Consider the following 57,671-nt stretch of genomic DNA (forward strand, 5'->3'; position numbering starts at 1 on the left):
TTTTAATTTAAAGTTCATGCATCAATACGAAAGCTAACATGGTCATCAGTAATGATCCAAAAAGATTAAGCAAAACTGTTCCCAGTGCCCATCCTAGTTTCCCGTCCAGTAACAAATAAACAACTTCAACAGAGAATGTGGAAAAGGTTGTTAAACCTCCGCAAAAACCGGTGGTCAACATCAATTTCCAAGCCGGATCAAGATGGGTAGATTTATTAAAATAGGCTAATCCTAGCCCGATAATTAATGCACCAATACAGTTAACGGTAAGGGTGCCAATTGCGATATTAGAAGAAATATTATTAAGACGGAGGCTGATAAACCAGCGTAATACGCTGCCTAAGCCACCTCCGATAAATATAGCCAGAATAATATTAATCATAATATACCCGTCATCTTTCAAGCTGCCTCTTTGTTGGCTGCACTCGCTTACCCCGGTCACATAGTTTGCTATGCTCCCGGGGATTCACTCCCTTGCCGTCGCGATGCAGCTTGAAACCCATAGGGTATAAGAAACTGGGTTATTTGACCTCTTCACCTTTGGCTTGCAAGTCAGCATGATAAGAAGAACGGACAAATGGACCACAGGCAGCATGGGTGAACCCCATAGCTAACGCTTCTTCTTTCATTTCATCAAATTCCTGTGGGCTGACGTAGCGCTGTACCGGTAAATGATGACGACTAGGTTGTAGGTATTGTCCCAGAGTCAGCATAGTCACACCGTGGCGGCGCAGATCACGCATAACATCAAGAATTTCTTCGTTGGTTTCACCAAGACCGACCATTAGACCCGATTTGGTTGGAATATCAGGATGGGCTTCTTTAAACTTTTCAAGTAATTTTAGTGACCACTCATAGTTTGCACCAGGGCGCACCTGACGGTAAACCCGGGGTACGTTTTCCAGGTTATGGTTAAAGACATCGGGCGGTGTCGCTGTCAGTATTTCAAGTGCACGATCCATACGTCCACGGAAGTCAGGAACTAAGGTTTCAATCTTAATGGATGGATTTTTTTCACGAATAGCAGAGATGCAGTCAGCAAAGTGCTGAGCACCACCGTCACGTAGATCATCACGGTCAACGGAGGTGATGACAACGTAGCGCAGTGCCATATCTTTAATGGTTTGTGCCAGTTTTACCGGTTCGTTGGTGTCAGGTGCCATTGGGCGGCCGTGCGCAACATCACAGAAAGGGCAACGGCGGGTGCAAATTGCGCCAAGGATCATAAAGGTTGCTGTACCGTGATTGAAGCATTCTGCCAGGTTAGGGCAAGATGCTTCTTCACAAACGGAATGCAGGCCATTTTTGCGCATGGCAGATTTGATGCCCTGAATGCGGCTGGAATCCGCAGGAAGTTTGATTTTCATCCACTCAGGTTTACGCAAGATTTCTGTACGTTCGGTCATCACTGTTTTGACAGGGATCAGCGCCATTTTGTCTGCGTCGCGGTACTTAACTCCGCGTTCCATCTGAATTGGTTTACTCATAATCGTGCTGGTTCCAGTGTTAAATTCATCAGGTTGAGATTTATCATTCAGTCTACTGTATGATAAACAATTAAAAAATTTTTGAAAAATGTTAAAAAATTATAGCATCTTTAACTGTTCAGTTTAAATCCTAGCTGCTGGCAAAATTTCTCTACCAAAACAGGTTGTACTTGTTCAACAGTAATTCCAGGAACTAAGTCACTGAGTTGAATCATTTTCATGCCGGCATAGCCACAAGGGTTAATACGCTGGAAGGGTTCTAAATCCATTGCGATATTGAGGGCTAACCCGTGGAAAGAACAACCTTTACGTATCCGTAATCCAAGAGAGCAAATTTTTGCTTCATTGACGTAGACACCAGGGGCGTCCGGGCGGGCATAGGCTTTCACACCAAAGTGAGCAAGGGTTTTAATGACAGTATCCTCTATCGCCGTAACCAGTTGCCGTACACCAATTCTGGCGCGTTTAATGTCAATCATGACGTACATAACCTGCTGACCAGGGCCATGATAGGTGACTTGTCCACCACGATCGGATTGAATAACCGGAATATCACCGAGGGACAGCAAATGCTCAGCTTTACCTGCTTGTCCTTGAGTAAAGACTTTTGGATGCTGTACCAGCCAGATTTCATCAGGTGTATTAGTATCTCGCTGCTCAGTAAACAAGTGCATTGCATCAGAAATCGGCTCGTAGGGCTGTATTCCTAATTGACGTAAGAAAATCGTTTTATGTTGCAATTGAAACTTCATTTGATAGCTATAAGATTTGGTCAGTATAACCCTCAGAAGAGCTTCTCACCAGTTTAGTGCATCTGAAACTGTAGTATTCCTGATAGATAAAGAATCCCCTGTAAAATTATAGGGGATTTCTCTTGTGTGTATTACAAGACTACCCGTACCAATTCAAGGTTACCTAACTCTTCATATAGCGTTTCTACTTGTTCAATATGAGTCGCATTGATAGTAATGGACACTGAGTGGTAGTTACCTTTGCTGCTTGGCTTCACTTGTGGAGAGTAATCGCCCGGCGCATGACGTTGAACCACTTCAACGACCTGATTGACTAGCTCAGGCTCCGCTAAGCCCATCACTTTGTAAGTGAATGAACAAGGGAACTCAAGCAGTTCATTTAATTTGGTTTTCATGGGCGCTCCTGTTTTGCTTTCCGCGATACGTACGGTCAGTTTCTTCTGTAAAATTTGATACTTTCCTCCGCCTTAAAAACACGGAGATGCTTATTGCGATCGGGTAGTAACCCGATTTTATCGCTTAATTGTCTCAAGAATTAGCCAAACCAATGATGAAATAGTAGTTTGATGTAATCGATAAAGCGGCCGAAGATGCTGCCTTCTTTTATTTCATTCATCACGACTAAAGGCTGCTGTTCAATAGTCTTGCCATCAAGTTGAAAGTTGATAGTACCTACGACTTGATTTTTCGCCAGTGGTGCATGTAATTCACTATTATTCATGACATAGCTGGCTTTCAGATCTTTCAGACGACCACGGGGAATAGTTAGATAAACATCTTTATCAACACCTAACTGAACCCTATCGTTATCTCCAAACCAGACTGGTTCAGAAGCGAATTCTTTGCTTGCTTTCAGAGGAGCAACAGTTTCAAAGAAACGGAAACCCCAGGTCAGCAGTTTCTTACTTTCTGTTTCACGGCCTTTATAAGTGTGGCCGCCTAATACCGCAGAAATCAGGCGCATATCGCCTTCCGTTGCAGAAGCGACTAGGTTATAGCCCGCTGCGCTAGTGTGGCCGGTTTTAATACCATCGACATTCAGGCTCTTATCCCACAATAAGCCATTACGGTTTGTCTGGCGGATATTGTTGTAGGTAAACTCTTTCTCTTTATAGATGGTGTACTCTTCAGGAACATCACGGATCAGCGCTTGACCAATCAATGCCATGTCACGGGCAGAGCTGTATTGGCCTTCTGCATCCAAGCCATGAACGGTTTTGAAATTCGTATTCTTTAATCCAAGCGATTTCACATAACCATTCATTAAATTAACGAAAGACTCTTGGCTACCGGCAACATAATCTGCCATTGCAACACAGGCATCGTTACCGGATTGCAAGTTTATACCGCGGGATAACATAGAAACCGAGACCTGATCGCCTGGCTTGAGAAACATCAGGGAAGAGCCTTTAAATACCGGATTACCGGTTGCCCATGCGTCAGTGCCAACAGTGACCATATCACTTGGGTGGATTTTGCCTGATTTGATTGCTTGACCAATAACATAACTGGTCATCATTTTTGTCAGACTGGCAGGATCACGGTGTGCATCTGCATTCATCTCAGCCAGCACTTTACCTGAGTTATAGTCGATAAGGATATAAGCTTCCGCATCAATCTGAGGCACACCTGGGATCATCGTTTTCAGGTTGGCATCATTCCCATTGGCAAAGGCAGAAGCACTTATTGCCAGCGCAATACCCAAGGTGGCGCTTTTTATAAAACGAGAAGTGGTTGTATATTTCATGGTTAGTTTGACAACATCCGTGAGAAAAGGTTGATATCGAGCCACATCATAGCAAATGAAAAAAATAGTGACATTGCCAAATTTTGACAAGACTCAGGTTTACATTTTTTTTACTCCTCTTACTGATATCTGAATCAAAGTGAAATATCAGTAAGAGAACGATCAGGGACTGACGATAAAAGAAGATTGCTGTATCTGGTCAGCCAGTTTTTGTTGTAAATCGGCAGCTTGCTGGCGATTGTTGAATGGCCCTAACTGTACACGATAAACGTTACTATATTGAGTTACGCGACCTTGAACATTAAAGCGTTGCGCTAGTGTTTGTTGCCACTCTTTTGCGCGTTGCTCACTGCTAACAGCACCAACCTGAACCATAAAACCATTTGCTGAGGCGGCTGTTGGTGTTGTGACTATTGAAGTACTGTTTGTAACAGACTTAGGTGGTTGCAGCTTCATTGCGGGGAGTTGTTCAGTCGCTTCCGGTTGTATCGTCAGTTTCATCGGCTGATTTGTTAAGGGCTGGCTGCTAGTCTGATCAGGGATATTCTCCATTGTTGGTGTTCCTAATGGACTGGTTGTCAGCGTTGGTCTACCCGGTAGAGCATAACTCTGTTTAACTATCTGGCTGCCAATGGTACCGGGACCGGATGCAGAACCGTCCTGGGCAACCTCGATAAAATCAACCTTAACTTTGGTACTTTGAGTCAGGTTTAACCGTTCAGCGGAAGCCTTCGATAGATCGATAATTCGCCCTGGTTTATAAGGACCACGGTCATTGACTCTGACAATCATCATGCGGCCATTGCTCAAGTTGGTCACACGGACATAACTTGGAATTGGCAGGGTAGGATGGGCGGCTGTCAGCGCATAAGGATTAAAACGTTCACCAATTGCGGTCATTTTGCCGCTGGATTCTTCACCGTACCAACTAGCATAACCTGTCTCACTAAACTGAGAGGGGGCTTGCACAATGTGATAAGTATGTCCGTTCATCTGATAATCATCATTGGCGCTAGGATGATAAGGCTCATAACGAGGTTCTGCACCCAGAACATCCTGCGTTGGTACTGCGGGTAACGGGGCAGATTTTTGTTTGTCAGGAGTAGTACAGCCAGATAGCAGGGCTGCAATCATGCTGAGTATAAGCCAGTGTTGACGCATTGAAACCTCTTCTCTATAAACTTTTGGACAACAATTTTCTGTGTGTGTGAATCGACATGATAATGCCGAAACCCGCCATTAAGACGATTAACGCAGAGCCGCCATAACTGACAAATGGCAAAGGAACGCCGACTACAGGCAGGATACCACTCACCATGCCAATATTGACGAAGATATAAACAAATAGAATTAACATTAGGCCGCCAACCATAACCCGACCAAAAGTGTTCTGTGCTCTGGTTGCGATAACCAACCCACGCGTAATTAATAACATATATAATGTTAATAACAGTAGTACGCCAATCAAACCAAGTTCTTCCGATAGTACGGCAAATATGAAATCTGTATGACGTTCTGGCAGAAACTCCAATTGAGATTGTGTTCCTAATAGCCAGCCTTTACCTGATAAACCACCGGAGCCAATCGCGATTTTTGATTGAATAATATGGTAACCCTTACCTAGTGGATCGCTTTCTGGATCAAGTAGCATCATGACGCGATCGCGCTGATAGCCATGCATCAAGAAGAACCACAAGATGGGGATAAAACAGGCTAACAGTAGAGCTGCGATACCGATCAACCGCCAACTCATGCCCGAAAGGAACAGGACAAACAGACCAGAAGCCGCGATCAGAATTGAAGTCCCTAAGTCTGGCTGAGCGGCAACCAGTAAAGTAGGCAGACAAATGAGCATCAGAGCGATAGTGGTATTTTTCAGTGATGGGGGGCATAAGTCGCGGTTCATAAAGCGTGCGATCATCAGGGGTACGGCTATCTTGGCAATCTCTGAAGGTTGGAAGCGGATGATCCCTAAATCCAGCCAGCGTTGGGCACCTTTACTTATTTGCCCGAAAGCATCGACAAAAATCAGTAAAATAACACAAACAATATAGAGATGGGGTGCCCAGCTTTCATAAACTCTTGGTGGAATTTGCGCCATGATGAGCATGACAACCAGTCCTGCACCAATTTGACCAATTTTGCGCTCCATCATCCCCATATCTTGGCCGCTGGCACTCCACATAACAAAAGCGCTGTATATCAGCAATGCCAAAATGCACAGGAGTAACGGTAGGTCGATATGTAATCTGGTCCAGAGAGGAACCCTTTTTTGGTTTTCTGTCATGGTGTTAATCAGTCACTTTCTGTTCCGGGAGGTGTAGGGACAGCATTCGGCAATGTTATGTTGTTATCCCCTAATAGTACATGGTCGAGGATTTGGCGAACAAGGGTTCCCACTGCTGGACCTGCACCACCATTCTCTAAAATAATGGAAAGGGCTACTGTCGGATTTTCATAAGGGGCGAAAGCGGTCATCAGCTTATGATCCCGTAAATGCTCAGCAATTTTACTGGCATTGTAGGTTTCATAACTGTAGACCTGTGCTGTTCCCGATTTGACCGCGGCTTTATAAGGCGTGCTGATAAAGCTCTTGTGGCCGGTACCGTTTGGTAGGTTAGCAACACCGTACATGCCACTTTTGGCTAATTCCCAATATCCTGAATGGATATCACCGATCTGAATATTTTCTGTTTGTTGATAAGGGATCATCTCACCTTTCAGCTTCTTGCTTAGCAGAAGATGTGGTGTTTTTACATTACCGTCGTTAATTAAGGTTGTCAGTGCTTTTACCATTTGAATGGGGGTTGCTGTCCAATATCCCTGGCCGATACCCACAGGAATGGTATCTCCTTGATACCAAGGTTTTTTATATTTTCTTTGTTTCCATTCGCGGGTAGGCATGATACCGGTGCGTTCTTCGGCTAGGTCGATTCCAGTATATTCGCCATAGCCAAACTTGGTCATCCACTCAGATAGACGATCAATTCCCATATCATAGGCCACTTGATAGAAGAAAGTATCCGCGGATTCTACAATGGCTCTATGTGCATTGAGACTACCGTGCCCCCAACGTTTCCAGTCACGGTAGCGTTTTTCTGAACCCGGTAATTGCCACCAACCCGGATCAAAAATGGTGGTATTTTTATTGATAACGCCTGTACTTAGTGCTGCGACGGTAATAAAAGGTTTCACTGTCGAAGCTGGAGGATAGATTCCTTGAGTAGCACGATTAATAAGTGGCCTATCAGGATTGTTTAATAGCTCTTGGTAGTTCTTATTGGAGATACCGTTTACGAATAGGTTTGGATCATAGCTTGGGTTAGATACCAGCGCCAGAATTTCCCCATTACGTGGATCACTGACAACGACCGCAGCACGGCTGGTTGTCAGGAGTTTCTCAATGTAAATCTGCAATTCGAGATCGATAGTTAGGTAAATATCCTGTCCGGCCTGTGGTGGTTGTTCATGTAATTGGCGTATCACCCGGCCTCGGTTATTCACTTCGACTTCTTCATAACCCGTTTTGCCGTGTAAAACAGTTTCATAATAGCGTTCAATACCCAGTTTGCCGATATCATGGGTAGCGGCGTAATTAGGTAAAATACCTTCTTTATCCAATCGTTCTACATCTTTATCATTAATTTTAGCAACATAGCCGATGATATGTGTCAGTGCTGAACCATAAGGGTAGAAGCGGCGTTGGTAACCTTTTATTTCAAAACCAGGGAAACGATATTGGTTAACGGCAAAGCGTGCTACTTGAATATGATCAAGTGAAGTTTTCAATGGAATAGAGGTAAAGCGGCGCGAGCGTTTACGCTCTTTTTCAAAGTTGGCAATATCTTCGTCAGTCAGATCGATAACATTGCGTAAATCATTCAGCGTTTGCTCAAGGTGTTCTACCTTTTCAGGTATAATTTCCAACTGATAGATAGTTCGATTAAGTGCCAATGGCGTGCCGTTTCGGTCATAAATGATACCGCGACTTGGTGCAATTGGAACCAGTTTAATACGGTTTTCGTTTGAACGGGTTTGATAGTCTTCGTGGCGGGTGATTTGTAAATGGTAAAGATTGGCCATCAGGATACCCGTCAGTACCAAGATGATAATAAACGCCACCAATGCGCGGCGAGCAAATAGGGCTGATTCAGCCGTATAATCACGAAAAGGGGTACGTTTATTCTTCATCCCATTGCCAGAAATTCGCTTTTATCCGTTGATAACCAAATTATTCCCGATGATAGGGATGATTGGTCGTAATACTCCATGCCCGGTACAGGCTTTCCGCAACTAAAACTCGGACCAGAGGATGGGGTAAGGTCAGCGGTGACAGTGACCAGCTTTGCTCTGCGGCAGCTTTACATGCCGGAGCGAGACCTTCGGGTCCACCTATCAACAAACTGACATCTCTACCATCCCGTTTCCAATGTTCAAGCTGTTGCGCCAATTGAGGCGTTTCCCAACGGGAACCCGGAATGTCCAGGGTGACAATACGGCTGCCTTTGCTGACAGCGGCCAGCATTTGTTCGCCTTCTTTTTCCAGAATGCGTTTAATATCCGCATTTTTGCCCCGTTTGCCGGCCGGAATTTCTATCAGATCAAATGGCATGTCTTTGGGAAAACGACGCAAATAATCTGTAAAGCCGGCCTGTATCCAGTCCGGCATTTTTGTACCTACAGCGATTAATTGCAGCTTCAAACTCAGCTCCAGAGCTTTTCGAGTTCGTACATGCGGCGGCTCTCTTCTTGCATGACATGTACGATAACTTCACCGAGGTCTACGACAATCCAGTCAGATACGCCTTGTCCTTCAACGCCGAGTGGGATCAGGCCGCTCGCACGACAGTCATCAACCAGATTATCTGCGACAGACATCAGATGGCGGCTGGAAGTTCCGGTACAGACGATCATGCAATCGGTAATACTTGATTTCCCTTGGACATCAAGGGAAACAATATCCTGTGCTTTGGAGTTTTCAAGCTTATCAATAACAAACTGTTGGAGTTCTTTACCTTGCAAAAGGCTCATCCTTATTTTTTATCACAATTGATTAAATAGTGCGGAATAATAGCATGTCAGGTCACTTAAGGGTAAGTCAACTAAGCGACTAATCGAGGCAGATTCCGCTATTGGCGATATAACCCCTGTGAATCTATATACTTTTGTACTGAAAGGGGGAGTAAATCGTCACAACTTAACCCTTGCTGGTGGCGTTGACGGATGTCGGTTGCTGAGATCGACAGCAGAGGTGTATCTGCCAGATAGATATAACCGTTAGGTTTACTGCCAAGTTGGCTTGGATCGTAGATTTGATGTTTTGTAAGCCATTGTTGCATTTCAGTTGTGGAAAACTGAGTTTGATAACCAGGACGAGCACAAACTAGCAAATGGCAGAAACTCAGTAGCTCTTGCCAACGATGCCAAGTGTGCAGTGATAACAAAGCATCCTGGCCGATTATAAATGCTAGTGGTTGTTTGTTACCAAGTTCCTGACGGAATGACTCTAGCGTATCAATTGTGTAAGAGGGGATAGTACGCTCCAGTTCACGCTTATCGACGGTAAACAGTGGGCTATCCTGTACTGCCAGTTGTACCATTTCAAGCCGCTGTTGTGCAGTGGCTTCCGGTTGTGGGCGGTGTGGTGGGACGTGATTTGGTAGTAAAATCACTTGATTCAGGCCAGTTTGATATGCCAGGGTTTCAACTGGCTGCAAGTGCCCGTAATGGATGGGATCGAATGTTCCACCAAATAATGCTTTAATAACGGGTTGTTTCGGGCAAGTAGAATCAATGGCATGAGGCATTAAAAAAGCTCTCAGGTAAGGTTTTTCCACATAACAGCATGGAAAGAGTTTCTAAATCTGACCAAATAGACTGGCCGTAATCCTGTTTGATCTGGCGTTCCATCTGTACAAGTAAATGAATTGCTCTCTGCAAATCATGTTGAGTGAGACGTTGCAGTGCGCTTGTCAGTAATGAACGGCGGTTTTGCCATACCCGATGCTGATCTAACAGTGTTTTCATCGGGGTTGTGGTACTTTGACGTTTCAGCGTGAGTAGCAACAGTAATTCACGCTGTACGGTACGTAATAGAATAACAGCTTCGCAATCTTCCTGTTTTAACTGTTTTAGAATATGCCAGGCTCGTTTTGCTTTACCTGATAATAGCGAGTCTACCCAGTGATAAGGTGTAAAGTGAGCTGCGTCATTTACCGCATTTTCGACACGATGTAAGGTTAGTTTACCGTCTGGGTATAGCAGGGAAAGACGCTCAAGTGCCTGAGCTAACGCCAGTAAATTTCCTTCATAACAATAACACAGTAGTTGATTGGCTTGTTCTTCCAGCACCAATTTCATAGCTTTGGCCCGTTGTGCAACCCACTGCGGCAGACGGTTCTGTTCCGGGGTCTGACAACTGACATAAACACCATTTTTTCCTAGTATTTTGAACCAGTGACTGTTCTCCTGAGCCTTGGTCAATTTCAAACCACGTAGTATTAGCAGTATATCTGGGTGAAGTAGTTCTGCCAGTTTCACCAGTTGTTCGGCTATGGTTGTGTTAGGGCCATTTTCCGGCAGTAATAAAGTGAGTGTTTGACGGCTAGCAAACAGACTTAATGACTGACAAATATTGAATATCTCATCCCACTCGGTGTGATTATCCAGCGTATAGGTGAAGTGTTCAGTGAAGGCGTTTTTTTCAGCAGCCTTGCGAATATGATCCTGGCTTTCCTGTAATAGTAGGGGTTCATTACCCCATATCAGATAACAGTTTCGCAGCCCCTCATTGAGCTGCGAAATCAGTTGTTCGGGATAGAGTTTGATCATTGTGCTTGCGCAGCTTGCTGTCCCACCTGTTTCTCTCTGGCTTTCTGCTTTTCTGCGTTGTGAACGGTCAATAACTGGCGAACTAACCGGCGAGCAGCTTGTTCACGCATTTCTTGATTGATTATCTCGTTTTCAGCATCTTTCGCCAGGGCCTCTAATGGGTTGTCGAAAAAAGAGCGGTCAACCCTGGATCGCAGCGGATATACGCTACCGTCTGGCATAATAACTTGAGCATTGACATTCAGTGTCAATTGGCGTTCAGCTGCCTTACCATCTTGGAAAACAGAGACAGTATCTTTATTTTCAGAAGAGTCAATTAACTTCAAAACAGGAACATCAGCGCTACCATCCTCAAGGATAGTGACGTTATTCAGACGAAGCTGTTGGCGAACGGAACGGGCCAGTGGCCCATATGGGTCACTGCTTGTTATTTGCAGCTTTTTGAGTTCTGCTGGCACCTGGGTGGTGCCGCGCAGATGAAAACCGCAGCCAGCGGTGACTAGCACCGCCAACCCCAGCAACAACGTTAAAATACGATGTCGCACATTGCCTCCTTTATCAGCCGACGACCAGATTCAGCAGTTTGCCTGGTACATAAATGACTTTGCGAATAGTGACGCCTTCAAGGTATTTCGCCACACCATACTCTTGTGCTGCCAGATCATGAACATATTCTTTAGTCGCATCGGCTGGCACAGTAACACGACCACGCACTTTACCGTTAACTTGAATGACGACTAGCTTGGTATCGTCAACCATTGCCTGCTCATTAGCTTGTGGCCAATCAGCCGTATCAATACCACCTTCACCACCCAGAGCTTGCCACATAATAAAGCAAGCATGAGGAGTTATTGGTGACAACATACGGACAACCGCCAACAGTGCCTCTTGCATCAGAGCGCGATCTTGCTCAGTTTCCTGTGGTGCGCGGGTCAGTTTATTCATCAATTCCATTACCGCAGCGATAGCAGTATTGAATGCCTGACGGCGACCAACATCATCTGTAACTTTAGCGATGGTTTTGTGCAGGTCACGGAATAGATCTTTTTGTTCCACTGTCAGGTTTGTGATATCCAGTGGTTGAGTTGCCCCTTTACTGCTATGTTCATAAACCAAGCGCCACACACGTTTCAAAAAGCGATTTGCTCCTTCAACGCTGGATTCTTGCCATTCTAGCGTCAGCTCTGGTGGTGCCGCGAACATCATAAACAGGCGAACGGTATCAGCACCATATTTTTCTACCATCAATTGTGGGTCAATACCGTTGTTTTTGGATTTAGACATTTTGCTCATGCCGGTATAAACCAGCTCATGGCCTTCTTTATCCGTCGCTTTAACGATACGGCCTTTATCATCACGTTCAACGATAGTATCAGCCGGGGAAACCCAAATTTTTTCACCATTTTTGCCGATATAATAAAAAGCATCGGCTAGAACCATGCCCTGACATAACAGACGTTTGGCAGGTTCATTGGAATTGACCAAGCTTGCGTCACGCATCAGTTTGTGGAAGAAACGGAAATACATCAGATGCATGATGGCATGTTCGATACCACCGATGTATTGGTCAACTGGCAGCCAATAGTTAGCCGCTGCTGGATCGAGCAGGCCCTTGTCATAATCTGGGCAGGTGTAGCGAGCGTAGTACCAGGAAGATTCCATAAAGGTATCGAAGGTATCGGTCTCACGTAGTGCGGGCTGGCCGTTGATAGTGGTTTTTGCCCACTCAGGATCAGCTTTAATTGGGCTGGTGATGCCATCCATTTTGACATCTTCTGGCAGAATAACAGGCAGTTGATCTGCTGGAACCGGAACAACTGTGCCATTTTCCAGTGTTGCCATTGGAATAGGAGCACCCCAGTAGCGTTGACGGGAAACACCCCAGTCGCGCAGACGATAGTTGACTTTACGCTTACCTACGCCCATTTCCACCAGTTTATTAGCGATGGCATTAAAACCGGCTTCGTGATTCAGACCGCTAAATTCACCGGAATTAAACAGGATATTCTTATCTGTTACCGGTGCTTCATGGACGTTCGGTTCATTACCTTCATTGTCCAGAATAACGGCTTTTATTGGCAGGTTATATTTTGTCGCAAATTCCCAGTCGCGTTGATCGTGGCCAGGCACTGCCATGACTGCACCGGTGCCGTATTCCATCAGGACGAAGTTTGCAACCCAGATTGCCACTTTCTCTTTGGTCAATGAATGAATAGCAAACATACCGGTTGCCATGCCTTTTTTCTCCATTGTTGCCATATCTGCTTCTGCAACTTTGGTATTACGGCACTCATCAATGAAAGCAACCAGTTCAGGGTTATTTTCTGCTGCTTGTTTTGCCAGAGGATGACCGGCGGCAATCGCAACATAAGTGGCGCCGAGGAACGTATCAGGACGAGTGGTATAGACGGTCAGTTTCTCCTGACTATCAGCCACATCAAAAGTGATTTCTACCCCTTCAGAACGGCCAATCCAATTGCGCTGCATGGTTTTGACCTGCTCCGGCCACTCTTCCAGCGTCTCCAGATCGCTTAACAACTCTTCGGCATAATCAGTGATTTTGATAAACCATTGTGGAATTTCTTTACGTTCAACTTTGCTATCACAACGCCAGCAGCAGCCATCGACCACTTGTTCATTAGCCAGAACAGTCAGATCGTGGGGACACCAGTTAACTGAGGAGGTTTTTTTATAAACCAAGCCCTTTTCATACAATTTGGTGAAAAACCACTGTTCCCAATGGTAATATTCCGGGGTACAGGTTGTGACTTCACGATCCCAGTCGTAACCGAAGCCCAGTGTTTTCAATTGACCTTTCATATATTCGATGTTGGCGTAGGTCCACGGAGCAGGTGCAGTATTGTTTTTTACTGCGGCACCTTCTGCGGGCAGGCCAAATGCATCCCAACCGATAGGTTGCAGGACATTTTTTCCAAGCATACGTTGATAACGGGAGATAACATCGCCAATAGTGTAGTTACGTACATGGCCCATGTGTAGTCGACCAGAAGGGTAAGGTAGCATGGACAGGCAGTAATATTTTTCTTTGCTGTTGTCTTCTGTCACTTTGAAAGTTTGCTTCTCTTGCCAGTGAAGCTGAACTTGCGGCTCTATATCTTCTGGACGGTATTGTTCTTGCATGGCACCGATGATCCTATGGTGAGTAAAAAGCTACGTTTGTAGCAATCATTTAGTTGGTAAAATATGAGATCGGCATAGCATATCTGATTTGGTATATAAGAAACAGAGGTTCTGAGGGAAAATCCGATGGCGACGGGAGTCACCACCGGGGATGAAATGAGGTTAGTGAAGAATTTTAGCTAGAAATTCTTTGGCGCGATCTGATTTTGGATTCGCAAAGAAATCTTCTTTTTTGCTATCTTCAACAATTCTGCCTTCATCCATAAAGATAACCCGGTTGGCTACTTTACGGGCAAAGCCCATTTCGTGAGTAACAACCATCATGGTCATCCCTTCATCTGCCAGTTTAACCATGACATCGAGCACTTCATTGATCATTTCAGGGTCGAGTGCGGAGGTAGGTTCGTCAAATAGCATGGCAATCGGGTCCATACAAAGGGCTCGGGCGATTGCTACACGTTGTTGTTGACCACCGGAAAGTTGAGACGGGAATTTATTCGCTTGACTGGCAAGCCCAACGCGTTCAAGTAATTTCAGCCCCTTTTCTTCCGCTGCTTTTTTATCACGATTAAGCACTTTAATCTGCGCTAGAGTTAAATTTTCAATGATGGATAGATGGGGGAACAGCTCAAAATGCTGGAACACCATGCCGACTTTAGAGCGTAGTTGTGCCAGATTGGTGTTTTTATCATTAACTTTAATGTCATTAACCAGAATTTCACCCTGTTGGATGGATTCCAGGCCATTGACCGTTTTTATCAGGGTGGATTTGCCTGAGCCAGACGGGCCACAGACCACAACGACTTCACCTTTTTTAACTTCAGTTGAGCAGTCGGAGAGAACCTGAAATTGGCCATACCACTTGGATACATTTTTCAGGGAGATCATCAAACAGTCCTTTTCTTCAAATAGTTAACCAGCATAGATGCGGCAATACTAATAATAAAATAAACCAAACCAGCAAATAGGATCATTTCGACCTGAGTGCCATCACGCTCACCGATATTTGCCGCAGTACGGAAAAAGTCCGCTAGGCTGAGCACATACACCAATGAGGTGTCTTGAAACAGTACGATACCCTGTGTCAGTAACAGCGGGGTCATCGCACGGAATGCCTGAGGCAGGATAACCAGTCTCATACTTTGCATTGGTGTCATACCCAATGCCAGTGCTGCCGAAGATTGCCCGCGGGAAATACTCTGAATTCCTGCCCGGATAATTTCTGAATAATAAGCAGCTTCGAAAAAGGCAAATGCAACCATAGCTGAAATTAAACGAATATCTGTTTTCGGAGAAATCCCTAGAACGTTCTGCACTAGGCTAGGCACAATCAGATAGAACCATAACAGTACCATAACCAGTGGTACAGAACGGAACAGATTGACATATAAAGTGGCAAACCAGCTCAGTGCTTTTACCGAAGAGAGGCGCATAACAGCCAGTACGGTTCCCCAGAGAATACCGACAACAACAGCAATAATCGTGATTTTTGCTGTAATGACTAAGCCTTGTAGCAGAAACGGGATACTGGGGATAATCGAACTCCAGTCAAACTCGTACATTTATTGACCTCCAATATTACCCGGTAAACGCACTTTTTTCTCAAGCAAGTGCATGGCAAGCATAATCACCAGATTGATTCCGATATAAGCTAGCGTAATCGCCGTAAATGTTTCATAAGCATGTGCTGAGTAATCAAGTAACTTACCTGCTTGTGCTGCCATATCTACCAGACCAATAGTGGAGGCAATGGCGGAGTTTTTCACCAGATTCATCATTTCTGATGTCATGGGTGGAATGATTACTCGATAGGCATTGGGTAATAGGACATAGCGATAGGTTTGCGGCAAGGTTAGCCCCATTGCCAGCCCTGCCGCTTTTTGACCACGTGGTAGTGATTGTATGGCGGCACGAACCTGCTCACACATCCGAGCAGCAGTGAAAAGACCTAAACAGGCAGTGGATGAGAGAAAAAATTGGATATTAGGGTCCAGCTCAGTTTTAAACCACAGACCGATTTTTTCTGGTAGTAGTTCAGGTACAACCAGATACCAGATAAAAAATTGAACTATCAGTGGTACGTTACGAAAGAGCTCAACATAACAGGTACCTATCCCAGATAATATTTTATTGGGAACAGTGCGTAAGATGCCGAACAGTGAGCCGACAATGAAAGCGATAATCCAGGCGCAGATAGACAAGGCAATCGTCACCTGAAATCCAGCTATCAACCAGCCTAGATAAGTCGTATTGCCGAAAGGGGCAGCTTGCAAAAAGATGCCCCAATTCCAATCGATTGACATAATAATACTCCCTGTTAGGGTGTAGCTTGATCCCCTGAAAACGATTGATTGGCTGAGAAAAAAAGCGAGGTAGGGAACGACCACCTCGCACCCTGTGATGCCAATCAAATAGTCATTTTTTTAATTATATTTCTAGTCAAGCGCCTTATCATTTGGCGATTTAAATAGTGCTTTCATTTCATCAGACAAAGAGAAATTCAAATTCAGGTTCTTGGGTGGAATCGGGTGTTTGAACCAGCGCTCAAATGATTTCTCTGCCACTCCAGAGGTTTGCGCCTGAACAATGGTCTCATCGATCAGCTTCTTGAATTGAAGATCGTCTTTGCGCGATATACAACCATAGGCTTCTCTAGACTGAGGTGTACCAACAATTTCCCATTGATCAGGTTTTTTCGCTTTGGCGCGTTCACCTGCTAGTAGTGCATCATCCACCATAAAGGCGATTGCCCGGCCAGATTCCAGAGTACGGAATGAGTCACCATGATCTTTTGCACTGATGATGCGCATTTTCATGCTTTTCTCATCGTTGAGTTTATTCAGCAAGATTTCAGAAGTCGTACCTGCTGAGACAACGACATTTTTACCCGCCAAATCTGGGAAATCTTTTATACCGGAACCTTTTTTAGTCAGCAAACGTGTTGTAATAATAAAGATGCTGTTAGAGAAAGTGACTTGTTTCTGACGTTCAAGGTTATTGGAAGTGGAACCGCATTCGAAATCATAAGTGCCATTTTGTAGCAATGGGATACGATTTTGCGAAGTCACGGGTATCAATTTTACTTGCAGATTTGGCATGTCCAGTTTCTTCTTCACTGCTTCAACAATCAGATTAGAATAATCCTGAGAGTAGCCGACGACTTTTTGATGGTTATCGTAGTAAGCAAAAGGTACGGAGGATTCACGATGTCCCACAATGATCACACCATCATCTTTAACCTTTTTCAGTGTTCCCGTTAATTCTTCGGCTTGAGCAGCCCCCGCCATGCCAAGTAACATCATGGTTAATACTAGATTACGCATACGCATATATAACTCCTTTAATGTGGCTATCGTTTGCGATGTTGTGTTTGCAAAAGTCTCTCTGTGATTTGTTTTTAATCTAGGATCATTTGCTGTTGTATGTGTATATAGTGTTAAAAAATAGTACAAAAGGGTTAGATAATGAAAATGAATTGTTTCTATTTCGGGAGCTGTCTCGCACTATAAATGAACAATATTGTTTGTCTTGCATAATAAAGATACGTGATTATCATTTTTTTGGTGCATGTTCCCATTTTTTATTAGTGAAACAGCTATTTTCCTTTTCATTCATAGAGATAGTAGCAATTAGCATGCCAAAATAATAACGAAGGGTAAAATTAATACCAATAAGTTGTTTAAGTAGGTTACTTGTATACATAGAGTGATATCAGTGATTGAGGGTTAGCATGGGTCAATGGCTGAATTGGGCAAGGTATATTTCATGCCAATTGCTAGACGATTCTATAGGTTGATAAGGCCGATTAATAATGTTAAATCGACAATTTCAAGGGAGCAGTTTTGCTCCCTTTTGACTGTCTAGACATTCGAATCAAGATGGATATTTGAATTAAGATTTACGGCGGTTATACGTTAAGGCAAACAGAGAAAATGATACGGTAATTATCCATAACGGCCAGTTACCCCAGCGTGCATAGGGCGTTATCCCGGTTGCAGGTGTCACTTTAGCTACCAAGACATTACGGGTAAATTGTGGGAGTGCTGCTTGCACTTCTCCGTCCGGGCGGATAACAGCTGTAATGCCGTTATTGGTACCACGTAGTAACGGGCGTCCTAATTCAAGGGAACGCATGCGCGCCATTTGGAAATGTTGCCAAGGGCCAATTGAACCACCAAACCAAGCATCATTGGAAACAGTGAGTAAGAATTCGGTATCCGGTTTGAAATTCGCCCGAACTTGTTCACCCAGTATAATTTCATAACAAATAGCGGTGGTTAGGTTATATCCTGCAACAGAAAGCTGTGGTTGAATGTAGTTGCCACGGCTGAATGAAGACATGGGTAAGTTGAAGAATGGTGCCAGAGGCCGGAGTAGGGATTCTAGCGGAACAAATTCACCGAATGGTACCAGATGATATTTATCGTAGCGAATAGCTGCCGGATATTGATAAGGTATTTTATCGCCGAGGACAATCACACTGTTATAGATCTTATCACGGTCGCCAACGGCTCTTTCATCGACAATACCGGTAATGAGGCTGGTATGTTGATTGCGTAACAGTTCATCCAATTTTGTTAGAAAGTGGCGTTGATAACTTTCCAATGAAGGAATAGCAGACTCCGGCCAGATGATTATCGGCATTTTGCCGATGTATGGCAGGCTGTTGCCCATGTAGATGTCCATAGTTTCGCTGAGCATTTTAGGGTCCCATTTCAGGGATTGTGGAATATTTCCCTGAATCAGCGCGACATCAACAGTTTTTTCAGATAGCAGGCTGTACCACTGATAATGGCGTATTGGCCATGGTAATAGCAGAATGGCGACAGCGATAATACCAGCGACTATTTTCCGATGTATGACGGCCAGAACGAATAACCCGCTGAGAGCCATTAACAGGAAAGTGATGGCCTCAACACCCAAAATTGGTGCAATGGCTTTCATTGGACCATCTAATTGACTGTAGCCGAATTGTAGCCAGGGGAAACCGGTTAGAATCCAGCCTCGCAGGAATTCGGTGAGTTGCCATAATGCAGGTGCTGCTACAGCCAGCCTCAACCCGTTCGTTTTTGCGAAGAAACGATTGAGTAAGGCAGCGAATAAAGCAGGATAGAGCGAGAGATAGGCGGCAAGTAATATGACCAGCAGAATATTGACTGTGGTTGGCATGCCACCGAAATTAGCAATACTGACATACACCCAGTTTGTACCACTGCCGAACAGACCGAATCCCCAACAAAAAGCAATAAATGCCGCTTGTCGGGGTGTTCTGTTTAAAGTCAGAAGTTGTAGTCCAAACAGGGAGATAATCGCGGCAGGCCAGAAGTCAAAAGGTGAAAAAGCCAGTGTTCCACTGGCTCCAAAAAACAGTGCCAGTAAGGCGCGTAGCCGCTGGCAATTTAATAATGAAGCTTTGTTCATTCAGATTTTATTCTTCTTCAAGGTTAGGTATTGGCGCATCGTCCGGTATCGTAACATAAACTTGAATAATTCTTCGGCTGTCGGCCATAGCAACTTTAAAGAGATAGCCGTTGATATCAACGGACTCTCCTCTGGCGGGTAAATGACCGAATGCCTGCATAACCAGACCACCAATAGTATCCACTTCTTCATCACTGAATTGGGTGCTAAAGGCTTCATTAAAGTCTTCAATCTGAGTCAGTGCTCGTACCGTATAGGTATGACGGCTCAAGGCACGAATATCGACATCTTCTTCTTCATCGTATTCGTCTTCAATTTCACCGACGATCAATTCAAGAATATCTTCGATAGTGACTAGGCCCGATACACCACCAAACTCATCAATGACAATTGCCATATGATAACGTTGAGAACGGAATTCTTTCAGCATGCGGTCAACCCGTTTACTTTCAGGTACAACGACAGCCTGACGCAGAACCTTATCTATGCTGAATGGTGGGGAATCGGTGCGCATAAATGGCAATAGGTCTTTTGCCATTAAAATCCCTTCAATATGATCTTTATCTTCACTGATCACAGGGAAACGAGAGTGAGCCGAATCGATAATCACATCCAGACATTCGTCCAGGGTTTGATTACGTTTTAAGGTAACGATTTGAGAACGGGGGATCATGATATCCCGAACACGCTGATCGGAAATATCCATTACCCCTTCGAGCATATCGCGGGTATCAGGATCAATCAGATCGTTTTGTTCAGAGTCACGGATCAGTTCCACCAGTTCATCACGGCTTTTTGGCTCACCGTGAAAAAGTTGGTTAAGAAGAAGAGTGAAAAACCCTTTCTTAGGGCTAGGGTTGTCATTACTTGAAGGATGGTCGTCGCTCATGGCGTTTTAATGAAAATTTCCCATTAAATAAGTTATTGTTGGTATTTTTTAGCATAAAAATGGTACGAATGGTTACTCTTTTTCTGCAAGATAGGGGTCAGCATAACCTAACTTTTGCATAATTTCTGTTTCCAAAGATTCCATTTCTTCAGCTTCATCATCTTCGATATGATCATAGCCCAGCAGATGTAGGCATCCGTGGACCACCATATGCGCCCAATGTTCTTCTATTGTTTTTTGTTGTTCCTCCGCTTCTTTTTCAACGACCTGACGACAGATAATTAAATCGCCAAGCAGGGGTAAATCAATCTCTGGTGGTGCCTCAAATGGGAAAGATAACACATTTGTTGGCTTATTTTTACCACGGTAGGTCAGATTTAAATCGTGACTTTCTGCCTCATCAACAATACGGATAGTGACTTCACTTTCAGATTGAAATTGCGGTAAAACCCCATCCAGCCAGTGCTGGAATAGGGTTTCTTTAGGAAGACCTTGTGAATGCTCACAGGCAATTTGTAAATCAAGTATGACTGAACTCATTGTGCTTCCTGCTTGCGTTGTTCACTGAGTGTTTGTTTGCGTTTTTGCTCGGTTGCTTCCCACTCTTCATAGGCAATAACGACTTTGGCAACCACTGGGTGACGGACAACATCATCACTGTGGAAAAAATTGAAACTCAGCTCACCGACGCCTGATAGAACTTCAGTGGCATGGCGTAGGCCGGATTTTTGCCCACGAGGCAGGTCAATCTGCGTAACGTCACCGGTAACAACTGCTTTGGAGTTGAAGCCGATACGAGTCAGGAACATCTTCATCTGTTCGATGGTTGTATTCTGGCTCTCATCCAGAATAATAAAAGCGTCGTTCAGGGTTCGTCCTCGCATATAAGCTAATGGGGCAACTTCAATAACGTTACGTTCGATCAGCTTTTCAACTTTTTCAAAACCGAGCATTTCAAACAAAGCGTCGTAGAGTGGGCGCAAGTACGGATCCACTTTTTGGCTCAGGTCACCCGGTAGGAAACCCAATTTTTCGCCTGCTTCGACAGCCGGACGGGTTAGCAGGATACGGCGAATCTCTTGTCGTTCCAGTGCATCAACCGCAGCAGCAACGGCCAGGTAAGTTTTTCCTGTGCCGGCAGGGCCAATCCCAAACGTAATATCGTGGCTAAGAATATTGGCAATATACTGTGCCTGATTGGGCGTGCGTGGTTTTACCATGCCGCGTTTGGTGCGAATATTAACGGATTTACCGTATTCGGGTATGCTCTCGGCGGTTTGTTCCAGAACCCGGCTCTCGGTAATTGCCAGATGAATTTGTTCTGGCTTGACATCAGGGATCACGCCACGGACAGGGGAAGTTTCCACATATAAATGCTGTAGGATATTGGTGGCTGCGCTAACACACAGCGGTTTGCCCATCAGTTTAAAACGGTTATCACGACGGCTAATTTCAATACCTAACCGGCGTTCAAGCTGCTTCAAATTGTCATCAAACGGACCACACAGGCTCATTAGGCGCTGATTGTCGGCGGGTTCGAGGAAAATTTCCTGGGTTGCTATTTGTGAATGAATTTGTTGAGTCACTGATTATCTCTATATTTAGGGCTGATAAGTGCCGACCCCGATTTCGTCTTCTTTACGGGTACGGGCTATAACGGACTCAGGTGATTCGTGTATACGAAGATCCATTTGATCTTCGGTACGGATAACTTTACCGCGTAGTGAGTTGGCGTAGACATCAACAATTTCAACATCAACGAATTTGCCAATCATATCAGGTTGGCCTTCAAAGTTGACAACCCGATTGTTTTCGGTACGGCCAGAAAGTTCCATCACATTCTTACGGGAAGTTCCTTCAACCAGAATACGTTGTACACTGCCCAACATAGCACGGCTGTAGCTCATAGCTTGTTGGTTGATACGTTGTTGTAACAGGTAAAGGCGCTGTTTTTTCTCTTCTTCACTAACGTCATCAGGCAGATCGGCTGCTGGCGTTCCCGGACGAGCAGAATAGATGAAGCTGTAGCTCATGTCGAAATTGACATCAGCGATCAGTTTCATGGTTTTCTCGAAGTCATCTTGGGTTTCACCAGGGAATCCGATAATGAAGTCAGAGCTTATCAAGATATCAGGACGTGCTTTACGCAGTTTGCGAATAATGCTTTTATACTCAAGGGCTGTATGTGCGCGTTTCATCAACGTTAGAATACGGTCCGAGCCACTTTGCACCGGTAAATGCAGGAAGCTAACCAATTCCGGTGTATCTTCGTAAACGGCAATAATATCGTCTGTAAATTCAATTGGGTGGCTAGTCGTAAAGCGAATACGATCAATACCATCTATAGCCGCTACCAAACGAATTAACTCAGCGAAAGAGCAGATATCACCATCATAAGTGGCACCACGATAGGCGTTCACATTCTGACCGAGAAGGTTGACTTCGCGTACGCCTTGAGCGGCAAGTTGAGCGATTTCAAACAGAACATCATCACATGGGCGGCTAACTTCTTCTCCGCGGGTATAAGGTACGACACAGAAAGTACAGTATTTGTTGCAACCTTCCATAATAGAAACGAATGCAGATGGACCTTCAGCACGCGGCTCCGGTAGACGGTCAAATTTCTCGATTTCCGGGAAGCTGATATCAACAACCGGGCTGCGGGTACCTTTCACCTGGTTGATCATTTCAGGTAAACGATGCAATGTTTGCGGCCCGAAAATGATATCTACACATTGAGCGCGTTGCCGGATGAAATCGCCTTCCTGAGAGGCTACACAGCCACCGACTCCAATGATGAGATCTGGATTAGTATCTTTTAGGTTTTTCCAGCGGCCTAATTGATGGAAAACCTTTTCCTGTGCTTTTTCGCGGATTGAACAGGTATTCAATAGCAAAATGTCTGCTTCTTCGGCGACATCGGTTAACTGATAACCGTGAGTACTTTCCAGCAGGTCGGCCATTTTAGATGAATCATATTCATTCATCTGACAGCCCCAAGTTTTAATATACAGTTTTTTTATCGTCGACATTTTCTTGTGCATCCGAGCTTTCTACCGCGCTGAAAAGTGTTATTACACGGCAAAAGCAATTGTGTATTAGGCATAAAGTTGTCGGATATTGTAGTCATTTGCAGGAGCAGTGACCAGACTGTTAAACAGGATATTCTCTACCGGAGAATTAAAAATTCGGTACACTGTACTAATCAATGGGTTAATAGCATGGTTGATATGAATAATTCACAACAGATTTTTGATGTAGTGGTGGTCGGTGCTGGCATGATCGGCGCTGCAACAGCATTGGGGTTGGCACAGGAAGGTTGGACAGTTGCTTTATTGGATCATCAACCACCACAATCTTATGATGCACAGAGTCAGCCTGATGTGCGTGTATCAGCAATCAGTTGTGCTTCTGTAGATTTGCTCAAACAACTTGGCGCATGGGATGCGGTATTACAGATGCGCAGTGCGCCGTATCGTACATTAGAGACTTGGGAACAGAATGATTCTAATTTGGTGTTTGATGCTCAAAGTTTAGGGCTGCCTGAGTTGGGCTATATGGTTGAAAACCGTATCTTGCAACTGGCTCTGTGGCAGCAGTTTGAAAAATATCCCAATTTGACTTTGCTATGCCCGGCAGTATTGCAAGCAATGCAGTGGCAGAAAGTGGGTTGGTTAGTGACTCTGGCTGATGGAACGGAGATGGCTGCTCGTTTGATTGTCGGGGCTGATGGTGCTCGTTCTCAGGTTCGGCAAATGGCAGGAATTGGCAGTCGTGGCTGGCAGTACAGACAGTCTTGTATGTTGATCACGGTAAAAACAGAACAGCCCCAGCAGGATATTACTTGGCAGCAGTTTTTTCCTTCTGGCCCGAGAGCGTTTCTTCCACTGTTTGATCAATGGGCTTCGCTGGTGTGGTACGACAAACCGGCACGCATACGACAATTACAGGCAATGTCAATGGCTCAACTTGAACAGGAGATTTTCCAGGCATTTCCTATACGGTTAGGTAAAGTGACTCCCGTTGCCGCCGGTTCATTTCCTTTGACTCGTCATCATGCTAACAGTTATGTGCGTGAAGGATTAGTATTGTTGGGGGATGCAGCTCATACCATTAATCCGCTGGCCGGGCAAGGCGTAAATCTTGGTTATCGGGATGTGAATACTCTGCTTGATGTTTTGGTGAAGGCGAGAGAATTAACAGAGCAGTGGGATTCATTGGAAGTATTGATGCGTTATCAGCGTCGTAGAATGCCGGATAACCGAATGATGCAAGCTGGAATGGATCTATTTTACACCGTGTTCAGTAATGAATTGCCAGGGCTGAAAGTTGCTCGTAATCTGGCGCTGATGGCAGCTCAACGGGCTGGCGTAATGAAAAAAACGGTGCTTAAGTATGCGTTAGGATTGTAACGTATAGATTGGTAGTGAAGCTCACAAGCACGTCGTAAATCTATATTAATTATGACGTGGATAATTTGTTTTTCTTTATATGCAGTAATTAACAAGCAAGCAAGAAAAGATAGGGGGCTGGAAAGCAAAAGACACCTCTCGGTGGCCCTCTACATCAAAAGATATTCTACCTGTATATTCTTTTTCTATTCTTTCTGTGGATTTTTTCAACATATCACTTCACGTAACACATTGATAAATATGGCTGGGGTACCAGGATTCGAACCTGGGAATGCCGGAATCAGAATCCGGTGCCTTACCGCTTGGCGATACCCCAATAAGTGGTGGCTACGACGGGAATCGAACCTGTGACCCCAGCATTATGAGTGCTGTGCTCTAACCAGCTGAGCTACGTAGCCTTTTTTGATGTGAGAAAATCTATTAAAAAATACCAGTGATTGATATCCAGTGGCTGGGGTACCAGGATTCGAACCTGGGTATGCCAGGATCAAAACCTGGTGCCTTACCGCTTGGCGATACCCCAACTGAAAGTGGTCACTGTACAACATGTTGTCAGAATTGTGTTATCAGAATTATGGCTGGGGTACCAGGATTCGAACCTGGGTATGCCAGGATCAAAACCTGGTGCCTTACCGCTTGGCGATACCCCATCTGAATAACGACAACTCGATGAATGAATGGTGCGGGAGGCGAGACTTGAACTCGCACACCTTGCGGCGCCAGAACCTAAATCTGGTGCGTCTACCAATTTCGCCACTCCCGCAAAGATGGTGGCTACGACGGGAATCGAACCTGTGACCCCAGCATTATGAGTGCTGTGCTCTAACCAGCTGAGCTACGTAGCCATCTTTTTTGCATTACCTTCATCGGCGTTGCGGGGCGCATTATGCGTATATCAGTTAAATGCGTCAACTGCTTTTTTCTCGAAATCTGTTTAAAGTCGCTTGTTTGTTTGGCATGTAAGCATTTTGATGACAAAATCAACAAAAAATAACATTACCTTTCGAGTAAGTGTTGTAACAGAACACCATTAAGCATAGCACGTTTAGTCAGAGCGAAGGCGCCAATAGCAGAACAGTGGACTAATTCAGAAATAACGATCGGCAGATCTTGACGAAATTCTTTCAGGACCTGAGAGTTGATACAACTTTGAATAGCGGGTAAGAGTACTTTCTGAGCTTCAGTAATTTCTCCCGCCAGAACAACTTTCTGTGGATTAAATAAATTAATCGCGATAGAGATAGCTTTGCCGAGGTAATGGCCGACACTTTTTATGACTTCAGATGCTAGAGGATCATTTTGATTAGCAGCTTGGCAGATAGCTCTGATATTGCAATTATTTAATGTTAGCTGGCTTGGAAAACCTTGCTTTAATTGATGCTGAACTCGCGCTTCTATCGCTGAGTTAGCGGCGATAGTTTCCAGGCAGCCAAAATTGCCACAGTGACAACGTTCACCGAGTGGATCAATTTGAATATGACCAATTTCACCTAAGTTTCCTCTATTATTGAGAAGTATCTGGCTATTGATAATTACCCCGGCACCGGTACCCCGATGGATACGTACCAGTATTGAATCTTCACAATCACGGGTGGCACCGAAATAGTGTTCAGCTAATGCCAGGCTGCGGATATCATGACCAACAAAACAGCTAATGTTGAAATGTTTTTTCAGGTTATCGACCAGAGTCCAATTGGTTACTTTGATATGAGGCATATAACGGACGATGCCGGTATCTGGGTCAACTAATCCGGGCAGGATAACTGAGATGGCGATCAGTTCGCGGATTCTGTGTTGATTTTGCTGGATAAAATTTTCTATTGCGTTGATAAGTTGGTTTTCAACTTTTTGCTGAGTCGCTTCAGGCAGTGGATAATGTTCTTCAACCAATGCCTTGCCACTCATATCATAAAGAGCAAGAGTAGCATCATGGCGACCAAGGCGGACACCAACAGTATGGAAGTGACGATTTTCTGTAACGATGGAAATGGCACGGCGGCCTCCGGTAGAGGCTTGTTGATCGACTTCTTTAATCAAGCCGCGTTCAAGTAACTGACGAGTAATTTTAGTCACACTGGCTGGCGCAAGTTGACTTTGCTCAGCAATTTGAATGCGAGAGATTGGCCCTTGTTGATCAATCAACCGATATACCACGGCCCCGTTAAGTTGTTTTACAAGGTCAATATTACCAATTTGTTTTTGTGTGTTGTTATAACTCATCAGCTATTTAGTCCGTCAAAGTTCAGTTTCTTTTCCGTTAACGATGGTCGTGCAGATTTTAAGGTCGTGATTGAAAACACAGAGGTTAGCGATTTTCCCGGTTTCAACAGTGCCAAGATATTTATCAACACCAATTGCGCGGGCAGGGTAAAGAGTTGCCATCCTCAGTGCTTCATCCAATGCAATACCAACATGTTCAACGCTATTTTTAACGGCATCTATCATAGTGAGAGAGGAGCCACTTAAAACGCCGTTTTGATCAACACATAATCCGTTGCGATAGTATATGGTCTTACCCGCAAAGGTGAAATGTGCCATTTTACTGATGGCGGGATCAAGTCCTGCTGGGATGGTCGCATCCGTTACCAGAATTAATTTATCATTTTTCAAACGCTTAGTATTACGAATATTTGGCCATGAAACGTGTAAACCATCAGCGATGATGCCAGCATAGATTTCAGGTGTATCAAAGATAGCGCCAATCAAGCCGGGTTGGCGTCCCGAAATAGCTGGCATGGCATTATAAAGGTGGGTTGAGATAGTAATTCCGTTTTGGAATCCTTGTCGGGCCTCTTCATAACTGGCATTTGAATGACCGGCAGAAACAATAATACCGGCTTCTACCAACTGCTGAATATACTTTTGCTCAACCATTTCCGGTGCGAGGGTCAACTTAGTGATGACATCAGCGTTATTGCACAGGAAATTTATCATTTCAGATGTGGGCTTACGGATAAGCTCGGGATTATGAGTGCCTCTCTTTGCTGGGTTGAGATAAGGTCCTTCCAGATGCAAGCCTAAAGCCTGATGCTGATTATGTTTAAGATAAGTGCGCATTACCTCAACAGAGGCCATCATCAATTCGTCTGTGCTGGTAATCAGAGTCGGCAAATAGCTGGTGCAGCCAGAGCGTTCATTGGTTCTTTGCATGATATCCAGCGTTTTTTCTGAAATGTTTTCCAACTGATCGTTGAACTGAACACCACCACAACCATTCACTTGCAGATCAATAAAGCCGGGGCAAAGAATTGCACCATTTAGATCACGTTTTTCAATATGTTCGGGTAACTCTTGTGTTAGGCAAATTCGTTTAATTAAGCCGTCTGCAATGATAACGGCATGCTCATCTAGTCTATTGTGACCGGTATATATAATGCAGTTGGTTAAAGCATACATCTTAGCCTCCTATGGGATCGGGAGATGATGATTGAAGATAATGGCGGTAATCAGCCTGAGAGAGACATCAGGCTGCGTAGATTCTTATTTTTTGCTAGCGAATTCGCCGATAATATCTGCTTCCAGTTGATGGAAGTATTTGACTGTTTTTACCTTCAATTCCATTGTTGCTGGTTCGTCACAGACAATGATGGATTTAGGATGCATTTGCAGACAGCTTATTGTCCACATATGGTTAACATTGCCTTCAATTGCTGCCTGAATGGCTTGGGCCTTATTTAGACCCGTTGCGAGGATCATAATTTCTTCTGCATCCATTAACGTGCCTACACCTACGGTCAGGGCGTATTTAGGCACCTGATTAATATCATTATCGAAGAAGCGGGAGTTAGCCGTGCGGGTTTCTACGGTAAGTGTTTTAATGCGTGTACGGGAAGTCAGGGATGATGCGGGTTCATTGAAAGCAATATGACCGTCATTACCGACGCCCCCCATAAATAGATGAATCTGACCGTAAGATTTAATTTTGTCTTCATAACGTTGACATTCTGTTTCGACATCAGAAGCATTACCATTGAGCAGATTGATATTTTCCTTTGGAATATCAATGTGATCAAGGAAATTCTGGTGCATAAAATGGTGATAGCTTTGTGGATGATTTTCGGTGATACCGACATATTCGTCCATATTGAATGTCACGACATATTTAAAACTGACTTTCCCTGCTTTATGCAGAGCAATTAATTCCTTATAAGTTGCCAGTGGTGTACTGCCGGTTGGCAACCCCAAAATAAAAGGGTGCTCGGCGGTGGGGTTAAATGCATTGATTTTGCTAACGATATAGTGTGCGGACCATTTACCAACGTCACTTGCATTCGCTAGGGGGATCAGCCTCATAATTGCCTCTTAAAACAAGAAATTATAGCAGTTGGATAAATTAGTTGATTAACTAATCTTTTTATCGCGTGAATATTAAATCATTTTTATGAGCAGAGATATGCTGTACTTCATAGATATTTTTTATATTAAAATAAGATACAAAAAATAGCCAGAAAATTAATAGGATAAATGATGAATTTTACTGTTTTTGTCACTGATTCAGTCATCTTATTTTTGCAAGAAAAATAAAAGGGAACGAGAGATGAGTTCCCTTTTAAGTTCGAGGTGTTTTTAACTACGATCTTTTGTCTGGTCTATCTGAGGATAGCTGAGTACGTATCTGCCCGGCAATACTTTCTGCTTGGGGTCCCAATACCACTTGAACACTCTGCTTACCTATTTTCAGGATGCCTTTTGCACCTAATTGTTTTAACCGGTGTTCATCCAATTGTGTGTTGTCTTCAACGGTTAAACGGAGACGGGTAATGCAGGCATCTACGGCATGAATATTTTGTGCACCACCAAGAGCGGTAATGTAATGTTGAATTGTTTCGTTGTCTTGGGAGGCGGAAGTCGCTTGAGTTGTTTCTCCAATTTCGCGGCCTGGTGTACGTAAGTTAAAAATACGAATCATGAGGGTGAAGCAAACAAAATACAGTACAAAGAATAAGGCGATTAATGGGATTAACAACCACGGCTTGGTTGCCAGACCCCAGCTCAATACAAGGTCAATTAATCCGGCAGAGAATCCAAAGCCATGCAGAATACCCAATGAATTGACGATAACCATGCTAACACCAGCCAATATGGCATGCAGAACATATAAAGCTGGAGCCAGGAATAGGAATGAGAATTCTATTGGTTCAGTTATACCGGTTAAAAATGCGGTTAAAGCGACGGATAATAGCATCCCGCCAATCTGAGGACGACGTTCCTTTGGTGCTGCAAGATACATTGCCAATGCAGCGCCGGGCAAACCGCCCATAAAGATAGGATAAGCCCAGGCCATATAGATTCCGGCATGTGGATCACCGGCGAAGAAACGGTTCAAGTCGCCGCGGCTCATATCGGTGGCTATTTGGGTAATAGTAGAGCCATCAATACCTGGAACCGCTGCGCCGATGGTCAGAGAACGGACAATATCCGGTGCCAGGCAGATATTATGTACAGAACTGGCTAAGTCATAAGTAATTTTCAGACAGTCACCCAGACTAAACCAGAAAACAGAATGCAGGATATAGTGTAAACCAAATGGAATGAGAGAGCGGTTAAGCACACCATAAGTAAACCATCCGGCCATGCCGCTCTTTGATACTAAAAGGCTGAAAGTATCAATACCGTGCTGGACATATGGCCATACATAGCCACATATCCATGCAATGAACAGACAAATAATGCCGGTCATGATAGGGACTAATCGCTTACCGGCGAAGAAAGCGAGAAACTCTGGCAGACGTGTATTTGAAAAACGGTTATAACAATGACCGGCAACAATACCTGCGATAATACCTGCGAAAAAAGACATATTGATAGTCGAGTCTATGACTGACGTGGCTTTAGTGAGTACTAAAAAACCGACGACACCTGCCAGTGCGGCAGCGCCAGCATTATCTTTTGCTAAGCCTATTGCGATACCTAATGCAAATAGTAGCGGGAGGTTTTCAAAAATACCACCGCCAGCGCTGGCGATGAAAGGAATATTAAATACGTCGGGTTGGCCGAAACGTAGCAAAAGTGCTGCTACGGGAAGCGTGGCAATGGGAAGCATTAATGCTTTTCCCAATCGCTGCAAGTAATTGAATATACCCATAATGCTTACCTTATTTGTAGGAAATTTTATTGAAAAATAGCTCGCCATTAATAACAGCAATACAACTTATTTTTAGTTGAAAAATAATAAAAAGCTACACATAAGTGAGTAATTGTGATCACTGTAGCGATATTGTTTAAAATTGCATAAATTGAGTCATCTGTAGTAAATGGGTTCAAATAGTAAACGGGTTCAAATTTTTAACTGAATTAACTTAATAAGTTAATCGCGGGAAGATGTTGCTTCAAAACACGCTTTTGAAATTAAAGAGTTTATACCCGTCATCTTTCAAGTTGCCTCTTTGTTGGCTGCACTCACTCACCCCGGTCACATCGTTATCTATGCTCCCGGGGATTCGCTCCCTTGCCGCCGCGATGCATCTTGAAATCTATTGGGTATATAGCGTGATGTACAGACAAGAATAGATTTATTTTATTAGCATGATTGTAAATTTATTTTTAAATAAATACCTATTAGAATGGCAGTGTAATTTTGCTAAAATCCGGTAGTAAAATAGTTGAATTATCGAATTGATTCTAAAATTAACTTATTATTATTTTGTATTTTTTATATAAATTTCAATTTAGAACATCATAAATAGTGTTTTAATAATAAATTTGATATATATAATTATTTGTTTATATTTACAGAGTAAAAACATCAATCAATAGATAATTTGGAAATTTAAATTATAGACTTATTTTAATTTTATCAAATAGTCATTGGTAATAGATATAGTATCAATTATTTATTTTTTAAAATTGGATGATTGTTATTAGGTAATATTTGTTATGGTTGAATGAAATATGGGTTAAAAACCAGTCTTACGGGTTATTTCATTATCATAACTTACTCAATGTTCCTTTGTTTTCACGGATAATTATAATAAAGCGAGCTGTATTGTTGACATGTGCTACTGTTGAGTGTTTTTTCGCTCCAACTTTGTACTGAATCGCCATTTTACACGAACAAATGGTTGTTTCTCGGCACTGCTTGTTGGATTATAGGCGGTTATGTGACGCGTTTTTGGCATTATTGAGGTATAAAACAATGAGTGAGGCAGACGCCCGCCCGACAAACTTTATTCGTCAGATAATTGACGAAGATTTGGCAACTGGTAAACATACATCGGTACATACTCGTTTCCCGCCTGAACCCAATGGTTATCTGCATATTGGTCATGCAAAATCTATCTGTTTGAACTTCGGTGTTGCAAAGGACTATCAGGGGCAGTGTAATCTGCGCTTTGATGATACCAATCCAGTTAAGGAAGATGTTGAATACGTCGATTCTATTAAAAATGATGTTCAGTGGTTAGGTTTTGAGTGGAGCGGTGATATTCGCTACTCTTCTAATTATTTCGATACGCTGTATCAGTATGCTATTGAATTGATCAACAAAGGTCTGGCTTATGTTGATCAATTGAGTCCAGAAGAGATCCGTGAATATCGTGGTACGTTAAAAGAGCCGGGCAAAAATAGCCCATATCGTGACCGCACTATTGAAGAAAACTTGGTGTTGTTCGAAAAAATGCGTGCCGGTGAATTTGACGAAGGTAAAGCTTGTCTGCGCGCTAAAATTGATATGGCATCCCCTTTTATTGTGATGCGTGATCCGGTTTTGTACCGGATTAAATTTGCAGAGCATCATCAGTGTGGTAACAAATGGTGCATCTACCCAATGTACGATTTTACTCACTGTATTTCTGATGCGCTTGAAGGTATTACACATTCGCTGTGTACGCTGGAGTTCCAGGATAACCGCCGCCTGTACGACTGGGTGCTGGAAAATATCACCATTGATTGTCGTCCACGCCAATATGAATTCTCGCGTTTGAACCTTGAATATACGGTTATGTCTAAGCGTAAGCTGAATCTGCTGGTGGCAGATAAGATTGTTGAAGGTTGGGATGACCCACGTATGCCAACGATCTCAGGCTTGCGTCGTCGTGGTTATACTGCCGCGTCTATTCGTGAATTCTGTCGTCGTATTGGTGTCACCAAGCAGGATAATAATGTGGAAATGGCAGCATTGGAATCTTGTATCCGTGATGATCTGAACGAAAATGCGCCTCGCGCAATGGCTGTTCTTGATCCGGTCAGATTAGTGATCGAAAACATGCCAGAAGGGGAGCAGATTTTGAGTATGCCTAATCATCCGAACAAACCGGAGATGGGCAGCCGTGAAGTGCCATTTAGTCGTGAGATCTATATTGACCGAGCAGATTTCCGTGAAGAGGCGAATCGTCAATATAAGCGTCTGGTATTGGGTAAAGAAGTTCGTCTGCGTAACGCTTATATCATTAAAGCGGAGCGCGTTGAGAAAGATGCTGACGATAATATCACGACAATCTATTGCAGCTACGATGATCAAACGTTGAATAAAGATCCAGCGGATGGTCGGAAAGTGAAAGGTGTTATTCATTGGGTTAGTGCGGTTCATGCGGTTGCTGCTGAATTCCGTCTGTATGATCGTCTGTTCTGCGTGCCGAACCCAGGTGCGGAGGATGATTTTCTGGCGACAATCAACCCAGAATCACTGGTGATCCGTCAGGGCTTTGTTGAGCCAAGTTTAGCTGATGCTAAATCAGAACAAACTTATCAGTTTGAGCGTGAAGGTTATTTCTGTGCTGATAGTTGTCATTCCAGTGCAGAAAATCTGGTATTTAACCGTACCGCTGGCCTGCGTGATACTTGGGCAAAAATTTCTCAGGATTAATTGAGATAATGAACTGTACCTCACAAGTTGGACACTTAATCCAGCATTGAGGTGCAGTTTTTTTATGGCTAAATTTGTCATTACTAGAGAAGATTGAGTCATGGATAAACGAGGTGTCGGAATTACAGAATAAAGTCAAAGAGATTAATTATGTCATTTATGGGCATTTTCATTTCTCTTTTGGGAATAAATTATCTGCCATAAAATCGACAAAAGCTCTGACTTTAGGTAGTACCCAACGGTTAGATGGCCAGAGAACACGGAAGGTGCTTGAAGTACCCGCCCACTTATCCAAGATTGTTAACAATGTACCGCTAGCTAATGCTTGTTTAACGGTAAAATCAGGCAAACAGGCTATGCCGTGGCCTTGAATCGCCATGTGTAGCAGTGTTTCGACATGATTGCTGGTTATCTTTGCTTGAAGATGTATGTCTATTTCGGATCTTCCTAAGCATAGCGGCCATTTCTCTAAAAGGCCGGTAGTGGGAAAACGATGCATCAAGCAGGCGTGGTGTAGTAACTCTCTGGGGTGTGATGGTTTACCGTGTTGTGCAAAGTAACTTGGAGCGCCAACATAGATAAAACGGCTAGACCCTATACGTTTATTCATGAGTCGTGAATCGTTGAGTTCCCCGGTGCGAACCACGGCGTCGAAGCCTTCATCGATAACATCAACTAATCGATCACTAAAATCCAGTTCCAGCTCTATCTGTGGGTAACAAGTCACAAAAGCAGATAATACGGGTAACATCAGGTTACTGAGCAATGGCAAACTTACTCGCAGGCGGCCTTGAGGGGCAGAGATAGAGCTTAATAGTTCATGTTCCGCAGTGGAAATCTCGTCCAGGATGCGTTTACAGCGCTCAAGGAACAGTGTGCCTTCCGCCGTCAAACTGACACTACGGGTGCTACGTTGGAGCAGGCGGACACCTAATTTGTCCTCTAATCGGGATATGCTTTTGCTAACGGACGAAGGAGAGAGTCCGAGTTGCCGGGCTGCGGTTGCAAAACTACGAGCTTCGGCGACATGGATGAAGATCATGAATCCACTCAAATTATTCATTTGGGCCTCTTGGGATTTTTATTAGGTCACTATTGGTGACAAGAAAGTCACTTCAGAAGTGATTTTAGGTCTATTTATTCACTATTAGCGAATCTGTAGTATGAAATAAAATTTATCTTTATTTGGCTGCTATATAGCGGAAAGCCATACAGATTCAAGGCTGAAAGAAAATTGAAATGGTCATGAAAACCAAAATAGACATAGGATCGAACGTAAATAAAATTTCACTTGTCCTGACTGCTGGTCTTGTTGCCGCGTTTATCCCTTTGAATACAGTGCACAGTAGAACTGAGTTGGAGCATTAATATCTATATTCTTACCTACGGCTTTACAGCAATCTCTGTTAAGAGATTGATAGGGTTGCATAAACATAGAACTAATATTTTTGGCTTGAGAAGAGCTTGTATATCATCTATTTCATCGGTTGAATGTTACTAAAAGGGTTTATTATGGAACTCACTATCAATACTCAAAACGAGCTTAAAGAAGAGGCCGGTTATTTTTTATCTCCATTATGGCAAGATGTTTTCTCTAAAGTGTTATTGGAGGAGCTTAATTCGAATATATTTTTGGTCGCTTGCCGTTCTGGAGAGGCGGACCAGAATTTATTAAGAAAGTTTATGATCCAGCACCATTACTATTCACAATATTTCACCCGTTATCTGTGTTCATTGATGGGAGGTTTAGCAGATCAAAAAGATTTTATGCTGCTTTCTCATAATCTGTTGGAAGAGCTAACAGGAACCGATGCAGCAAAGATATCTCATGCAAAGTTATATAAAAAAGCGATGACGGCTATTAACGCTGTTCCTAAAAGTGACCCGATTCTTAACAGTACTCAACAACTGATTGATGCCATGTTTCGCCACTGCCGCAGTGATGATTCTCTAAGAGGGCTTGCGGCACTGTGTTTAGGTGCTGAGGCGATCGTACCTTTAGTTTATGGCCCAATTTTAGATGCCTTGCAATTAATAAAGGCACCTGATGATGCATTACATTTCTTTAGAATCCATGTTGAAGAGGATGAAGATCATGCAATTGCGATGAGAAAAATTATTGATCGAATGATTGAAGAGAAACCTTACCGAAGGGGGGATGTTATTGCGGTTGGTGAAGAAATGGTGCGTTTTCGCATTGGGATGCTTAATGAACTGTATCAAAGCAATATCAGGACAAATACAGATGTAACGATGCTTTTATCCGAGTGTGATTGAGATACTTTGTGTACATAATGACATGTACAGCAAAGGTACTTGATATAGTTTCTAGTGATGAAATATCAGCATAAAGCGTTGGTGGGGATATTTTTGGCAAAATAAGTAATACAAACGATCGTAATCATATATAATGTAATAATTATTGGATTGAACTCGTATGATGTCAAAAATAAAAAAACGAAATTAGTAATTATTGATTCTATTGAATGGAAAGTTAAATTTAGATGTAAATATTGTTGGACAATAAATTATTCAACTAATATTGGAAAAGGTCGAGAAGAAATACTATATTAGAGAATATGTCGTTGTTGTGAATAGTTTCGGTCAAATTTCTTCGATGGCAATAGGTAAAGTTCTAAAACCTAAGTAAGTGATATTTCTCCTGAAATTCTCGATAAATATGAAAGAAATAAAAATTTCCAGATGGGATTTTAGAAATTGTTAATTATGCTCTATGGATTTCAAGATGGATCGCGACGGCAAGGGAGCGAATCCCCGGGAGCATAGATAACTCTGTGACCGGGGGTGAGAGAGTGCAGCCAACAAAGAGGCAACTTGAAAGATAACGGGTATATACATCCAGTAATTAGAGTTAATTATGGCGAAGGTAAAATATTGTGAATGGAGGTTTTTATGAAAATACGGTTATTGCAATTATAAAAAGATTGATTCTTGCTGAATCTCCCGATGTCTCTGAGTTTGAACGCATGGAGTGGTTCTTTAACATTCACAAAGATGTGTTCCCACCAACTCACTTTCAGTTCACCGGTATTTTTACTAAGAATTTAGGATACCTCTTTTTTAGAATTAAGCTACGACGTAAGAGTTATACCCAATGGATTTCAAGATGCATCGCGGCGGCAAGGGAGCGAATCCCCGGGAGCATAGATAACTATGTGACCGGGGTGAGGGAGTGCAGCCAACAAAGAAGCAACTTGAAAGATAACGGGTATATTATTGTTATGACAGTATGAGAGGGATATTATCAGAATATTGTTTATTACATTAAGGAAACGATAAAGAATACCTTGTTTAGTGTAGTGTGATATAAGATAAATGAATTCGTTTCTGTTGGATATGATGATTTATTTTAAATATTAAAAAATAGTGAAATTTTTGATGTTATTTTTTTGAGCTCTCATTTTTATTTATTCTTGAAAGATAACGGATATATAAGCGTTTCCTTAAAGAAGTGAGAAAGTATCACAATTACTCAGGAAAAAGAGTTGTGGAGCTTAACTGCCAGGGAAATGAAACGGTGTTTAGTGAATGATACATAGAACATGGTTATAACTATTTTGTTTTATATGAGGAGCGAGGAAAAGGAGATAATTCACAGATATATAAATTTTTTAATTAATATATACCCTATGGATTTCAAGATGTATCGCGACGGCAAGGGAGCGAATCCCCGGGAGCATAGATAACTCTGTGACCGGGGTGAGAGAGTGCAGCCAACAAAGAGGCAACTTGAAAGATAACGGGTATATTTGGTCTGAAATATTTATTGCTATTAATCATTATTAAGGAGAGTATATTTTGACTTCGGAAAATATTTCTGTATCACCTGTTGCCATCGTTGGTGGTGGACCCGTTGGTCTAATGTTGGCTTTATTTTTGGATTTATATGGTGTTCGTTCCGTTATCTTTAATTTGGAAGAAGAGACCCGATGGCAGCCTAAAGGCAGTACCCATAGTGCCCGTATTATGGAGCATTTTCGTCGTGTAGGCATATCTCAGCCTATTCGGTCATTAGGCGTGCCAAAAGAGTTCCCTTTGGACGTATCATATTTTACCAAGTTTAATGGATGGGAGCTTGCACGGATTACGTTACCGTCGGAAATGGAGAAAATGTCTATGCGCGAAAATGCGGCTTCGACAGATCCCGTTCCAGAACCCATAATACGTGCAAATCAAATGTATGTTGAAAGGTTTCTACTACAACATGCAAAGAGTCGTCCAAATATTACAATAAGATATGGCTGGCGCGTTAAAGATTTTGTCCAGTATAAAGATGAAGTAAAACTTTATGCGGAGCATATTGATGGAAAGTATGCAGATGAAGTTTGGCAAGCTGCATATATGGTTGGGTGTGATGGCGGACAGAGCTTTGTTCGATCTAAGCTTGGTATAGTTTACGAAGGAACCGTTGAAGCTAAGGCAGGTTTTCTAACGGGTGGAATGGTTTCCAGTTATATCCGTGTTCCTGGAATTCACCAGGGATTATTACGAGACAAAAAATCCTGGATATACAATATTATTTCACCTAGGGAAAATATGTTATTTATCTGCCTGGACGGTAAAGATGATTTTTTATTTGTGACTCAGAGTAAGGATGGGAAAGTTATCGATGATTTGGAAGTCGTTCGCATAGCGCAGGCAGGAATAGGTTCAGATGCTGAGGTATTAGTCCTTGGCAATACGATATGGAAAGGCGGTGTTGCTCTCGTTGCTGATAAATATTCTGAGGGTAGGGTATATTTAGCAGGAGATTCTATTCACTTATTTGCTCCCACCGGTGGTTTTGGTATGCATACAGGGATCGACGATGCTAGCAATTTAGCTTGGAAAATTGTTGCGTCTATAAATGGCTGGGCAGGTAATGCGTTAATGGATTCTTATGAAAGCGAGCGTCGTCCAATTGCATGGAGAAATACTGCCGCTGCACGTTCTTATACACGGCAGACAGCATCACTATATGTGCCTGCAAATTTAGAGGATGCGGATTATGCGGGTGATCTGGCGCGTGAAAAGATTAATATTGAGTTAAGTCATTTTCTCTGTCAATTTACTTCTATCGGTGTGGAACTTGGTGCCCGATATGATAGTTCTTCTCATATTATTAATAGCGATCCCGTACCGGATGATGATTGGCTTAATTATAAACCAAGTAGTGTACCCGGAGGGAGATTGCCGCACTTATGGCTCACACCTATTTCTGGCACTAAAGTATCTCTGTTCGATATTTTAGGCTCCGGGTTTAGTTTGCTTCGGGTAGGATCTCATTTTCCCGATATATCTGAATTATTAGCTCAGGCATATCAACGTAAAATTCCGGTCAAGATTATTGATCTTCCCGGTCATGATGCTTGGCAATTATATCAAACCAGGCTCCTTTTAGTGCGTCCTGACCAATATATTGCTTGGAGAGGTGATAGGGTTCCTGACAACATAAGTTCAATTTTGGATAAAATTGTCGGTAGGTAAGTAAGGGATGATTTTCTGGGATGAAGATATTAACGCTAATGAAATAGGGTTAATAATATAATGGTTAACTAATACATCTGGTGCGCATATAAAAAAGTCAGCGAGCAGTCGAAATATTATTGGGGTTTGGTGTTAGCACATTAAGAAAAGCGCGCTTGTGGAAAGTGTATATACCCAATGGATTTCAAGATGCATCGCGACGGCAAGGGAGTGAATCCCCGGGAGCATAGCTAACTATGTGACCGGGGTGAGTGAGTGCAGCCAACAAAGAGGCAGTTTGAAAGATGACGGGTATAGATAACGATGTGACCGGGGTGAGCGAGTGTAGCCAACAAAGAGGCAACTTGAAAGATAACGGATATAGAACGATAATATAGTTCAACCACCACTGTTATTACGTAGAATGATGCAGTTAATATTATAAAAAAACTTATCGGTAATTTTGATGGCACTTTTTGTGCGTTTGTCAGAAATTACCAGCATATGACATGGTATTGCTAGGATAATTAGATAAGATAGGCCGAAATGGTAACTAAGATAAAATATGTTGAGTATTATTTCAAGATGGTTAAAAAATACAAACTTTACAATGAACTACAATATTAGAGGTAATTATAGTGAAAAAAACGTTTTTCTCATCTGGAGACTTTGGTAAAGTTCCCGGAGAATTAATTGAAGATAAGCCTACTCAATTGATTCATGAAAATGTATTGAACTCTGAAGTGAGTCAAGATTTGAATTTCTCAAATGAAAGGCGCCATAAAGTGGCTATGGTTAATTTACCTAGTAAAGTTCTCAGTATGACTCTGGGAGGGTTACAACCTGGACAATCGACCCGTAAACACAGACACAGTTATGAAACTATAATATATATCGTTAATGGGGAGGGGTATTCACTCATTGGTGAACAACATATTTCATGGAAAGCCGGTGATGCGATATATGTTCCTGTATGGGCATGGCATCAACATGTCAATAGTAGTGCTATTAATGAAGTATTCTATATTGCATGTGAGAATGCCCCAATGTTGCAAAACTTAGGTCTTGCTGTTCGTGAAGAGCTTTGAATTTAAGTAAGTGTAGGTTTTATAGATTGTATTTAAAAACAGATAATGTTTTCACCGGGATAGATGTTATTAGCAATATCCCGGTGGTATATATATATTAATTTCATCTCAATTATTGAATTTTTTATTCAGTTAAACTTTGATCATTTAATGATTCTCTATAATAGAAAAACAAATCACAATTGGTAGTTTATTTTTTTAAATATTATCATTGGTAAATAATTTTATATCTATTTTAGTTAGAAAGTATTTGTATTAATCGATCTGTTTTCTAGTATTTTCTTATAGTGTTAATCTTTCGTTTTTGTATTATTTCTATTTTTATATCAATGAGGTGTATAACTTCTATCTCGTTATTTTTTAATGTGTTCTCTGTCATGTTTTACAAAAAATCCTTTTTTCACTATTGATAATTTGTGGTGCGAAAAATAATCTTTATAGATGTCGATTAGATGATTTTAATTTTCTTTCTTAATGTAATGTTTTTTATTTTGTAAATCTATTTACATTTTTGGCAGTAATTTTATGGTTACATATGGCGTAAAGATTGGCATTTTTTTTCCAAAACGAGAAAGCGATTAAATTCAACGTCATCATGCCGTCTATTGTCTTCTCATGGCTCGTTGTTGCTGCTCTTAGTGCCTATGAGCAGTGGCTTACCTTACATAACTTTTGTGTTTGAAAGAGGTAATAATGAAGAAATTTAAATTGCATACATTAGCAGCACTGACTGCAACTGTTGGACTTATGGGTTCTGCATATGCTTCCCAAACAGCGCAGCAAGTGGTTGATGCACTGAGTCAATTAAAAGTTAATTATAAAGTTGTTGATAATCAGGCAGGAGATCACGGCGTTAACTGTGCGGTACTGGGGGCAGATTGGGCTAAATGTAATCGAGTGGATATTACTTTAACCAATGGTAATCAGGCGATTGACTCTATTGACTGGGCGATTTATTTCCACAGTATTCGTCAGGTCCTGAGCGTGGATAATGAACAGTTTAAAATCACGCGTATTACGGGCGATTTACATAGACTGGAGCCAACCGAAAAATTCACCGGTATTAAAGCTAATGAGCAGGTAAAACTGCCGTTTATTGGAGAATACTGGCAGATTTACAGCACTGATTTTCTACCTCGCTGGTATGCAACGTCGGGTGATGCGAAGCCTAAAGTGCTTGTTAGTACGGATACAGAAGATCTAAGTCAATTCTTATCTGCTTTCACCGATGATCAGTGGAAACGCACACAGACAGATAACAATATTTTGATGACGCCTGAAAATCGTTATATGAAGAATTTGCAGGTCAAAAAGGTTGGATCAGAGAAGTTGCGTGGGCAAATTATCCCGACACCAAAAGAGGTTCAGATTTTTCCCGAGGATGCTGATTTATCTGGCGGGGTGAGACTGGAATTGGGTGGTTTAAATGACGAGGCAGTTATTCTTGTCAGAAAACGTTTTACTGATCAAGGCATTAAATTAGAGGATAGTGGTTATTCAGTTGCGACCCAGATTATCTCTTCAGAGTTTCCTGGCGATTGGCAGGTTAAAGGGGCTTACCGTCTGAATGTGACCCAGAATGGGGCACAAATTGTTGCTTTTGACCAATCTGGGGTGTTTTACGGTCTTCAATCTCTGTTGTCATTAATTCCTGTTGATGGCGATAGGAAGATTGCTACTTTGACGGCAAAAGATGCGCCCCGCTTTGAATATCGTGGTGCACTCCTTGATGTAGGGCGTAATTTCCACAGTAAACAGGCTGTTCTGCGTTTGCTTGACCAAATGGCAAGTTACAAACTGAATAAACTCCATATTCATCTGTCTGATGATGAAGGTTGGCGTTTGGAAATTCCTGGATTACCTGAGTTGACGGAAGTTGGCAGCCAGCGGTGTCATGATTTAAGTGAAACTCAATGTTTATTACCACAATTGGGTTCAGGCCCCGATAACAACAACATGGGGAGCGGATATTTCAGCCGTCAAGATTACATTGATATTCTGAAATATGCTAAAGCTCGTTATATCGACGTTATTCCTGAAATTGATATGCCAGCCCATGCTCGTGCCGCGGTTGTTTCTATGGAAGCCCGCTATAAAAAATTAATTGCTCAGGGGAATGTGAAAGGGGCGAGTGAATATCGTTTGCTCGATCCAACGGATACCACCAGAGCAACATCGGTTCAGCTCTATGATCGCCGCAGTTATTTGAACCCGTGTATGGATTCTTCAAAACGGTTTGTTGAGAAAGTCATAGGTGAAATTGCTGCTATGCATAAAGTAGCAGGTTCACCATTGGAGACTTGGCATTTTGGGGGAGATGAAGCGAAGAATATCCGTTTGGGAGACGGATTCCAGGATAAAAATGGTCCTATCGTACCGGGTAAGGGCATCATTGATAAAAGTGCGGAAGATAAACCGTGGGCTAAGTCTCAGATTTGTCAGAAGTTGATAGAACAGGGTGTTGTGAAAGACATTGATCATCTTGCCAGCGACTTCGCAATTGAAGTGAGCAAAATTGTGAATGCTAATGGTATCGAGAGGATGCAGGCATGGCAGGATGGTTTAAAACATGCTAGCAGTGCTAAAGATTTTGCCACCAAACGCGTTGGGGTGAATTTTTGGGACACTCTCTACGATGGCGGCTTTGATTCAGTCAATGATTGGGCGAATAAGGGCTATGACGTGGTGATATCTAGCCCAGATTATATTTATCTGGATATGCCATATGAAGTTCATCCACAAGAACGTGGCTATTATTGGGCGGCTCGTTTTAACGATGAAGCTAAGATCTTTAGTTTTGCGCCCAATAACATACCGCAAAATGCTGAAACTTCCGTTGACCGTGATGGTAATGCATTCAGTGCGAAAAGTGATAAACCGTGGCCGGGTGCCTATGGGCTTTCAGGTCAAGGATGGAGTGAAACGGTTCGGACTGATGAGCAGATGGAATATATGATTTATCCGCGCTTGTTGCCGCTAGCGGAACGGGCATGGCACCGGGCCGGTTGGGAGTTGGATTATATTCCGGGCCAGGTATATAAGCGTGGAGAAACGTATAAAGTCGATATAGATGCGCTTAATCGTGACTGGACCCGGTTCGCTAACCTGATAGGGCAACGTGAGCTTAGTAAACTGGATAAAGCGGGCATTGCTTACCGTCTACCGGTTCCGGGGGCTAAGGTAAAACGGGGTATTTTGCGGGCTAATGTTGCTCTGCCTGGATTGGTAATCCAGTATTCGACGGATGGCGGTCATAACTGGGAAGTTTATAACAACCATAAACGCCCAAGAGTGAGAGGTGATGTGTTGATCCGTTCTGTCAGCCCGGACGGTAAACGTTACAGTCGAATTGATAATGTAAAGGCATGATAATGTTGTAGCAAGAGGGGAACCCTGGCGGGTTCCTCAATGAGACTAATTTCTGAAAAACCTCGCCATTTCAAACATTACGTTGAGGTGATTGGTAACAAGTTGTGTCTCGATATCGAGTTGCCCGACAGGCTCGTACTACAGATTCAGAGGAAAAATGGGTAAATTGGATAAACTACAGTTATATTTATGATGTTAGTTATGTAAAAATTTTTCAATAGATGAAATTCAATTACCTCTTCATGTATTGAGCGAAAGTTGATTATAGACATTCATTGAATTACATTTGCATTACAATGTAATTCAATGGGAGATCTTATATGGCTACAAACCAATTAGTACAAACCCGTATTGATGGAGAGATTAAGACAGAGGCAGCTGCTGTTCTGGCTGCTATGGGTTTGACTGTATCAGATGCTGTTCGCATGATGTTAACGCGGGTAGCAAGAGAAAAAGTGTTACCTTTTGAACCGTTAGTACCAAATGAGACAACAATAGCTGCAATGAAAGAAGCTCGCAAAGGTTGCGGTAAATCATTCTCCACTGTAAAAGATTTAATGGCTGATCTTAATGCGGACGATTGACTACGCAAGCCAATTCAAGCGAGATTACAAGAGAGAAAAGAAAGGTCGGCATCGTGAAGTTCTTGATGACGTACTGATGCTGATGATTGAATTATTAGCTTCTGATAGTTTGCTAGAGCCGAAATATTGCGATCATGCTCTTTCTGGTGATTGGAAGGATTTTCGAGATTGTCATATCAAGCCTGACTTGATACTGATTTATCAGAAACCCGATGCGGACACATTGTGCCTTGTCCGTCTTGGCTCTCACTCAGAGCTTGGCTTATAGCTCATTTTTGACAGGCCCGAATCAACCTGAAAATATAGCCCCTTTAGGGGAACCCTGGCGGGTTCCCCTCTCTAGGTGGATAAAAACTCAGGAGTGAATTACTTCTCGTCATGTGCACTACTATCTTCGCGGCAATTACCGGCAGAGCAGTGACCATATAAATAAAGACTGTGGTTTGAAAGTTTAATCCCATAACGCTCAGCAATGTTCTTCTGGCGTCTTTCGATATATTTGTCACTGAATTCAATGACTCTACCACAGTCCAGGCAGATTAAATGGTCGTGGTGGTGTTGTTGAGTGAGTTCAAAAACCGATTTGCCACCCTCAAAGTTATGACGGGTGACAATACCGGCATCATCAAACTGATTCAACACGCGGTAGACAGTAGCAAGTCCAATCTCTTCACCGTTATCAATCAGTTTCTTGTAGAGATCTTCCGCACTGACATGGTGGTATTCAGGCTCCTGTAACACTTCCAATATTTTCAGACGAGGAAGTGTAACTTTAAGTCCAGCATCTTTTAATGCCTTATTGTTGTCGGTCATGCGGATTCAGTCCTGTTACTCAGTAAAGTGAACTTAGTGATACTGCAAAAAGTACCAGTTAGTTATCAGATTATGATTATAGGCATGGCTAATGAAAATGAAAACCACGTTAACCTTAACTTTCATTACACATTTTGCCAGAATAATCGTTTATAAAACGCAGGAATAACCTTACTATTTATCATGTTTAGGCTATTTTTTGCCATTCTTGGTAATAAAAAGCGGATTTAAGCCGTGTTTTGACAAAAGTAATAGCCTTTGAATGCGATCCCACAGGGTGAGTGAAGCGAGTCACTTCTCACCTACCGTGGGTTCACTATTGATAAGAAATGGCCTGCACCAATTACGCTTACTGGGATAGGCCGCTATCCTGCAAGAATTTCTGACAAACTCAGCTCTTCGTAGATCTGTTTAGTCCAGGCATTAACACGCTCTTCTGTTAATTCTGGTTGGCGGTCTTCATCAATAGCAAGCCCAATAAAGTGGCTATCATCAGCCAGACCTTTTGATTCTTCGAAGTGATAGCCCTCGGTTGGCCAATGACCAACAATAATGGCACCGCGGGGTTCAATAATGTCACGGATGGTTCCCATAGCATCGCAGAAATATTCCGCGTAATCTTCCTGATCACCACAACCAAAAAGAGCGACCAACTTCCCTTCAAAATCGATCTCTTCCAGAGTAGGGAAGAAATCATCCCAGTCACACTGTGCTTCACCGTAGTACCAGGTGGGGATGCCGAGCAATAGAATATCGAACTGTTCGATATCTTCTTTGCTGCTCTTGGCAATATCATGAACTTCTGCAATGTCGGAACCCAGAATTTTTTGGATCTTTTTGGCAATATTTTCCGTGTTGCCGGTATCGCTGCCAAAAAATATACCTATAATTGCCATAGGATAATATAACCTCTTGTTTTATTTGTGTATTTCTGTATGAGATATACGTATAAAATGTTAAAAATCAGTAAAAAAGGTTCTGATTGTATTAATAAAAAAGCAAAATCCTATTCTGACTAAACAGTCAGGACAATTCTGTCAAATTTGTGTGATTTCGTGCCTTCAATGCTATCAAGTCGTGGTGTTACTTTCTGCTAACTGGGCCAGCAAAATTTGCTCAATGAGTTCACTGCGGCTGATGTTGCGTTGCTGTGCAAGAAAGTTAAGTGCGTCTACTGCATCAGCATTTATTTTCAGCTCCACACGACGCAGACCACGCACCTTATCACGGCGAAGTTGGTTACGCTTGTTGACTCTGAGTTGTTCATCCCTGGAAAGTGGGTTGGTTTTTGGGCGCCCCGGTCTGCGTTCATTTGCGAACAAATCCAGAGTGGTGCGATCCATTTGTTCTTTTGCCATAAATTCAATTAGTAAAGGGCGTATACCATAAAATATAGCACGCCATGATACCCCAGCTTCTAGTGTATCGCTACTGCCTGACAAAGATAAAAGCGGCGTCATTGCTTATCTGTAAAGGATTATGCTTGAGTTTCCGTTTTAGCGGTGTTGGTATTTTCTACGGTACTCTATTGGTGTTAACCCATTAAGTTTCTTGAATAACTCTCTGAAATAGCGAGTATCTTCATAACCAACTTCATGGCTGATTTCTTCTATGGTCTTATTCGATTTTTCTAACCGGCATTTCGCCAGAGATAGTCGAATCTGTTGGATATATTGAATCGGTGTCTGGCCGGTTGCAGTCTTAAAGCGCCGCTTCATTTGCCTTTCACACAGATGAATTTTATCGGCCAAATTGCCAACCGATAATCTGTCTGATGGGGCAGAATGCATCCAGTCTTGTAGTTTGTGGATTAATGTATCTGAATGTTGGCGATAGGGTACAAAACTTGCGAGAGTATGAGAGGGGAGGCCTTCCATATTACCAAATATGAGCTGACTACAGGTTTCCCTGGTATTTTGACCATATATCTGTTCAATAATATGCATCATGACATCGTTGTATTCATAGGTACCAGAAGTACAAAAAATATTGTTATCGCTGGTGACTTTTATTTCTGAATGTAACTGTACTTGCGGAAACATGTCCTTAAATAATTTGGTAAATAGCCAGTGTGTGGTGGCTTTGCGGTTATTGAGTAAATTAGCTTTAGCCAGTACAAAAGAGCCTGTACAAACGGAGACGATAAGAACATTTTTTTCTTCCATCATCTGGAGCCAATCTAAGGTTTCTTGAGTACAAAGATCGAAATCGCAATAAGGGGCCCCAATTGAACCCACCAGGACAATATCTGTTTGTTTTATTTCTCCTATGAGTTTATTGGGTTTTAGCCGAACACCACCCATCCCGACAGCGTCCTGATTATCCTGTGTGACAATATTGATTTCTGGCTCCGGCGCTCCGGCTAAACGAGCGGCAGTGGTTAAAATTTCTATTGGGCCAGTGATAGAAGTCAGAGATCCTCCTGAAAATACTAACACGCTTAAAGAAACTGGATTCCTGTCCATAAGAATTCTCCAACTTAAAAATTAAGATGTATCAAGATATTTCATTATCTAACATCTTAATAACTTATTGTAACAATTTGAATAATTTAATTACATTGAGTTATTTTTTTTGAACAAACAAGTAAAATAAAAAATAATTTCAGCCAAAACTTATTCCGTCTTTGTTAAGAATTGGCTGAATTGCCATTTAGTTTTCGCCAATTTGTTGATGCCACAGATGCGCGTATAAGCCGCCTTGCTGGAGCAATTGGTCATGTGAGCCAAATTCGATAATTTGCCCCTGATCTAACACACAGATTTTATCCGCGTGGCGAATTGTATTGAGCCTGTGAGCAATACTGATCACTGTTCGGTTACGGCATATTTCGTCCATATTTGCCATGATTGCCGCTTCAGATTCATAGTCCAATGCTGAGGTAGCTTCATCAAGGATCAGGATGGTTGGGTTGACCAAGAGCGCTCTTGCTAATGCGATTCTCTGTCTTTGACCACCTGAAAGATTGACTCCTTTCTCCCCAACTGGATGCGCAAAACCGTGAGGAAGGGATTGAATAAATTCAATGGCCCCGGCTAACTCAGCGGCACGATAGACTTCTGCATCTGTTGCGTTGGGCTTACACAGCCGAATGTTATCGGTGATGCTGCCAGAAAACAGGATACTTTCCTGGAGCACAACACTCATATTGCGGCGTAAAGAGACGGGATCAGCAATAGCTAAATCCATGCCATCAATCAAAACTTGTCCATGTTGAGGTACGTATAACCTTTGTAGCAAACGGGTGAGAGTACTTTTACCTGAACCGGACGGTCCAGTTATACCAATAAATTGACCCGATTTTATCAATAACGACAGGTTCGCCAGAACTTCCGGTGTATCGTCATGGTAGCGGAAGCGAATATTTTTGAATTCAATTTGGCCTTCCAGCTCAGGTACAGAAGCCAATCCCTGTTTACTGTTTTCCATTGGCTCATCAAGAATATCCCCCACACGTTTCAACGCGATTAACGTATGCTGAAAATCCTGCCAAACCTGTGCCAGCCGGAGGATAGGTTGCGTGACGTGTCCGGCCAGCATATTGAAGGCGATAAGTTGCCCCGGAGTCAGTTCACCGCGTAAGACTTCGGTCACCCCCCACCATAGGAGGATCGCGGAGGTAAATTTCTGGACAAAATCGATTCCCTGTCCTGCGATTAAACCGCTTTTCTGTGCCGCGAAGCTTTTAGTCAACTGTTGGCTGAGAATACGCTGCCACTGATGTAAGAAACGGTTTTCAGTAGCGGTGGTTTTGATGGTTTCAATCCCAGTGACGGCTTCAGTCAGAAAGCTTGTTGCATTTGCATCGGTTTCATATTCTGCTTCTACTTTGCGGCGAATAACCGGCCCGGCGACTACCCAGAATATGAAGTAAACAAAAAGTGAGCCAATAACAATCCAGGTTAGTATCCAGGCATAATAAAACATGATGCCAATAAACATGATGACGAAAATTAAATCCAGCAACAGCATCAGGGTAGAACCTGTCAGAAACTGGCGGATTTGAGACATCTCTCTGACTCTGGCAATGATCTGCCCTGTTTGCCGTTGCTTAAAATATTGCAGCGGCAATCCTGCCAGATGACGATACAGTCGCCCGGAGAGCTCGGAATTTATCTGGCTTGCCATGTGCCCAAACACGGTGTTGCGCATAAAGCTATACAAGGGTTCGGCAAGGGCGATAGCGAGCATAGCCATACCTAATACATGCAGGCTAGATAAACTTCGTCCTACTAATACCTTATCGATGATGTTTTCAAACAAGATCGGACTGGCCAGTGCAAATAACTGGAGAACCATGGCAAACAAAAACAGATCTCTTATCTGACTTTTCTGGCGGAAAATGGAGGGATAAAACCAGCTCAAGCCGAATTTGACATGCTTCTTAGTTAATTCCTGATCTGCGATTAAAAGAATCTTATATACATTCTCTTTATTACCCGTAGATGTAGATAGGGAAAGCGATTGAGTTTGTTCAGTCACAGGATCGAGAATGGTAATATTGTCATTCTCGACTTCAATGAGTACCCACCACCGTTGTTCCAGCTCAATCAATGCCGGTAAGGGTAATGTTGGCCCTGTGTTGACAGTTAATCGCTCAATTTTACTGTGTAGCCCAATAGCGTTGGCGGCTTCACGCAGCTGTAGTTCACTCAGATATAAGGAGTCAAAACCCAGGCTGTGTTGAAGTTGATCGACAGTAGCTGACTTATGAAATTGTTTCCCCACATAGACGATGCAATTCAGCGCCTGATTATGAGTGTAGTTACTGGAGTCAGTAGCAGAAGAAGGTAATAGGTTCACGATTATTTCTCCCTCAATGCTTCAGATTGATACTCTCTGATAGGGCTCAAGAGATAATCGATAACGCGGCGTTGGTCGGTTTTGATTTCAGCGACGATTGACATTCCTGGGGTAATTTCAACCTGGGTATCGTCTATGGCAATGCTATTACGTTTAAGGCTCACTTGAGCAGGAAAGACCAATCCTAGCTGTTCATCGGTGGTTGAATCTCTGGATATACTCAACAGTTCGCCGTCAATCGTGCCATAACGTGTATAAGGGAAAGCATCGACCTTAATGGTGACTTGTTGCCCCGAATAAACAAACCCGGCGTCTTTGTTTAAAATTTGCACTTCCGCCAACTGCACATTGTCATCAGGGACGATCACCATCAAGTTTTGTGCTGGTTGCAGTACCGCGCCTAATGTATGGACGCTGAGTTGTTGAACTGTTCCTGTGACGGGGGAGCGAATGACTTCAAGTTGTTCCCGTACCTGAGCTTTTGCCAGCTCTTGCTCTAAAACGACCAATTGAACTTCGGCCTGTTTTCTTTTATCAAACCATTCGCGCTCTTTTTGTGTTTTCAGGCTGTTTAAGCGCTCTTCCAGGCTAATATATTGCGATTGCAGAACATGAAACTCCGCATTTTGTTGGGCAATCAGGCGTTCTGTTTCCAGAAACTCTTTTTCCTGTTCAAGATATTCAACTTTACTGATCACTTGTTTTTGACTTAAGGTTTGACGTGCTTTTAAACGCTGGCTGATATTTTGTCGGAGCTTAGTGAGCGCATTGATATCGCTTTTTCGTGATTGTTGAGAAGAGAGATTGACGTTCATCTCTGCTTTCAGATTTGTTACAACCGCTTCGTATTCTCTTTTCTCCCGGGAATAGTTGTCAGCAACTTGTGTTTGTTGAGATACCGGCAAAGCCTGAAACAGCTCCTGTTTTGTCGGTTCCTGCTCTTCTGTCAAAGCTTGATAACGAATTTTTTCGTGGGCTTGATATTCGATCTGCTTTAATAACCGGGTGATATCTTGGTTAACACCGAGTGTGTTGAGTGTCAGCAGTGGGGCGTCTTTCTCTACCCGCTGCCCATTCTGAACATGGATAGCGGTCACCCGGCTCTGTTCGTATGCCTGAATTATCTGAGAACGGCCAGAGACAATCAGGCGACCGGTTGCGGTTGCCTGAACATCCAACTTACCCAGATAGGCCCAGAGCAAGGCCATGATAATGCCGATACTGAGCGTGATTGCAGTGTAGCGGGCAAAAGGTGACGGTGGTCGTTGTGACAATGCTAAATGTGTCGGTAAAAAGTCATAGTGCTGCGGACAAGGGCGCAACCAGGTTTTAATTTTATTCTTAAACGCTTTAATCATGACAAGGCATCTCCTGTTTTAATTCTTGTTGTAACTGCCAGAGCTTCCGGTACTGTCTACCGTGGTTAAGTAGCTGTTCATGAGAGCCTTGTTCGAGAATTTCCCCCTGTTTAAGAACAATGATGCGATCACAATGACGTACAGTTGAAAGGCGGTGTGCGATGGTGATAACCGTTCTGCCTTGGGCAATTTCTGCCATATTTGATTGAATGCGTGATTGTGACTCGTCATCAAGCGCACTGGTTGCTTCATCAAGAATGAGGATTTTGGGGTCAGCGAGGAGAGTCCGGGCAATAGCCAGTCGCTGACGCTGACCACCAGATAAAGATTGCCCGCCTTCTGCAATGGTTGTGTCATATCCCATCGGCAGCCTGAGAATAAATTCATGAGCGCCTGCCAGTTTGGCGACTTTAATCACCGATTCTAGGCTGGCATCGGGTTTCGACTGAGCGATATTTTCATATACTGTTTTATTAAATAAGAAATTTTCTTGCAGAACCACACCAACTTGTTGTCTGAGTGTTTCGATCCCTATGTTTTGCAATGGAATGCCATCTATGGTGATTGCGCCGGTTTCCGGGGAATAAAGGCGGAGTAATAAACGTGCCAGCGTGCTTTTCCCAGAACCGGAAGTACCTACGATACCAATGGCTTCTCCGGCTCTGATATCAAGGGTCAGTCCTTTGATAGTTGGCGGAATATCAGGTTGATAGCGAAAGACAATATTGTTAAACGAAACTGCACCATGCAGTGCTACCTGCTGCTGGCCGGATTGTTGCTCGGTTGGCAGGTTTAACATATCTCCTAATTTATCTACGGCTACCCGTGTTCTGATGAATTGTCCCCACAGTTCTACCAACCTGGCTAATGGCTGGGAAGTGTGGTTGACCATCATATTGAAGGCGATCAACTGACCGAGGGTCATTTGCAGTGATAAAACCTCTGATGCGCCTAACCAGAGAATTGCCGCACCGGTAACTTTTTGCAGTAGCATAACAATATGGTTTGAGCGATTACCCAGTTGCTGTACTGCAAAACTAGTATCTACCATCTTCTCAGTCTGGCTATCCCAACGGCGAACGAATTTGGGCTCTACCGCCAGACTTTTCAGGGTTTCAGCACCAGAGACCGTTTCAGTCAGAAAAGAGGTATTTATTGCTGCATGGGTGAATTGTTGTTCAACCGCTTTTTCCATACGAGGCGTCACCCACCACGCCAAAATGGCATAAAAAGGGAAGGTTGCGAGAAAAACCCAAGTTAGTAGGCCGGATAACAGGCTCATCACGTAGATGAAAATAAACATAAATAGAACATCGACAGATAAGGTGAACATTGAGCCGGTCAGGAATTCTCTAACGGTGTCCAGTTCACGCACCCGAGTAACAATCGCTCCCACTTGGCGGGATTTAAAAAAGAGTAAAGGTAGCCCGAACAGATGCCGGACTAGTTTTAATCCCAGTTTAATATCAATGCGGTTTGCGGTGTGAGCGTATTGGTATTCTCGTAATCCACGTAAAATCACCTCGATGATGCCGGCGATGATTAAGCCAAAGACTAATACATCAAGTGTTGATAGCGCTTGGTGGATTAAGACCTTATCCATTACCACTTGAATAACTAAGGGAGAAATTAGCGCAAGAATCTGTAACACAAAGGAAAATAACAGTATCTCACATAGATTTTTCTTTTGTGCCAGAAATTCTGGAATAAACCAACGGATGTTAAATTTAGCTTGTTTCTGTTTTATTTTAATCCATTTTCCATTCCACTCTTTTATCAGCCTTTCTTCGGACCATATTTCAGGATTTTCTTTATCAACCCTCTGTATTAGTGAGCTCTCTTTATTCGATTTGGCTAAAACAAAAGGTAGGCCATTATTATCAAACAAGATTGCGGGTAAAAGTATATTATGGTGCTTTTTGCTTACGGAATTTTTACTTGAAATCGATAAATTAAATTTTTCCTCTATATTACTTATATATGAATAGTAACAATTAGATTTTTTTAAGTTATCAATGTCAGTGATGTTTTCTTTTCTATTATATATCATCAATATTAATCTTAATGATGCTATAGTCAATTTCTCAATTTCATTCATGAAAAAATATCTTTAAAATCCACAAAATACGAATTAAAACAAGTAATTATATTAATTTTGTGTAGCATTTAAGTGTTACTTATTATCTTATATTTATCGTCATTATCGATGTGGGTAAATGGGACTATATATGTGGGGTAAAAGGACTTTTTGTGTGTAAATGTTGATTTTAAGTTTTTTCTCTATATTATTTTATTGATTTTTTTACTCTTAATGTATTTATAGATATAAAAATTCAAGATATCCGTGAATCAAATGTATTCTTTGTTGTATACATTGTATAACTTCATTAATAAGTTGTTTATTTTTGGTAAATAAAAATATGTCTGAAAAATTCGTACAAACCATCTCTAGTGTTAATTATAATAAAGGTGTTTTTTCTCTTTATTTCGTTGGTCAAGAACCTAATCGTATGGCGAATGGGATAATGGCAGAAAATGATAATGAACTTGAATTAAAGCAAGTTATCCATATGCCAGCATCAGGATTTATGTATATGGTTTCTATGGTTAAAAATATGTTGGAAGATCCACGAATGGCGGCTGAATTTGATAAATTAGTTGCAGCAGGGTTTTTACCCGCGCCACAAGTGGCTGAAGAGCAAATTGCATCGGAATCTATAGTGGAAGAGCCGGCTAACGCTAAAAAACGCCTATCTAAAAATACAAAATAAAATCTCATGGTTGATTAGCGCATGGCGATTATACATCAACCAGCGAAACTGAATACCGCAGAAATTCAGGCAATGATTGGAGGAGTGATGCTGCTGAGCCAGTATTCTCCTCTGCATCGAAGATACCTGGTGTCCGAGTGGCAACAGCGTATCTTGCCTGCATTTGAACTGAATCAGTTTTGCTACTATGCAGATGGACAAGGGCACCCAATCGCCTTTTGTAATTGGGCTTTTTTATCTGAGCAGAATCGAGATGAGCTTCTTTCGGGAGAAAGAGAGCTTATCCACACAGACTGGCGCTCAGGTCCACATATCTTTTTTCCTGAAATGATTGCGCCTTTTGGTCACGGGCGTGAAGTTGCCAGGGATTTGCGCCGCCGTGTCTTTTTGCCGTGGAAAGGCCAGAAAGCTTGTACTGTCCGCGGGAAGCTGGATGTTCAAAATAACCGCTGTATTCGTCAGGTACAGTGGTTTTTTGTTTGATCAATTTGTTTGATCAAATAGCACTGAGCGCAGGCCCTTCCTTCAGATAGGGGATAAGTAGTTATCGGAGTGTGTAAACTTGACGTTAAACACTCCGAATTTTTTGACATTAAGTGGATGTCCCGCCGTAACCGAATAGCGGCTGGCGTAGCCAGAGGGCGGGGAGATACCCTCTTGTATGATTTAAAGGGATTTTTGATGGGAAAAGCATCTAATAGAAGTGCAGTGTACCTCTTTACAGGAAGATATTACGACGATAATGGCGGTAATCGTATTACTGCTGTTGGGGCTGGTGGTGAAGTTTATGCTTATGGCGGAAATGATGATGTTACCGTTGGTTCATTTAAAGTCGATGTATACCATACAGATGGCGACCTTACGGTAAAGGGAGTGTCAGGTTATACCGGTATTCATAAAACGGGAAATGGCGGGCTGTCATTTACGGGGGCTGCCGGTGTAGCTGCTATTGATCACACGGGTGAAACGGGAAATTTAAATTATTCGGGTGCGGCCGGTTATAATAAACTGGTCCGTAAAGGGTTGTCTGGTGATACTCGTTTTAGAGGGGCCGGTGGATACAATCAGTTATGGCATGAAACTAACCGGGGAAATTTAGATTTTGCTGGTGCAGGGGCAGGCAATGACATTAACCGTACCTGGTTTAACCGTTATCAAGATTCACAGGGAAATGTGATATTTAATGGTGCCGGTGTTGCAAACAGTATCAATTCGCGGGTAGAACGCGGTAATGTTACATTCAACGGGGCCGGTGCTGATAATCACATCGTACGTAAAGGTAAAGAGGGTAATATTATCTTACGTGGTGCGGGGGCATCGAATCGAATTGAGCGTGTATACCAAAATAAAGACGAGTATGAACAGACCCGTGGTGATATTACTTTTGAAGGTGTTGGCGGTTATAACCAGCTCTATTCTGATGTCGCGCATGGCAATATTAATTTCTCCGGTGCGGGGGCTTACAATGTAATCACCAGAATAGACGCGAATAGCGATTTCGATGGTGAGACACTGGAATTTGCTAAAGCTGAAGAGATCGTATTAACGACGGCAACGATGGGAGGACGCGGGATCGAAGAGTCCCAGTAAGTCACAGGGATGAAATCAACCGTCGAACCGAATACCTATCTTTTTGCCTTTACTGACAAAATGTACACTAAAATCAGCAAAGTTCGGCTGCAAAATAATCCCATTACGGGCAAACTCGGTTATTATGCCACTTCCTGGTATAAAGCGGGCAATCACCTTGAAAATCTTGCGGCGAAAGAAATTTCGTCAGGCAATGGATTTATCGCGATAAACGTTGATGGCGCTTATCATCTTTCCGGTTTAATCTTTGAGCGTCTGCAACCCGTCACGATCCATGCTATCGAGGAAAACCTGTTGTCAGATCAGTGGGTAACCTATGCGGGTGGCGTGATGGTTAAAGCGGAGGATATCTCGCTAGGCGATGCCAAAATGGAGGGGTATGTCGTCTTTTCTGATCAGGGAAAAGTCGATGTTTCCGCAGTCAAATCGAACCGAAAACCCAATACTTATGTGTATGCCAAAGTCATAGGATCCTATATCGAAGTAGTTGAAGTTCAGTTGGCCAATGATCCCGAAACAAAGCACCTCAAATACATCGCAACAGCCTGGTCTAAAGCAGGCGATCATACGGGTGATTTAGCCAATGAAGAGTTTTCCTATGCTAACGGGTATACCTCTGTCTGCCCCGGTTACACGTTAAGCCAGCTTCAATATGACATCAATACAGTGCGCCGTACCGCCCATCGATTAGTGCATAGCAAAGAATATCATCATCAAGACCTTGTGAAATTATCTGCAAGCAGTAATGACATTAATTTTAACGGTGCGGGTGGTGGAAACGTTATTACATCTGATGTCACACGGGGAGATATTAATTTCACAGGAGCGGGGGCGGCGAACGTTATTTTGCATGGCTCAAAGTTCGGTGATACGCATTTTAATGGTGCGGGTGCTGCCAACGTGATTGTAAAAAAAGGTAAAAAGGGCGATCTGATATTCCGTGGTGCCGGTTTAGCCAATGTCTTGGTTCACCAAGGCAAGAGCGGAAAAATGGATGTTTACGCCGGTGGCGCGGTAAATGTTCTTGTGCGTATCGGGGATGGGCAATACCTGGCTCATCTGCTGGCTTATGGCAATATCTCAATCCACAAAGGCAACGGTAGCAGCCGGGTGCGGATGCTGGGCGGATATAACACGCATACTCAGATAGGTAATGGTGATGGGAACTGGTCCGGGAAGGGTGGTTTTAACGTCATCACTCAAGCGGGAAAAGGGAGCATCTCCTCCGTACTGTTAGGTGGCGCTAACGCACTGACTAAGCTCGGGGCGGGCAGTCTGGTTGCCGGTATGCTTGGCGGTGCCAATATTATCAGCCATCTCAGTGAGGGGACTGAAACGTCAAACACCACAGCAATAGCGTTGGGCGGTGCCAATATCCTGACTAAAAAAGGAAAAGGCCATGCGCGGGCGGTCATGGGCGGCGGGGCAAATGTCCTTACGCATATCGGGGACGGCAATACCACGGGCGTTATGCTGGGTAGCGCGAATATCTTGACTAAAGTCGGGAGTGGCGACTCGACCGGCATTATGTTCGGCATAGGCAACGTGTTGACCCATGTCGGCGACGGTTTGACGCTGGGCGTGATGGCTGCGGCAGGCAATATCTTCACTAAAGTTGGGGAGGGGACATCTATCGCAGCCTTGACTGGTACTGGCAACCTGTTTACCCATGTCGGCAAAGGGGATGTTTGGGCGCTAATGGGCGGTGCAGTGAACGTCTTTACCAAAGTGGGTGACGGTGATGCGCTGGCATTGATGGTCGCGGCGGGCAATGTGTTTACGCATATTGGGGATGGCACCAGCGTTGCACTGATGCAGGCAGAAGGCAATATCGCCACAAAAGTGGGTAATGGTATGACCTTGGCGGCGATGATCGGTAAAGCCAATCTCTTTACCCATGTCGGGGAGGGCAATACCTTTGCGGCCCTGATTGGCGGGGCCAATGTGCTGACCAAAGTCGGTAACGACCAGACAGCCGCTTTAATGATAGGGAAAGCCAATATCTATTCCCATGTGGGTAATGGCCCCAGTATCGGTTTGTTTGCCGGTGAACTGAATGTCATGACCAAAGTGGGTGAGGGGACAACGCTGGCGGCCATGTTTGGTCGGGCCAATATAATGACTCATGTGGGGGAGGGTTTAACCGGCGTGTTAGCACTGGGTGAGGCCAATATCGTTACCAAGGTGGGTAATGATTTTATGGGGGTTGTTGCCACGGTGAAGGCGAACGTTATTACGCATGTTGGCAATGCGGCAACCGCCAGTATCCTGTTTGGCAAAGGCAATATTCTGACCAAAGTGGGCGACGGTACCACAGTTGGCCTGCTGATTTCCAAAGTGGGTAAC

48 protein-coding genes and 6 tRNA genes (1 of these 54 running past the window's edge) are annotated in these 57,671 nt (G+C 43.1%); 13 read left to right on the plus strand and 41 right to left on the minus strand.

From position 1 onward, the window contains the following. Positions 1 to 7 precede the first annotated feature (7 nt). The 23 genes from crcB to miaB form a co-directional block, all read right to left on the minus strand. Entirely contained in the window at positions 8 to 382 is a 375-nt protein-coding gene (gene crcB / locus PluTT01m_RS06635; RefSeq protein WP_011145614.1) for a fluoride efflux transporter CrcB, read from the minus strand. A 139-nt stretch (positions 383 to 521) separates the two neighbouring features. Next, entirely contained in the window at positions 522 to 1,487 is a 966-nt protein-coding gene (gene lipA, locus PluTT01m_RS06640; protein ID WP_011145615.1) for a lipoyl synthase, read from the minus strand. Between the two features lie 110 nt (positions 1,488 to 1,597). Continuing rightward, positions 1,598 to 2,239 carry a lipoyl(octanoyl) transferase LipB gene (gene lipB, locus PluTT01m_RS06645; RefSeq protein WP_041379981.1) on the minus strand — a complete coding sequence of 214 codons (642 nt, stop codon included), beginning with the start codon at positions 2,237 to 2,239 and terminating at the stop codon, positions 1,598 to 1,600. A 131-nt stretch (positions 2,240 to 2,370) separates the two neighbouring features. Then, positions 2,371 to 2,634 carry a DUF493 family protein YbeD gene (gene ybeD / locus PluTT01m_RS06650; protein WP_011145617.1) on the minus strand — a complete coding sequence of 88 codons (264 nt, stop codon included), beginning with the start codon at positions 2,632 to 2,634 and terminating at the stop codon, positions 2,371 to 2,373. Between the two features lie 140 nt (positions 2,635 to 2,774). Then, a complete protein-coding gene (dacA, locus tag PluTT01m_RS06655) occupies positions 2,775 to 3,986 on the minus strand; it encodes a D-alanyl-D-alanine carboxypeptidase DacA (RefSeq protein WP_041380730.1) in 1,212 nt (403 codons plus the stop codon). Positions 3,987 to 4,148: 162 nt separating this feature from the next. Further along, a complete protein-coding gene (gene rlpA, locus PluTT01m_RS06660) occupies positions 4,149 to 5,147 on the minus strand; it encodes an endolytic peptidoglycan transglycosylase RlpA (RefSeq protein ID WP_011145619.1) in 999 nt (332 codons plus the stop codon). Positions 5,148 to 5,160: 13 nt separating this feature from the next. Further along, positions 5,161 to 6,273, minus strand: coding sequence for a peptidoglycan glycosyltransferase MrdB (gene mrdB, locus PluTT01m_RS06665; RefSeq protein WP_011145620.1), 1,113 nt, complete (start codon positions 6,271 to 6,273; stop codon positions 5,161 to 5,163). An 8-nt stretch (positions 6,274 to 6,281) separates the two neighbouring features. Then, entirely contained in the window at positions 6,282 to 8,177 is a 1,896-nt protein-coding gene (gene mrdA / locus PluTT01m_RS06670; protein ID WP_011145621.1) for a peptidoglycan DD-transpeptidase MrdA, read from the minus strand. 40 nt (positions 8,178 to 8,217) lie between these two features. Further along, positions 8,218 to 8,688 carry a 23S rRNA (pseudouridine(1915)-N(3))-methyltransferase RlmH gene (gene rlmH, locus PluTT01m_RS06675; protein ID WP_011145622.1) on the minus strand — a complete coding sequence of 157 codons (471 nt, stop codon included), beginning with the start codon at positions 8,686 to 8,688 and terminating at the stop codon, positions 8,218 to 8,220. A 2-nt stretch (positions 8,689 to 8,690) separates the two neighbouring features. Then, a complete protein-coding gene (rsfS, locus tag PluTT01m_RS06680) occupies positions 8,691 to 9,017 on the minus strand; it encodes a ribosome silencing factor (RefSeq protein WP_075508944.1) in 327 nt (108 codons plus the stop codon). Positions 9,018 to 9,115: 98 nt separating this feature from the next. Continuing rightward, positions 9,116 to 9,793 (minus strand): nicotinate-nucleotide adenylyltransferase, encoded by a 678-nt coding sequence (gene nadD / locus PluTT01m_RS06685; RefSeq protein ID WP_011145624.1) that lies wholly within the window; start codon positions 9,791 to 9,793, stop codon positions 9,116 to 9,118. After that, positions 9,777 to 10,817 carry a DNA polymerase III subunit delta gene (gene holA, locus PluTT01m_RS06690; protein WP_011145625.1) on the minus strand — a complete coding sequence of 347 codons (1,041 nt, stop codon included), beginning with the start codon at positions 10,815 to 10,817 and terminating at the stop codon, positions 9,777 to 9,779. Before holA ends, nadD begins: the two co-directional genes overlap by 17 nt. Then, positions 10,814 to 11,362, minus strand: a complete 549-nt coding sequence (gene lptE, locus PluTT01m_RS06695) for an LPS assembly lipoprotein LptE (RefSeq protein ID WP_011145626.1) — start codon at positions 11,360 to 11,362, stop codon at positions 10,814 to 10,816. The genes holA and lptE overlap by 4 nt, the downstream gene beginning before the upstream one ends. Positions 11,363 to 11,375: 13 nt before the next feature. After that, positions 11,376 to 13,958 carry a leucine--tRNA ligase gene (gene leuS, locus PluTT01m_RS06700; protein ID WP_011145627.1) on the minus strand — a complete coding sequence of 861 codons (2,583 nt, stop codon included), beginning with the start codon at positions 13,956 to 13,958 and terminating at the stop codon, positions 11,376 to 11,378. A 162-nt stretch (positions 13,959 to 14,120) separates the two neighbouring features. Beyond that, complete coding sequence (locus PluTT01m_RS06705) at positions 14,121 to 14,846, minus strand: amino acid ABC transporter ATP-binding protein (RefSeq protein ID WP_011145628.1); 726 nt, start codon at positions 14,844 to 14,846, stop codon at positions 14,121 to 14,123. Then, positions 14,846 to 15,520 carry a glutamate/aspartate ABC transporter permease GltK gene (gene gltK, locus PluTT01m_RS06710; RefSeq protein WP_011145629.1) on the minus strand — a complete coding sequence of 225 codons (675 nt, stop codon included), beginning with the start codon at positions 15,518 to 15,520 and terminating at the stop codon, positions 14,846 to 14,848. Before gltK ends, PluTT01m_RS06705 begins: the two co-directional genes overlap by 1 nt. Beyond that, positions 15,521 to 16,261, minus strand: coding sequence for an amino acid ABC transporter permease (locus PluTT01m_RS06715; RefSeq protein WP_011145630.1), 741 nt, complete (start codon positions 16,259 to 16,261; stop codon positions 15,521 to 15,523). Positions 16,262 to 16,393: 132 nt separating this feature from the next. Then, positions 16,394 to 17,287: an amino acid ABC transporter substrate-binding protein gene (locus tag PluTT01m_RS06720; protein WP_011145631.1), complete on the minus strand. Its 894-nt coding sequence runs from the start codon at positions 17,285 to 17,287 to the stop codon at positions 16,394 to 16,396. 562 nt (positions 17,288 to 17,849) lie between these two features. Then, complete coding sequence (gene lnt, locus PluTT01m_RS06725) at positions 17,850 to 19,379, minus strand: apolipoprotein N-acyltransferase (RefSeq protein ID WP_011145632.1); 1,530 nt, start codon at positions 19,377 to 19,379, stop codon at positions 17,850 to 17,852. Between the two features lie 7 nt (positions 19,380 to 19,386). Continuing rightward, complete coding sequence (gene corC, locus PluTT01m_RS06730) at positions 19,387 to 20,268, minus strand: CNNM family magnesium/cobalt transport protein CorC (protein WP_011145633.1); 882 nt, start codon at positions 20,266 to 20,268, stop codon at positions 19,387 to 19,389. Positions 20,269 to 20,340: 72 nt separating this feature from the next. After that, complete coding sequence (gene ybeY / locus PluTT01m_RS06735) at positions 20,341 to 20,808, minus strand: rRNA maturation RNase YbeY (RefSeq protein ID WP_011145634.1); 468 nt, start codon at positions 20,806 to 20,808, stop codon at positions 20,341 to 20,343. Continuing rightward, the gene (locus PluTT01m_RS06740) at positions 20,805 to 21,782 is read right to left on the minus strand and encodes a PhoH family protein (protein WP_049789758.1); all 978 of its coding nucleotides are present in this window, start codon (positions 21,780 to 21,782) and stop codon (positions 20,805 to 20,807) included. Before PluTT01m_RS06740 ends, ybeY begins: the two co-directional genes overlap by 4 nt. A gap of 87 nt (positions 21,783 to 21,869) precedes the next feature. Next, on the minus strand, positions 21,870 to 23,300 hold the full coding sequence (gene miaB / locus PluTT01m_RS06745) for a tRNA (N6-isopentenyl adenosine(37)-C2)-methylthiotransferase MiaB (RefSeq protein ID WP_011145636.1): 1,431 nt from the start codon (positions 23,298 to 23,300) through the stop codon (positions 21,870 to 21,872). A 198-nt stretch (positions 23,301 to 23,498) separates the two neighbouring features. Between miaB and ubiF the strand changes: the two genes are divergently transcribed. Next, complete coding sequence (ubiF, locus tag PluTT01m_RS06750) at positions 23,499 to 24,680, plus strand: 3-demethoxyubiquinol 3-hydroxylase (RefSeq protein WP_011145637.1); 1,182 nt, start codon at positions 23,499 to 23,501, stop codon at positions 24,678 to 24,680. Between the two features lie 241 nt (positions 24,681 to 24,921). Here the strand turns inward: ubiF and PluTT01m_RS06755 are convergent. The 10 genes from PluTT01m_RS06755 to nagE form a co-directional block, all read right to left on the minus strand. Continuing rightward, positions 24,922 to 24,996, minus strand: a tRNA-Gln gene (locus tag PluTT01m_RS06755). A 5-nt stretch (positions 24,997 to 25,001) separates the two neighbouring features. Continuing rightward, a tRNA-Met gene (locus PluTT01m_RS06760) sits at positions 25,002 to 25,078 on the minus strand. A gap of 50 nt (positions 25,079 to 25,128) precedes the next feature. After that, positions 25,129 to 25,203, minus strand: a tRNA-Gln gene (locus PluTT01m_RS06765). A gap of 52 nt (positions 25,204 to 25,255) precedes the next feature. Continuing rightward, a tRNA-Gln gene (locus tag PluTT01m_RS06770) sits at positions 25,256 to 25,330 on the minus strand. Between the two features lie 28 nt (positions 25,331 to 25,358). After that, positions 25,359 to 25,443: transfer RNA gene (locus PluTT01m_RS06775), tRNA-Leu, on the minus strand. Positions 25,444 to 25,448: 5 nt separating this feature from the next. Next, a tRNA-Met gene (locus PluTT01m_RS06780) sits at positions 25,449 to 25,525 on the minus strand. 151 nt (positions 25,526 to 25,676) lie between these two features. After that, positions 25,677 to 26,900: a DNA-binding transcriptional regulator NagC gene (nagC, locus tag PluTT01m_RS06785; protein WP_011145638.1), complete on the minus strand. Its 1,224-nt coding sequence runs from the start codon at positions 26,898 to 26,900 to the stop codon at positions 25,677 to 25,679. A 15-nt stretch (positions 26,901 to 26,915) separates the two neighbouring features. Further along, the gene (gene nagA / locus PluTT01m_RS06790) at positions 26,916 to 28,076 is read right to left on the minus strand and encodes an N-acetylglucosamine-6-phosphate deacetylase (protein ID WP_011145639.1); all 1,161 of its coding nucleotides are present in this window, start codon (positions 28,074 to 28,076) and stop codon (positions 26,916 to 26,918) included. Positions 28,077 to 28,160: 84 nt separating this feature from the next. After that, positions 28,161 to 28,973, minus strand: coding sequence for a glucosamine-6-phosphate deaminase (gene nagB, locus PluTT01m_RS06795; protein WP_011145640.1), 813 nt, complete (start codon positions 28,971 to 28,973; stop codon positions 28,161 to 28,163). Positions 28,974 to 29,250: 277 nt separating this feature from the next. Next, positions 29,251 to 30,765, minus strand: coding sequence for an N-acetylglucosamine-specific PTS transporter subunit IIBC (nagE, locus tag PluTT01m_RS06800; protein ID WP_011145641.1), 1,515 nt, complete (start codon positions 30,763 to 30,765; stop codon positions 29,251 to 29,253). Positions 30,766 to 31,815: 1,050 nt separating this feature from the next. Here nagE and glnS point away from each other — a divergent pair. After that, positions 31,816 to 33,483 (plus strand): glutamine--tRNA ligase, encoded by a 1,668-nt coding sequence (gene glnS, locus PluTT01m_RS06805; protein WP_011145642.1) that lies wholly within the window; start codon positions 31,816 to 31,818, stop codon positions 33,481 to 33,483. Positions 33,484 to 33,652: 169 nt separating this feature from the next. On the opposite strand, the gene PluTT01m_RS06810 is transcribed toward glnS, so the two are convergent. After that, the gene (locus PluTT01m_RS06810) at positions 33,653 to 34,546 is read right to left on the minus strand and encodes a LysR family transcriptional regulator (protein ID WP_011145643.1); all 894 of its coding nucleotides are present in this window, start codon (positions 34,544 to 34,546) and stop codon (positions 33,653 to 33,655) included. A gap of 449 nt (positions 34,547 to 34,995) precedes the next feature. Here PluTT01m_RS06810 and PluTT01m_RS06815 point away from each other — a divergent pair, with 449 nt between their 5' ends. The 7 genes from PluTT01m_RS06815 to PluTT01m_RS06845 all read left to right on the plus strand — a co-directional run bounded on the left by PluTT01m_RS06815 (position 34,996) and on the right by PluTT01m_RS06845 (position 44,258). Next, a complete protein-coding gene (locus PluTT01m_RS06815; RefSeq protein ID WP_011145644.1) occupies positions 34,996 to 35,760 on the plus strand; it encodes an iron-containing redox enzyme family protein in 765 nt (254 codons plus the stop codon). Between the two features lie 620 nt (positions 35,761 to 36,380). Continuing rightward, a complete protein-coding gene (locus tag PluTT01m_RS26575) occupies positions 36,381 to 36,737 on the plus strand; it encodes a hypothetical protein (RefSeq protein WP_041379982.1) in 357 nt (118 codons plus the stop codon). A 565-nt stretch (positions 36,738 to 37,302) separates the two neighbouring features. Then, positions 37,303 to 38,970 carry an FAD-dependent oxidoreductase gene (locus tag PluTT01m_RS06820; protein ID WP_011145645.1) on the plus strand — a complete coding sequence of 556 codons (1,668 nt, stop codon included), beginning with the start codon at positions 37,303 to 37,305 and terminating at the stop codon, positions 38,968 to 38,970. 617 nt (positions 38,971 to 39,587) lie between these two features. Beyond that, positions 39,588 to 40,037: a cupin domain-containing protein gene (locus PluTT01m_RS06830; RefSeq protein ID WP_011145646.1), complete on the plus strand. Its 450-nt coding sequence runs from the start codon at positions 39,588 to 39,590 to the stop codon at positions 40,035 to 40,037. A gap of 693 nt (positions 40,038 to 40,730) precedes the next feature. Then, a complete protein-coding gene (locus PluTT01m_RS06835) occupies positions 40,731 to 43,406 on the plus strand; it encodes a beta-N-acetylhexosaminidase (protein ID WP_011145647.1) in 2,676 nt (891 codons plus the stop codon). A 320-nt stretch (positions 43,407 to 43,726) separates the two neighbouring features. Further along, complete coding sequence (locus PluTT01m_RS06840) at positions 43,727 to 43,990, plus strand: type II toxin-antitoxin system RelB/DinJ family antitoxin (protein ID WP_011145648.1); 264 nt, start codon at positions 43,727 to 43,729, stop codon at positions 43,988 to 43,990. After that, entirely contained in the window at positions 43,977 to 44,258 is a 282-nt protein-coding gene (locus PluTT01m_RS06845) for a type II toxin-antitoxin system YafQ family toxin (RefSeq protein ID WP_011145649.1), read from the plus strand. Before PluTT01m_RS06840 ends, PluTT01m_RS06845 begins: the two co-directional genes overlap by 14 nt. Positions 44,259 to 44,356: 98 nt before the next feature. Here the strand turns inward: PluTT01m_RS06845 and fur are convergent, their stop codons facing one another. The 7 genes from fur to PluTT01m_RS06880 all read right to left on the minus strand — a co-directional run bounded on the left by fur (position 44,357) and on the right by PluTT01m_RS06880 (position 53,062). Next, positions 44,357 to 44,803 (minus strand): ferric iron uptake transcriptional regulator, encoded by a 447-nt coding sequence (gene fur / locus PluTT01m_RS06850; RefSeq protein ID WP_011145650.1) that lies wholly within the window; start codon positions 44,801 to 44,803, stop codon positions 44,357 to 44,359. Positions 44,804 to 45,168: 365 nt separating this feature from the next. After that, positions 45,169 to 45,699: a flavodoxin FldA gene (gene fldA, locus PluTT01m_RS06855; RefSeq protein ID WP_011145651.1), complete on the minus strand. Its 531-nt coding sequence runs from the start codon at positions 45,697 to 45,699 to the stop codon at positions 45,169 to 45,171. 174 nt (positions 45,700 to 45,873) lie between these two features. Then, on the minus strand, positions 45,874 to 46,161 hold the full coding sequence (gene ybfE / locus PluTT01m_RS06860; RefSeq protein ID WP_011145652.1) for a LexA regulated protein: 288 nt from the start codon (positions 46,159 to 46,161) through the stop codon (positions 45,874 to 45,876). 138 nt (positions 46,162 to 46,299) lie between these two features. Beyond that, the gene (locus PluTT01m_RS06865) at positions 46,300 to 47,268 is read right to left on the minus strand and encodes a GlxA family transcriptional regulator (RefSeq protein WP_041379984.1); all 969 of its coding nucleotides are present in this window, start codon (positions 47,266 to 47,268) and stop codon (positions 46,300 to 46,302) included. Positions 47,269 to 47,455: 187 nt separating this feature from the next. Further along, on the minus strand, positions 47,456 to 49,606 hold the full coding sequence (locus PluTT01m_RS06870; protein ID WP_011145654.1) for a type I secretion system permease/ATPase: 2,151 nt from the start codon (positions 49,604 to 49,606) through the stop codon (positions 47,456 to 47,458). Between the two features lie 2 nt (positions 49,607 to 49,608). After that, complete coding sequence (locus PluTT01m_RS06875) at positions 49,609 to 50,964, minus strand: HlyD family type I secretion periplasmic adaptor subunit (protein WP_011145655.1); 1,356 nt, start codon at positions 50,962 to 50,964, stop codon at positions 49,609 to 49,611. Further along, positions 50,957 to 53,062, minus strand: a complete 2,106-nt coding sequence (locus PluTT01m_RS06880) for a peptidase domain-containing ABC transporter (RefSeq protein WP_011145656.1) — start codon at positions 53,060 to 53,062, stop codon at positions 50,957 to 50,959. The genes PluTT01m_RS06875 and PluTT01m_RS06880 overlap by 8 nt, the downstream gene beginning before the upstream one ends. Positions 53,063 to 53,384: 322 nt before the next feature. On the opposite strand from PluTT01m_RS06880, the gene rtxH reads away from it, so the two are divergent. The 4 genes from rtxH to rtxA all read left to right on the plus strand — a co-directional run. Next, positions 53,385 to 53,735, plus strand: coding sequence for a protein RtxH (rtxH, locus tag PluTT01m_RS06885; RefSeq protein WP_041379985.1), 351 nt, complete (start codon positions 53,385 to 53,387; stop codon positions 53,733 to 53,735). Between the two features lie 21 nt (positions 53,736 to 53,756). Beyond that, positions 53,757 to 54,218, plus strand: coding sequence for an RTX toxin-activating lysine-acyltransferase RtxC (rtxC, locus tag PluTT01m_RS06890; RefSeq protein ID WP_011145658.1), 462 nt, complete (start codon positions 53,757 to 53,759; stop codon positions 54,216 to 54,218). 117 nt (positions 54,219 to 54,335) lie between these two features. Continuing rightward, entirely contained in the window at positions 54,336 to 55,325 is a 990-nt protein-coding gene (locus PluTT01m_RS06895) for a hypothetical protein (protein ID WP_125043746.1), read from the plus strand. A 9-nt stretch (positions 55,326 to 55,334) separates the two neighbouring features. Then, positions 55,335 to 57,671 carry the 5' portion of an MARTX multifunctional-autoprocessing repeats-in-toxin holotoxin RtxA gene (gene rtxA / locus PluTT01m_RS06900; RefSeq protein ID WP_082303115.1) on the plus strand. It continues 7,719 nt past the right edge of the window, so the window shows 2,337 of its 10,056 coding nt (coding positions 1-2,337); its start codon is at positions 55,335 to 55,337; the stop codon falls past the right edge of the window.

The sequence above is a fragment of the Photorhabdus laumondii subsp. laumondii genome, assembly GCF_003343245.1.
Classification (GTDB): domain Bacteria; phylum Pseudomonadota; class Gammaproteobacteria; order Enterobacterales; family Enterobacteriaceae; genus Photorhabdus; species Photorhabdus laumondii.

Coding starts and splice junctions, on each gene's coding strand:
- crcB (WP_011145614.1), bottom strand. CDS start 382: ATGATTAATATTATTCTGGCTATATTTATCGGAGGTGGCTTAGGCAGC.
- lipA (WP_011145615.1), bottom strand. CDS start 1,487: ATGAGTAAACCAATTCAGATGGAACGCGGAGTTAAGTACCGCGACGCA.
- lipB (WP_041379981.1), bottom strand. CDS start 2,239: ATGAAGTTTCAATTGCAACATAAAACGATTTTCTTACGTCAATTAGGA.
- ybeD (WP_011145617.1), bottom strand. CDS start 2,634: ATGAAAACCAAATTAAATGAACTGCTTGAGTTCCCTTGTTCATTCACT.
- dacA (WP_041380730.1), bottom strand. CDS start 3,986: ATGAAATATACAACCACTTCTCGTTTTATAAAAAGCGCCACCTTGGGT.
- rlpA (WP_011145619.1), bottom strand. CDS start 5,147: ATGCGTCAACACTGGCTTATACTCAGCATGATTGCAGCCCTGCTATCT.
- mrdB (WP_011145620.1), bottom strand. CDS start 6,273: ATGACAGAAAACCAAAAAAGGGTTCCTCTCTGGACCAGATTACATATC.
- mrdA (WP_011145621.1), bottom strand. CDS start 8,177: ATGAAGAATAAACGTACCCCTTTTCGTGATTATACGGCTGAATCAGCC.
- rsfS (WP_075508944.1), bottom strand. CDS start 9,017: ATGAGCCTTTTGCAAGGTAAAGAACTCCAACAGTTTGTTATTGATAAG.
- nadD (WP_011145624.1), bottom strand. CDS start 9,793: ATGCCTCATGCCATTGATTCTACTTGCCCGAAACAACCCGTTATTAAA.
- holA (WP_011145625.1), bottom strand. CDS start 10,817: ATGATCAAACTCTATCCCGAACAACTGATTTCGCAGCTCAATGAGGGG.
- leuS (WP_011145627.1), bottom strand. CDS start 13,958: ATGCAAGAACAATACCGTCCAGAAGATATAGAGCCGCAAGTTCAGCTT.
- PluTT01m_RS06705 (WP_011145628.1), bottom strand. CDS start 14,846: ATGATCTCCCTGAAAAATGTATCCAAGTGGTATGGCCAATTTCAGGTT.
- gltK (WP_011145629.1), bottom strand. CDS start 15,520: ATGTACGAGTTTGACTGGAGTTCGATTATCCCCAGTATCCCGTTTCTG.
- PluTT01m_RS06715 (WP_011145630.1), bottom strand. CDS start 16,261: ATGTCAATCGATTGGAATTGGGGCATCTTTTTGCAAGCTGCCCCTTTC.
- PluTT01m_RS06720 (WP_011145631.1), bottom strand. CDS start 17,287: ATGCGTATGCGTAATCTAGTATTAACCATGATGTTACTTGGCATGGCG.
- lnt (WP_011145632.1), bottom strand. CDS start 19,379: ATGAACAAAGCTTCATTATTAAATTGCCAGCGGCTACGCGCCTTACTG.
- corC (WP_011145633.1), bottom strand. CDS start 20,268: ATGAGCGACGACCATCCTTCAAGTAATGACAACCCTAGCCCTAAGAAA.
- ybeY (WP_011145634.1), bottom strand. CDS start 20,808: ATGAGTTCAGTCATACTTGATTTACAAATTGCCTGTGAGCATTCACAA.
- PluTT01m_RS06740 (WP_049789758.1), bottom strand. CDS start 21,782: ATGAGCCTGTGTGGTCCGTTTGATGACAATTTGAAGCAGCTTGAACGC.
- miaB (WP_011145636.1), bottom strand. CDS start 23,300: ATGTCGACGATAAAAAAACTGTATATTAAAACTTGGGGCTGTCAGATG.
- ubiF (WP_011145637.1), top strand. CDS start 23,499: ATGAATAATTCACAACAGATTTTTGATGTAGTGGTGGTCGGTGCTGGC.
- nagC (WP_011145638.1), bottom strand. CDS start 26,900: ATGAGTTATAACAACACACAAAAACAAATTGGTAATATTGACCTTGTA.
- nagA (WP_011145639.1), bottom strand. CDS start 28,076: ATGTATGCTTTAACCAACTGCATTATATATACCGGTCACAATAGACTA.
- nagB (WP_011145640.1), bottom strand. CDS start 28,973: ATGAGGCTGATCCCCCTAGCGAATGCAAGTGACGTTGGTAAATGGTCC.
- nagE (WP_011145641.1), bottom strand. CDS start 30,765: ATGGGTATATTCAATTACTTGCAGCGATTGGGAAAAGCATTAATGCTT.
- glnS (WP_011145642.1), top strand. CDS start 31,816: ATGAGTGAGGCAGACGCCCGCCCGACAAACTTTATTCGTCAGATAATT.
- PluTT01m_RS06810 (WP_011145643.1), bottom strand. CDS start 34,546: ATGAATAATTTGAGTGGATTCATGATCTTCATCCATGTCGCCGAAGCT.
- PluTT01m_RS06815 (WP_011145644.1), top strand. CDS start 34,996: ATGGAACTCACTATCAATACTCAAAACGAGCTTAAAGAAGAGGCCGGT.
- PluTT01m_RS06835 (WP_011145647.1), top strand. CDS start 40,731: ATGAAGAAATTTAAATTGCATACATTAGCAGCACTGACTGCAACTGTT.
- PluTT01m_RS06840 (WP_011145648.1), top strand. CDS start 43,727: ATGGCTACAAACCAATTAGTACAAACCCGTATTGATGGAGAGATTAAG.
- PluTT01m_RS06845 (WP_011145649.1), top strand. CDS start 43,977: ATGCGGACGATTGACTACGCAAGCCAATTCAAGCGAGATTACAAGAGA.
- fur (WP_011145650.1), bottom strand. CDS start 44,803: ATGACCGACAACAATAAGGCATTAAAAGATGCTGGACTTAAAGTTACA.
- fldA (WP_011145651.1), bottom strand. CDS start 45,699: ATGGCAATTATAGGTATATTTTTTGGCAGCGATACCGGCAACACGGAA.
- ybfE (WP_011145652.1), bottom strand. CDS start 46,161: ATGGCAAAAGAACAAATGGATCGCACCACTCTGGATTTGTTCGCAAAT.
- PluTT01m_RS06865 (WP_041379984.1), bottom strand. CDS start 47,268: ATGGACAGGAATCCAGTTTCTTTAAGCGTGTTAGTATTTTCAGGAGGA.
- PluTT01m_RS06875 (WP_011145655.1), bottom strand. CDS start 50,964: ATGATTAAAGCGTTTAAGAATAAAATTAAAACCTGGTTGCGCCCTTGT.
- PluTT01m_RS06880 (WP_011145656.1), bottom strand. CDS start 53,062: ATGAATGAAATTGAGAAATTGACTATAGCATCATTAAGATTAATATTG.
- rtxH (WP_041379985.1), top strand. CDS start 53,385: ATGTCTGAAAAATTCGTACAAACCATCTCTAGTGTTAATTATAATAAA.
- rtxC (WP_011145658.1), top strand. CDS start 53,757: ATGGCGATTATACATCAACCAGCGAAACTGAATACCGCAGAAATTCAG.
- PluTT01m_RS06895 (WP_125043746.1), top strand. CDS start 54,336: ATGTCCCGCCGTAACCGAATAGCGGCTGGCGTAGCCAGAGGGCGGGGA.